This window comes from Nocardia asteroides (genome assembly GCF_021183625.1).
Lineage (GTDB): Bacteria > Actinomycetota > Actinomycetes > Mycobacteriales > Mycobacteriaceae > Nocardia > Nocardia asteroides_A.
On sequence record NZ_CP089214.1, the window covers coordinates 5481078 to 5537351 of the forward strand.

Here is a 56274-nt window from a genome sequence, read left to right on the forward strand (position 1 = left end):
GCCTCCCGCGCGCGGGATACCGCTGGGTAGGCTGTACCCATGACGGCAGGAACGACGACCGAGCAGGGCTCAGACGTCCGCGAGGCGGTGCACGCGGCCGCGCGCCGGGCCCGGGTCGCCTCGCGCACGCTGGCGCAGCTCACCACGGCGCAGAAGAACGAGGCGCTGCACGCCGCCGCCGACGCGCTGCTCGCCGCCGCCGACACCGTGCTCGCCGCCAACGCCGAGGATCTGCTGGCCGCCCAGTCCGCGGGCACCGCCGACTCCCTGCTCGACCGGCTCCGGCTCACCAAGTCCAGGATCGACGGCATCGCCTCCGGGCTGCGCCAGGTGGCCGGGCTGGCCGACCCGGTCGGCGAGGTGGTGCGCGGCTCGACGCTGCCGAACGGCCTGGAGATCCGGCAGCTGCGGGTGCCGCTCGGCGTGGTCGGCATGGTCTACGAGGCCCGCCCGAACGTCACCGTCGACGCCTTCGGGCTGGCCCTGAAGTCCGGCAACGCGGCGCTGCTGCGCGGCTCCTCCTCGGCGGCGCACTCGAACGCCGCGCTGGTCGAGGTGCTGCGCGCGGCGCTCGACGGGCTCGGCATCCCGGCCGACGCGGTGCAGCTGCTGCCGAGCGCCGACCGCTCCAGCGTCACCCACCTGATCCAGGCCCGCGGCCTGGTCGACGTGGTGATCCCGCGCGGCGGCGCCGGGCTCATCTCGGCCGTCGTGCGCGACGCCACCGTGCCGACCATCGAGACCGGTACCGGCAACTGCCACGTCTACGTGCACTCCGCCGCCGACCTGGCGATGGCCGAGGCCGTCCTGATCAACGCCAAGACCCGCAGGCCGAGCGTGTGCAACGCCGCCGAGACGGTGCTGATCGACGCGGCCGTCGCGGAGACGGCGGTGCCCCGGCTCACCGAGGCGCTGCGCGGCGCGGGCGTCACCATCCACGGCGACCTGCCCGGCCTGGTCCCGGCCACCGACACCGACTGGGGCGAGGAGTACCTCACCCTGGACATCGCGCTCAAGGTCGTCGACGACCTGGACGCCGCGGTCGAGCACATCAACACCTGGGGCACCGGGCACACCGAGGCCATCGTGACCGCCGACCTGGCCGCCGCCCGCGCCTTCAGCGCCAGGGTGGACGCCGCCGCCGTCATGGTGAACGCCTCCACCGCCTTCACCGACGGCGAGCAGTTCGGCTTCGGCGCGGAGATCGGCATCTCCACCCAGAAGCTGCACGCCCGCGGCCCGATGGCGCTGCCCGAGCTCACCTCGACCAAGTGGATCGTCTGGGGCGACGGCCAGATCCGGCCGGTCTGACCCCGACCCGAAAGGACGGCACGGTGAGCATCACCGACGTACAGGAACCCGTGTTCGGCTCGGTCGAGGACGTGATCGATCGCCTCGCGGAGACCGGTTACCTCGCCGACAAGGGCACCGCCACCTCGGTCTTCCTCGCCGACCGGCTGGGCAAGCCGCTGCTGGTCGAGGGCCCCGCCGGGGTCGGTAAGACCGAGCTGGCGCGCGCCGTCGCGCAGACCACGGGGGCCGAACTGGTCCGGCTGCAGTGCTATGAGGGCGTGGACGAGGCGCGGGCGCTCTACGAGTGGAACCACGCCAAGCAGATCCTGCGGATCCAGGCATCCTCGGAGAACGACTGGGCGGAGACCAAGGCCGACGTCTTCACCGAGGAGTTCCTGCTCTCCCGGCCGCTGCTCACCGCCATCCGGCGCACCGAGCCGACCGTGCTGCTGATCGACGAGACCGACAAGGCCGACGTCGAGATCGAGGGGCTGCTGCTGGAGGTGCTCAGCGACTTCGCGGTCACCGTCCCTGAGCTCGGCACCATCACCGCCGCCCGCAAGCCGTTCGTGCTGCTCACCTCGAACGCCACCCGCGAACTCTCCGAGGCGCTCAAGCGGCGCTGCCTCTACCTGCACCTCGACTTCCCGGACGAGGAGCTGGAGCGCCGCATCCTGGCCAGCCGGGTGCCCGAGCTGGCCCCGGCCGTCGCGGCGCAGCTGGTGCGGATCGTGCACGTGCTGCGCGGCATGCAGCTCAAGAAGCTGCCCTCGGTGGCCGAGTCCATCGACTGGGGCCGCACCCTGCTCGCGCTCGGCATGACCGACCTGGACGACAACGTCGTGCGCTCCACGCTCGGCGTCGTGCTCAAGCACCGCAGTGACCACGAGCGGGCCCTGAACGAGCTGAAGCTGGCCTGACCGTGGCCGAGCAGCCCACCCTGCACGCGCCGCACGGCATCCCCGGTCACCTCGTCGGCTTCGTGGAGGCGCTGCGCACCAGGGGAATCCCGGTCGGGCCGTCGGAGACCGTCGACGCGGGCCGGGTGCTCACCGTGCTCGACCTGATGGACCGCGAGGTGCTGCGCGAGGGGCTGGCCTGCGCCCTGCTGCGCCGCACCACGCACCGGACCACCTTCGACGGCCTCTTCGACCTCTGGTTCCCGGTCGCGCTCGGCGAGCGTGGCAACTGGGCCGAGGACATCGAGATCCCGCGTACCCCGGACGGCCGGGTCGACATCCCCGAACTGCGCGCCCTGCTCGCCGACCTGCTCGCCCAGGAGAACCCCGGGCCCGAGCTGCAGCAGCTCATCGGGCAGCTGGTCGAGCAGATGGGGCAGTACCAGTCCGCGCGCGGGCCGTCGTTCTCGGCGTACCAGGCGCTGCGCGACGTCCAGCCGCAGACGCTGCTGGCGAAGATCCTGGCCGGGCTCGGGCTGCCCGCGGATGCCAGCGACTTCGACACCGAGGTGGCGCGCAGGCAGGCCAGGCAGCGGATCGAGGGCTTCCGGGCCGGCGTCGAGGCGGAGACCAGGCGCCGGGTCGCGGAGCGGATCGGCCGCGAGCGGGTCGCGAGCTACGGCGTGGCCAGGCAGGCCGAGGACGTCGACTTCCTGCGCGCCTCCGAGCGCGAGCTGGCCGAGCTGCGCCGCAGCACCCAGCGGCTGGCGCGGATCCTGGCCAGCAGGCTCGCGGCCAGGCGCAGGCATGCCAAGCGCGGCGAGATCGATCTGCGGCGCACGCTGCGCAAGTCCATGTCCACCGGCGGCGTGCCGATCGACCTGGTGAACCGCAAGCCCAAGCCCGGCCGCCCGGACCTGGTGCTGCTCTGCGACGTCTCCGGCTCGGTGGCCGGGTTCAGCAACTTCACGCTGCTGCTGGTGAGCGCGCTGCGCGAGCAGTTCTCCCGGGTCCGGATCTTCGCCTTCGTCGACCAGGTGGACGAGGTCACCCGGTTCTTCGACCCGCACACCCAGCTGGACGAGTCGCTGACCCGGATCTTCGCCGAGGCCGACGTGGTCGGGCTGGACGGCCACTCGGACTACGGCGCCGCGCTGAACGGCTTCGCCGACCGCTTCCCCGAGGCCGTCACCACCCGCAGCTCGCTGCTGATCCTCGGCGACGCCCGCACCAACTACCGCGACCCCCGGCTGGCCACGCTCGCAGCGCTGGTGGGAACGGCCAAGCACGCGCACTGGCTGAATCCGGAGGCGACGACGCACTGGGGCTCCGGCGACTCGGCGGCGCGCAAGTACGCCGAGATCATCGAGATGCACGAGTGCCGGTCGGCCAGGCAGCTGACCGAGGTCGTGTCCCGGTTGCTCCCGGTGTGACCGGTTAAGCTCGGCAGCCATGCGGGAAACAGGACGGCCGGCCCGGCGGCTCGGGGTGATGGGCGGCACCTTCGACCCCATCCACCACGGGCACCTCGTCGCGGCGAGTGAGGTCGCCCACCGGTTCGACCTGGACGAAGTGGTCTTCGTCCCGACCGGGCAGCCGTGGCAGAAGGCGGACAAGAAGGTCAGCGCGGCCGAGGACCGGTACCTGATGACCGTCATCGCGACCGCCTCCAATCCGCGCTTCTCGGTGAGCCGGGCCGACATCGATCGCGGCAAGATGACCTACACCGTCGACACCCTGCGCGAGATGCGCGACCGCTTCCCGGACGCCGAGCTGTACTTCATCACCGGTGCGGACGCACTGGCCAATATCCTCACGTGGCAGGATTGGGCCGAACTGTTCGAGCTGGCGAAGTTCGTCGGGGTGAGCCGTCCCGGGTACGAGCTCAATGCCGACCACCTGGCGGAGTACCTGCGCGACATGCCCGCCGACGCGGTGACCATGATCGAGGTGCCCGCGCTCGCCATCTCGTCGAGCGAGTGCAGGCGCCGCGCCGCGGAGAACCGCCCGGTCTGGTATCTCGTGCCCGACGGCGTCGTGCAGTACATATCGAAGCGGCACCTGTACGTGCCGAACGGACCGGAAGGTAGCGAATGAGCGCATCGGACGAAGCGGTGCAGATGGCGCGGGTCGCCGCGGTGGCGGCGGACGAGAAGCTGGCCTCCGATGTGGTGGTGCTCGACGTCTCCGAGCAGCTGGTGATCACGGACTGCTTCGTGATCGCCTCGGCGCCGAACGAGCGGCAGGTCAACGCCATCGTCGACAACATCGAGGAGAAGCTGCGCGACGCCGGGCACAAGCCGGTGCGCCGCGAGGGCACCCGCGAGGGGCGCTGGGCACTGCTCGACTACATCGACATCGTGGTACACATCCAGCACACCGACGAGCGGAACTACTACGGCCTGGAGCGGCTCTGGAAGGACTGCCCGACCATCCCGGTGCCCGGCATCGGCGCCGACGGCCGCCCCGCCGACGCCGCCGCCGGGGCCGCCGAGTGAGCAAGAACGCCGGCGTCCGGACGCTGATCCTGCTGCGGCACGGCCAGACCGAGTGGAACGCGGTCGACCGGATGCAGGGCCAGATCGACACCGACCTCACCGAGCTCGGCAGGCACCAGGCGAAAGAGGCCGCGCGCGAACTCAACTCGCGCAACGGTGTCGCGATCCACTCCTCCGACCTGCGCCGGGCGCGGGACACGGCGCAGGCGCTCGGCGACAGCACCGGGCTGCCGGTCACGCTCGACCCGCGGCTGCGCGAGACCAGCCTCGGCATCTGGGAGGGGCTCACCCACATCGACGTCGACCGGGACTACCCGGGCGCCAGGGTGGCCTGGCGGATGGACGCCACCTACACCCCGCCCGGCGGCGAGAGCAAGCTCCAGGTCGGTGCCCGTGCGCTGCCGCTGGTGCACGAGCTGTACCGGGAGCGCGCCGACTGGCCGGGCCGGACCGTCTTCCTGGTGGCGCACGGCGGGCTGATCGCCGCGCTCACCGCCGCGCTGCTCGACCTGCCGCCGCAGAACTGGCCGATCCTCGGCGGGCTGGCCAACACCAGTTGGGTGCAGCTCAGCGCGCACGGTCCGAGCCTCGAGCGGCCCGGCTGGCGGCTGGACGTGTGGAACGCGGCGGCGAAGGTGGCGCCGGATGTCCTCTGAGGCCGTGCCGCCGGCCGCCGCCGCGGGCAGGCCGACGCTGCTCGTGATCGCGGATTCGCTGGCGTACTTCGGGCCGAGGGGCGGGCTCTCCGCCGACCATCCGCGGATCTGGCCCAATCTCGTTGCGGCCGAGCTGGGCTGGGACGTCGAGCTGGTCGGCCGGATCGGCTGGACCTGCCGCGACGCCTACTGGGCGCTGATCGGCGACCCCCGGGTCTGGGCCTCGGTCCCGCGCGCGGGCGCGGTGATCTTCGCGACCGCGGGCATGGACTCGCTGCCGTCGCCGCTGCCGACCGCGCTGCGCGAACTCATCCGCTACGTCCGCCCGCCCGCGCTGCGCCGGCGGGTGCGCGACGCCTACAACGCGGCCCAGCCGCACCTCGCCAAGCTGGGCAGGCCGGTCGCGCTGCCGCCGCGGGTGAGCGTGGACTACCTGGAGCAGGCAAGGGAGGCGCTCGCCGGGCTGCGCCCCGAGCTGCCCATGATCGGCGTGCTGCCCTCGGTGCACGTCTGCGAGGCGTACGGCAAAGTGCACACCGGGCGCGAGCCCATGGTGCGCGCGCTCACCGAGTGGTCGGCGCGCAGCGGCGTCCCACTGGTCGACCTGGGTGCGGCGGTGCGGGAGAACGTGTTCTCCGGCGCGGGCAACCCGGACGGGATCCACTGGGGCTGGGCCGGGCACGCCGCGGTCGCGGAATCCATGCTGAAGGTGCTGGCGGCGCAGCCCGGGCTCGCCGCGGAGAGCGTGCGGGAGGGCCGGTAGACCGTGGCCGTCGTGGTCGTCACCGATTCGTCCGCCTCCCTGCCCCCCGACCTGGTCGCCGAACTCGGGATCGTCGTCGTCCCGCTGCACGTCCTCGCCGGTGACCGCACCGTCAGGGAGGGCATCGACCCGATCGACGTCGACTACGGCTCCGACGAGGTCAGCACCTCCGCCGCCTCGCCCGGCGAGCTGCGCGCGGTCTATGAGCGCGCGCTGGCGCGCAGCGCGGGCGCCGGGGTGGTCGCCGTGCACCTCTCCCAGCAGCTCTCCGCCACCTGGGAGGCGGGCAGGCAGGCCATCGCCGAGCTCGGCTCGGAGCGGATCCGGCTGGTCGACTCGCTCGGCGCCGGGCTCGCCACCGGACTCCCGGTACTGGCCGCCGCGCGCCGGGCCGTCGCGGGGGATGGGCTGGACGCGGTGCACGAGGCCGCCGTCGCCGCCGCGAGCCGGTCGCGCACGTTCTTCCTGGTGAACCGCACCGAGCAACTGCGCAGGGGTGGCCGGCTCAGCACCGCGGCCTCGTTCTTCGGCAGTGAGCTGGTGACGAAGCCGCTGCTGCAGATCGTCGAGGGGCGGTTGGAGCTGCGGGAGAAGGTGCGGACCAGGTCCAAGGCGTACAGCAGGCTGGTCGCCGCGGCGGTCGAGGCGGTCGGGGGTGAGCCCGCCGCGGTCGGGGTGCAGCACCTGGGGGCGGGGGATGCGGCGGCGACCGTCGTGGCGCAGTTGCGCGAGCGGTTGCCGGACGTGACCGAACTCGTGCAGGCCGAATTCGGACCTGCCCTTGCGGTGCATCTCGGGCTCGGTGCGGTGGGGATCGTCGTGCTGCCCGGTGGGTGCGGCTGACGCACGCCCTTGCGGGCGCCGCCCGCGGCTCAGCGGGGAGCGAGTCCGCGGCGCAGCAGGCGCCACGCCCGCTGCGCGATCTCACCCCGTGCCGCCGGATCCGACTCCGAGAGCACATTCGCCAGCATGGCGACCGCGAGCACGACATCGGCGGCATCCAGCGCGGGGTCGAGATCCCCGCGCTGCGCCGGATCCGCCAGCTTCTTCGCGATCAACGCGTCGAACCGCTGAGCCACCGCCAGCAACCTCGGCTCACTCCCGGTCGGCCGCAACATCGCCACGAACGCCGCCGACGCGGTGATCTGCTCGACGATCACCTCCAGCACCGTGTCGACCCGCGTCTCCGGATCAGCCGCCAGCGCCTCCACCTCCGCGATGTTCTCGTCGAAGACCGCGAGCGCGATGGCGTCCCGGCTCGGGAAGTGCCGGTAGAGCACCCCCTGCCCGACCCCCGCGGTCCGCGCGATGGAGCTCAGCGGCGCGTCGAACCCGCTGCTGGCGAACACTCTCCGGGCCGCGGCGATGAGCGCGGCACGATTGTCCGCCGCGGCGCGCGGGCCCCTGTTGACCCGCCCGGGTGAAGTCATCCGCTCACTCTAGCGAGCGCGGACAGCACCGTCCGGTCGGCGGCCCGGTCTGATTCGTCCCGTTCGGTGCATGCCCTGATCCGGACACCAACCCACCTGCCGGACGGCCGTCACCACCGCCACGTAGAGTGCGGGCGTTCGATGATCGACGGGGAGGAAGCACGTGCTCATCTGGGGCTGGCAACGTCAGGTACTGACACTGGCCGTACTCGCGGCCTTCTGCGGCGCCTGCCGCAACACGGGCCCGCACGGCCTGCGCAAACTGGCCACCAAGTTCACCCTGTTCTTCATCCCGCTGTTCCCGATCAGCAGCCGCACCTACCTGGAGTGCCCGGTCTGCGGGGTGCAGTCGCCGGTGCCATCCGCCGACGTCCCGAACCTGGTCGCCCAGGCGAATCAGCCGCCCGTGCCCGGGCAGCTCATCCACACCGTGCCGCCCGGGGCGCAGCAGCCGGTGGCACCCCAGGGCTGGCAGCCGCCCGTGCCCGCGCAGCAGAATTGGCAGCAGCCCGTGCCCGCGCAGCAGAATTGGCAGCAGCCCGTGCCCGCGCAGCAGAACTGGCAGCAGGCGGCTCCGTCCCAGCAAGCCTGGCAGCAGTCAGTGCCCGCTCAGCAGGCCGCGCATCAGCAGGGGTGGCAGTCCGCCCCTCCGCCGCAGTAAGGCGTTTGCTTCAACGGGCTCGCAGGGCATCGGCTCAGTAGCAGCCAGGTGATGACAGGCGCGCCGGTAGCGCGCCTGCGAGTCCTGCGCCCGCCGCACTAACCGAGCGCTATCCAGTACCGGCGGGCCGGACCGAGCTCGGTGTCCCGCACCGACTCGAGCACCCCACCCGCCTTCTCGATGGTCCGCGCCGACGCCACGTTCCCGTCCGCGCAGAGCAACAGCACCTGCCCCATTCCACGCTCCCGCGCAATCTCCAGCATGCCCGCGAGCGCCCGGCTCGCGACCCCGCGCCGCCGCGCCGAGGGCCGCACCCCGTACCCGATGTGCCCGGCCCGCAGCACCGCATCACTCGTCCCGTACCGCAGCGCGATCCCCCCGAGCACCTCCCCGTCCGCCACGATCCACCGATGCGCGCACCCCCCGGACTCCGCCGCCAACCGCCGCACCCACTCGGCGAACCCGGCCGCCGACTCGACCTCGTCGTCGGCCCGCAACCCGAACCCGTCCTCGTGCACCCCCGGCCCCCACTCCCGGTGCGCCACCAGCCAGGCCGCGTGCAGGGAGGCGGTAGGCGCGATCAGCTCGGGCATGTGCCGACCCTGCTCACGTCAGCGCCGGTGCGGCGGTCTCCGGCGCGTAGACCGCGAACGCCTCGATCAGCTCGTGAATGTCGCCTCGAACTTCCCCGGGGCGGAACCCGGCACCGGTCAGTACCGCTGCCACCGGGCCGGGCGAGCAGTTGCTCCCTGTAGTCCGCCATGACAACCCCCTCTCCCCACATTCGACGCTAGAGCTCGCGCGGGTGCTGATCAAGCCGGATCGGCGGGGATCCGCACCTCGTTCGCTGTCTTGTCCGAACGGAGCCCCCGCCAGCTCGGATGCCGGAGCCCGGAGGAGCTCGCCTCGCGGAATTCGATGTCGCCGACGAGGACGGGCTGGACCCAGTGCACGCCGGGGACCGCCGCGGGGGCCGGAATACGGTCGAGCGGGACCGAATCGCGGGCGAGGTCGTCGAGGCGCCCCTGCAGCGCCCGCCGCACCGCGGCGGTGAACCCGGTCCCCACATTGCCGATGTGCACCAGCCGCCCGCTGTCGTCGTGCGCCGCCAGCACCAGGGAACCGAAGGTCCCGGTGAACCGCCCGCTCCCCGGCAACCATCCGGCGACGATCGCCTCGGTACTGCGGCGCAGCGGCGTCTTGATCCAGGCGGGCGAGCGCCGCCCCGGCTGATACGTCGAGTCGAGCCGCTTGCACACGATGCCTTCGAGGTGGTGCTGCGCCGCCACCTCGAGCAGCGCGGCCGGCCGCACCCCGGTCCAGAACGGTGGCACCGGCACCAGTTCCCCGGCCAGCTCGAGCGCGGCCAGATCGTCCCTGCGCCGGGTGTACGGCCGGTCGAGCAGCGATTCCCCGTCGAGTTCGAGCACGTCGAAGACGATGAACTCGACGGGGTAGGCGGCGAGCAGCCCCGGCGTCGGCGTGACCACGTGCATCCGATGCTGCAACCGCCCGAACGACGGCGCCCCGGTCGCCGGATCGGGCGCGACGATCTCCCCGTCGATCACCAGCGGAACGTTCGGAGCCAGGGCGGCGAGCGCCTCCCCGAGTTCGGGGTACGAGCGCGAGATATCCCTGGCATTCCTGCTGGTGAACCGGCAGTTCCCCGCCTCGATCCGGACGATGGCGCGGACCCCGTCCCACTTCATCTCGACCGCCCAGCGCGCGGCGTCGTCCGGTGGCCGTCCGGAGACGGCCAACATCGGCGCCGGGTTCGCCACCACGGGTTCAGCATACTTCTGGCAAACGTCAGGATCGAGGGCTCGCTCCCCGAGTTGTCCCCAACACCGCCGCTATCCACAGGGCAGTAGAAGGCCCAGTTCACCGCCGCGGGGCGGGCGGCGCCCAGACCTAGCGTCGGCCCCATGTCACGACACGAGGAGCACGACCGCATCCGCCGACGCCTGAACGTCCTCACCCCCACCGCCGACGGGCCGTCCGCCGACGGCCCCCTCCGGGTCCCGCTGCCGATGAACGCACTCGACCCGGCGGGGGAGCGGCCCGCGGTCACCGATCCCCGCTGGTCCGACAAGACCGAGCAACTCGACGCCAGGCGTCGGCTCGGCCGCTGGCGCGAGACCGATCCATGGCCCGCCGACCGTGACACCGAGCCGGAAGACGACGAGCCGGAACAGCCTCGCGGCAGTCGCCGCACCCGCGGCGGCGAACCCCGGCCCGACGGGGGCGAACCCCGCACCCGCTGGGGTGAGCCCCGCGCCGGCAGCACCGACCCCGATGATCCCGACGCCATCGGCGAGCCCGACTGGCTGCACGCCCAAGCGGGCCCGCTGCGCTGGTACGAACGCCTGCTGCCCGCCCGCTTCGCCGCGGCGCGCATCGGTGTCACCCGCCGCGCGGCAGCGGCACTCGCCCTGATCGGCCTGGTGGCCGTCGTGATCTCCGGCTACGCCGTGTGGCGCGAACGCCCGGTGATCAGCCAGGCGGCACCGGTACCGGCCGTCCGCATGGCCGCGGCAGCGCCGAGCAGCCGGGGCCCGGAGCCTGCTCGCAGCGACGTCGCCCCCGCCCACGAGAGCCAGGGCGAGCTGGTGGTGAGCGTCGTCGGTCTGGTGCACCGCGGCGGCCTGCTGCGGCTCGCCCCCGGCGCCAGGATCGCCGACGCGCTCGACGCGGCGGGCGGTACGCTCCCCGGCGCCGACCTGCAGGGGCTCAACCTCGCCCAGAAGGTCTCGGACGGCGACCAGATCCTGGTCGGCGCCGCGGACCCCACCGCCCCGCCACGCGCCAGCGGCACCGCGAGCACCGGTAGCGCGGCGAGTGCCTCCGGCTCCAGCCCCGCAGCCAAGGGGAAGGTGGATCTCAACACCGCCACCGAGGCGGAGCTGGACGCCCTGCCCGGAGTCGGCCCGGTCACCGCCCGCGCCATCGTGGCCTGGCGGAGCAGCAACGGCCGGTTCAGCGATCTCGAGCAGCTCGGAGATGTCGAGGGCATCGGCCCTGCCCGCCTCGCCAAGCTCCGCGAGCTGGTGACGCTGTGAGCGGGCAGCGGCCGCCGGGAGACCCGGTGACCACGCTCTCCGGCTACTGGCCGATCGTCCGCCCGGACGAGCCGCCCGCACCGGAGCCGCGCGCACTGGACGCCCGCCTTGTCCCGGCGGCCGTGCTCTGCTGGCTGGCGACCATCGTGGCCATCACCGCGGGCTGGGTCGCCGGTCTCGTCCTCGCGGCACTGCTGGTCGGCACCGCCTGCGGGCTCTGGATCTGGCTGCTGCGCGGCGGTGTGCGGCGCTCCGACCGGTGGCGGGTGCTGGTGTGGGGAATGGTGGCCGCGCTGCTGCTCGGCACCGGCTTCGCGACCGCCGCCGCCTGGCGGGAGCAGAGGGTGGCCGCCCATCCGCTGCGTGCCCTCCCGGACCGGGCGTCGGTGCAGATCTACGCGGTGCCGACGGACGACCCGAAACCGGTGCGCGGCAGATCCTTCGGCGATCAGCGGCGCTGGGTGGTCCGCGCCGACCTGGTCGAGTACCGGCACGCCGGACAGCGGGTGCGGGCGGGCGGGGCCGTCACCATTCTGGCCGGCGGCGACGAATGGGGCCGGATCACCCCGGCGCGCTGCTCCGCTTCCAGGCCCGGCCGATGCTGCCGCAGACGAGCGACCTCACCGTCGCGGTCCTCCGCGCGAACGCCCCACCCGTGGAGCTGGAACGACCACCCTGGTGGCAGCGCGCGGCCATGCCGGTCCGCGGCTCGCTCACCGAAGCCGCCCGGCGGGTGCTCGGCCGCGATGCCGCTGATGTGCTTCCCGCGCTGGTGCTCGGCGACACCTCCGGGCTCACCGACGAGGTGCGCGACGATTTCGCCACCGCCGGGCTACAACACCTCTGCGTGGTGAGCGGCGCCAACATCACGATCGTGCTGACCGCGGTGCTCGCGCTCTGCCGAGCTCTTACCCTTCCGCCCGCCGCCTGCGCCGCCACCGCTGCACTGGCACTGCTGCTCTTCGTGGTGATCGCCCGGCCCGACCCGAGCGTCCTGCGCGCTGCCGCTATGGGCTCGGTGACGGTGCTCGCACTGCTGACCGGGCGGCGCGGGCAGGCGCTCCCCGCCCTGTGCGGCGCGGTGATCCTGCTGCTCGCGGTCTGGCCCGCGCTGGCGGTGAGCATCGGCTTCGCGCTCTCCGTCCTCGCCACCGCCGCCCTCGTCCTCATCGCCCCCGGCTGGGCCGCCGCACTTCGCGGACGCGGCTGGCGGCGGGCGCCCGCCGAGATCGTGGCCGTCTCGGCCGCTGCCTTCGCCGTCACCGCGCCGCTGGTGGTCGCCGTCACCGGCAAGTTGAGCCTGGTAGCGGTACTCGCGAATGTGCTCGTAGCGCCGGTGATCGCCGCCATCACCGTGCTCGGCGCGCTCGCCGCCACCATCGCCTGGGCCTGGGCGCTCCCCGCCGAGCTGCTGCTCCGTCCCGCCGCCATCCCGCTCTGGTGGCTGCTCGAGGTCGCCGAGCACACAGCCCGGCTACCCGGCGCCACCGTCACCGTCCCCGGCGGCGCCCTTGCCGGAACCCTCGCGGCCGCGGCGCTTCTCGGCACCGCGCTCGGGCTCCGTGTCCGCGCTGCGCGCCGGAGAATCCGAGCCGAAACGGGACCGTGACCCCCTGTCACCGCCGAACCGTAGGATCGACCGCGTGAGCGAGACCGCAGCGGTGCATCTGGTGCTCGGCGACGAGGAGTTGTTGATCGAGCGCGCGGTGGCGACGGTGACCACCGAGGTCAGGGCGACCGCGCCGGACCCGGAGGCGGTGCCGGTGGAGCGCCGCAGGGCCGGCGAGGCCACCACCGCCGAGCTCGCGGAGATGCTGAGCCCGTCGCTGTTCGCCGAGGACCGGCTGATCATCCTGGAATCCGCCGCCGAGGCGGGCAAGGAGGCGGCCGCGCTCATCGCCGCGGCCGCCGCCGACCCGCCGGACGGCGTGGTGCTCGTGATCCTGCACTCCGGTGGCGGCCGCGCCAAGGCGCTCGCCACCACCCTGCAGAAGGGCGGGGCGCGGCTGCACTACTGCGCCAAGCTCACCAAGCAGGCCGAGCGGGTCGACTTCGTGCGCGGCGAGTTCCGGGCGGCGGGAGTCAGGGCGGGCGGCGAGGTGGTGCAGGAACTCCTCGATGCCGTCGGCTCCGACCTCCGCGAACTGGCCGCCGCCTGCTCCCAGCTCGCCGCCGACACCGGCGGCAAGGTGGACGTGGCCGCGGTGCGCCGCTACTACTCCGGCCGCGCCGAGGTCAGCGGCTTCGACGTGGCCGAGCTCGCCGTGGTCGGCAACCGGGCCGCCGCCATGGAGGCGCTGCGCTGGGCCGACGACCGCGGCGTTCCGCACGTGCTGCTCGCCGACGCGCTCGCCGACTCGGTGCACACCATCGCCAGGGTCGGCTCGGCAGGCCGCGGCGACCCGATGCAGCTCGCGCAGCAGCTCGGCATGCCGCCGTGGAAGGTGAAGAAGGCCAAGGCGCAGGCCAGGGGCTGGAGCCTGGAGAAGATCGGCACCGCCATGCGGGTCGTCGCCACCCTGAACGCCGATGTCAAAGGCGGCGCCGCCGACTCCGGCTACGCCCTGGAACAGGCGCTCGGCCGCATCTGCGACCTGCACGGCGGCAGCTGAGTCGTCAGCCGACCGGCAACCGCTCCTCGACCTTCAGGTCGCCGAACGTCACGGACTGCGTCATCGGCCGGCGCAGGAAGTCGTGCGGGAAACCGAGCTCGACCGCACTGGCCCGCTCCAGCCGGGCCGACTGCTCGGCGGAGAACTCCACAGCGAGGGCACCCAGATTGTCGGTGAGCTGGTCGAGCGTGCGGGCGCCGACGATCGGCGAGGTCACCCCCGGCTGCCGCAGCACCCAGGCCAGCGCCACCTGCGCGGGGGAGTATCCGGCCTCGCGGCCGATCGCACGCACTACCTCCGCGATACCGAGGGCGCGCTCGGTGAGCGAGCCCGCCGCCGCGGCCACATTGCGCCGGGTGCCCGCGGCGTCGGCCGAAATCTCGACATCCAGGTCGGCGCGGCTGTACTTGCCGGTCAGCACCCCGCTGGCCAGCGGCGACCACGGTATGACGCCGAGGCCGAGCTCCCGCGCCATGGGCACCAGCTCGCGCTCGACGGTCCGCTCGACCAGGTTGTACTCGATCTGCAGCGCGATCAGCGGCGCCCAGCCGCGCAGGTCGGCGATGGCCTGCATGCGGGACACCTGCCAGGCGGGCGCGTCCGAGATGCCGACGTAGAGGACCTTGCCGGAGCGAACGAGGTCGTCCATGCCGCGCAGGATCTCCTCCACCGGGGTGCGGTAGTCCCAGGCGTGCAGGTAGAGCAGGTCTAGGTAGTCGGTGTTCAGGTTGCGCAGGCTGGCCTCCACCGAGGTGACCATGCTCTTGCGCTGGTTGCCGCCGGAATTGGGGTCGCCGGGGCGGCGCAGCATCGTGTACTTGGTGGCGATCACCAGGCTGTCCCGGCGGTCGGCGGCGAACTCGCCGAGGAAGCGCTCCGAGGTGCCGTCGGTGTAGGCGCTCGCGGTGTCGATGAAGTTGCCGCCGCGGTCGACGTAGGTGTCGAAGATTTCGCGGGCCTCGGCGGCGTCGGCGCCCCAGCCCCAATCCGAGCCGAAGGTCATGGTGCCCAGCGACAGCGGTGAGACCCGCAGCCCCGAGCGGCCGAGCAGCCGGTAGTCGTCGAGGGCGCGCACGTCGGTCATGTCGAACTCCTTGCCGGGTCGAATGTCGTTGCGCCACCGAGTCTGCCGAGCCGGGAGCGCGCCGGTCAGGGAGACTTCTTCCTGGGAAGGCCGGTCCTACGCTCCGTACCATCGGGGTGGTGACGAGCACGGTGGACACGACGCGGGAACTCGCCGCCTTCCTGCGCACCCGGCGCGAGCGCCTCTCGCCGACCGCGGCGGGGCTGCCCGCGCGCGGGCAGCAGCGGCGGACGCCGGGGCTGCGGCGCGAAGAGGTCGCCGAGCTGGCCGGAGTGAGCACCGACTATGTGGTGCGGCTGGAGCAGGGGCGTGGGCTGCGGCCGTCGGTCGAGGTGCTCGACGCCCTCGCCCGGGCGCTGCGGCTCACCGACGCCGAGCGGATCTACCTGTTCGACCTGGCGCAGCAGCGGCCGTCGAGCAGTGCGCAGCCGGAGCGCGAGGTGCCCGCGCCGGCGCTGACCAAGCTCATCCGGGTGTTCTCGCCGCTGCCCGCCATGCTGGTGAACCATCGCTGCGACATCCTGGCCTGGAATCCCGAGATGGCCGCGCTGCTGCTCGACTTCGCCGCGGTGCCGGAGCGGCGGCGGAACGCGCTGTGGCTCTGCCTCCTGCACCCGGAGTTGCGGGATCGCTACGGCGATCGGGAGCGGATCATCCAGGACGGTATCGCCGACCTCCGCGCCGCCTGGGCCGCGCACCCGGACGACCCTGCCCTGGCTGCGATGATCGCGGAGCTCACCGAGACCAGCCCGGAGTTCGCCCGCAACTGGGACCGGCGCGACGTCCTGGTCCGCGGCCGCGGCCGGAAGCCGCTGCACCATCCGGTGGCGGGCGATCTGGTGGTGGAGTTCGAAGTGCTGCTCTCGCAGCAGGACCCGGACCAGCGGATCATCGTCTACCACGCCGCCGACGCCGCCTCGGAGGCCGCGCTCGCCCGCCTCACCTCGTAGCTGCGGCACCAGCACTCACGACCCGCCCACAGCGGAACGGCCGGTCGCTCGCCCGCCTCACCTCGTAGCCGCGGCACCGGCGTTCACGACCCGCCGACAGCGGAACGGCCAGTCGCTCGCCCGCCTCGCCTCGTAGCTGCGGCACCGGCGTTCACGACTCACCGACAGCGGAACGGCCGGTCGATCGCCCTCGCGATCTCCCGGCCGCGCCGAAGGACGAACTCACTCCCCGGACGTGAGGACCAACCCCTCCTCCTCCACGTCCGACTCCTCGAACCGCCCGTCCCACTCCTCGTACGACGGCACGTCCTCGTCCCGGGTGACGATCCACTCCAGCGCGTAGCCACCCTCGTCGTCGGGCACCATCACATTTTCGATCTTGATGCCGATGCCGAGCACCTCGGCGGCCCGGATCACCTCCGGGAGATCCTCGGCTCGGACCACGGTCTGATTCGCGTACACGGTCACCATGTGCGGAATCGTAGCCAGCGCGACGGACACCGCGCCGAACCCCGCGCGGGCGATCCACCGGCAGCAGCACCGCCGCCGAACCGCCGGTGGGGACGACAAAAGCCGCCGTGGTCATCGAGGCCACGGCGGCGACGTACGGTGAGCGCTGCGGCAGCGCCCGGACGATCAGATCTTGTTGAAGGCCAGCGCCAGCGCGGACTTCTTGTTCGCCGCCTGGTTGGCGTGGATGACACCCTTGGAAGCAGCCTTGTCCAGCTTGCGGCTGGCGAAGCGCAGGCGCTCGGCCGCCACATCCTTCTCGCCGGAGTCGGCGGCCTCCCGGAAGCTGCGGATCGCGGTGCGGAGCGCCGACTTCACCGACTGGTTGCGCAGCCGCGCCGCCTCGTTGGTGCGAATCCGCTTCAGCTGGGACTTGATATTGGCCACGCCGGTATCCTCTGGTTCCTGTCGGTTAGGTGTGCTTCGGAAGCTCTTGCGCATGCGGTGGTCGCACCGGAAGCGGTGCGGACCAGCAGGTAACGCTGCGCCGAAGGTCGAGGTTACCAGCAGCCCGCGCGCGGACGAAATCGCGGTCCCCTCCTTCGTAGCGCGAAATTAACCTGCGTCTCACGAGAACCGGACACGGGCATTGCAATCTCGGAAGATGACCGCGCTGCATCCGACCACGACGACCGGCGTCTTCGACGGCTACGGCCCCGGCCGGTTCCGCGAGGCATTCGACGAGATGTTCGCCCCGGACGGCGCGGTGCGGCACCCCTACGCGGGGCTCTTCGCCGCGCTCGCCCCGATCCACGCCGACGAGCTGGCCGCGCGCTTCGAGGCGCTCGGCCGCGCCTTCGTCGACCAGGGCATCACCTTCTCGCACTCCGGCCAGGAGCGGCCGTTCCCGCTGGACCTGGTGCCCCGGGTGCTCGCGGCCGCGGAGTGGTCGGAGCTGGAGGCCGGGATCCGGCAGCGGGTGCGGGCGCTCGAGCTCTTCCTCGCCGACGTCTACGGGGAGCGGCAGATCCTGCGCGAGGGGGTGATCCCGAAGCGGCTGGTGACCTCCTGCGCGCACTTCCACCGCGCGGCGGTCGGGGTGGTGCCGCCGAACGGGGTGCGGATCCACGTGGCCGGGATCGACGTGATCAGGGACGAGCGGGGCGGCTTCCGGGTACTGGAGGACAACCTGCGCTCGCCGTCGGGCGTCTCCTACGTGATGGAGAACCGGCGGACGATGGCCAGGGTCTTCCCCGATCTCTTCGGTTCGCACCGGGTGCGCGCGGTCGGCGACTACCCGACGCACCTGCTGCGCGCGCTGCGGGCGGCGGCCGCGCCGAACGAGGCCGATCCGACGGTGGTGGTGCTGACGCCGGGCGTGCACAACGCGGCCTACTTCGAGCACTCGCTGCTGGCCAGGCAGATGGGGGTGGAGCTGGTCGAGGGGCGCGATCTCTTCTGCCGGGACAACGTGGTCTACATGCGCACCACCGCGGGCGAGCGGCAGGTGGACGTGATCTACCGCCGGATCGACGACATCTACCTGGACCCGATGCACTTCCGCCCGGACTCGGTGCTCGGCATCCCCGGGGTGCTGAACGCGGCGCGCGCGGGCACGGTGGTGATCGCCAACGCGGTGGGCAACGGGGTCGCCGACGACAAACTCGTCTACGCCTACCTGCCCACCATCATCGAGTACTACCTGCGGGAAAAGCCGATCCTGCGCAATGTCGACACCTTCCGCTGCTGGCTGGACTCCGAGTGCGCGGAGGTGCTCGACCGGCTGGACGAACTGGTGGTCAAGCCGGTGGAGGGCTCCGGCGGGTACGGCATCGTGATCGGCCCGGATGCCTCCCGCGCCGAGCTGAACGAGGCCGGGCGCAACATCAGGGCGAATCCGCGCGGCTGGATCGCGCAGCCCGTCGTGCAGCTCTCGACGGTGCCGACGAAGGTCGGCGACGCGCTCGTGCCGCGCCACGTCGACCTGCGGCCGTTCGCGGTGAACGACGGCGAGCGGATCTGGGTGCTGCCCGGCGGGCTCACCCGGGTGGCGCTGCCGGAGGGCTCGCTGGTGGTGAACTCCAGCCAGGGCGGCGGCAGCAAGGACACCTGGGTGCTCTCCGCGCAGGCCGCCCCGGCCGACCGCGAACTCGGCGGCGGCGAGCTGGTCGCCGAGCCGCCGCAGGCCGACGCCTTCGAGTCCGACCGGCAGCCGACCCCCGCGCAGGCCGGGCAGCAACAGCAGCAGCAGCAACAGCAGGCGGCCCGCGCGGGCGGGCCGGCGACCGGAGGGAGCACCTGATGCTGGCCAGGAACGCGGAATCGCTCTACTGGATCGGCCGCTACGTGGAGCGCGCCGACGACACCGCCCGGATCCTCGACGTCGCGGTGCACCAGCTGCTGGAGGACGCCACCGTCGACCCGGACCGCACCTCGCGGCTGCTGCTCCGGGTGCTCGGCATCGAGCCGCCCGCCGGGGTGCTCGACGTCTGGTCGGTGACCGAGCTGGTGGCGTTCAGCCACGCGCACGGCGGCTCGATCGTCGATTCGGTCGCGAAGGCGAGGGAGAACGCGCGCGGCGCGCGGGAGGTGACCTCGGGGGAGATGTGGGAGTGCCTGAATGCCACCTACAACGGGCTGGCCGCCGCCGAGTCCGCGGCGCGCGGCCTCGGCCCGCACGAGTTCTTCCACTTCGTGAAGGACCGCGCGGCCATGTTCGCCGGGCTCTCCGACTCCACCCTCAGCCGCGACGACGGCTATCGCTTCCTGCTGCTCGGCCGGGCCATCGAGCGGGTCGACATGACGGTGCGGCTGCTGCTCTCCCGCGCGGGCGACCGCACGTCGTCGCCCGCCTGGGTGACGGTGCTGCGCTCGGCGGGCGCGCACGACACCTACCTGCGCACGCACCGCGGCGCGCTGGACGCCAACCTGGTGGCCGAGTTCATCCTGCTCGACCGGCTCTTCCCGCGCTCGGTGTTCCACTCGGTGCAGGTGGCCGAGGCCTGCCTGGCCGAGTTGGACCAGCGGCCGAGCAGCCGGGTCGGGGCGCGGCACGAGGCGCAGCGGCTGCTCGGCCGGGCCCGCAGCGAGCTGGAGTTCCTGGCGCCGGGGGTGCTGCTGGAGAACCTGCAGGCCCGGCTGCTCTCGCTGCAGCGCACCTGCCGCGAGGTGAGCGAGGCGGTGGCGCTGCAGTACTTCCACGCGGCGCCCTGGGTGGCCTGGACCGACCTGCAGGTCAGCCACGATCAGCGGGTCGGCGTGGAGGGGGAGCTATGAGCTGGCGGACCAGGGTGGTGCACACCACCGACTACGTGTACGAAGCGCCGGTCACCCGGTCGTTCAACGAGGCGAGGCTGACCCCGCGCGGCGACCACAGGCAGAACGTGGTGCTGAACCGGGTCGAGACGGTGCCCGCCACCCGTTCCTACCGGTACACCGACTACTGGGGCACCGCGGTGACCACCTTCGACCTGCACGCGCCGCACACCGAGCTGCAGGTGATCGGCTCCTCGGTGGTGGAGACCGACCCCTTCCCCGGCCCGGCCGAGGAGCTGAGCTGGGCCGAGCTGCGCACCGACGCGGTGATCGACCGCTTCGACGAGCTGCTCGCGCCGACGCCCTACGTCCCGCTCGACGACGACCTGCGCGCGGTCGCCGAGCAGCTCGCGCGCACCGACTCGCCGGCCAAGGCGGTGGTGCGCGCGGCCGAGTGGGTGTACCGGGAGATGGACTACACCCCGGCCAGCACCTCGGTGCACACCTCGGCTGTGCAGGCCTTCGCCGAGCGCCGCGGCGTCTGCCAGGACTACGCGCACCTGACCCTGCTGCTGCTGCGCGCCATGCGCATCCCGAGCCGGTACGTCTCCGGGTACCTGCACCCGCAGCCGTCGGCGGAGATCGGGGCCACCGTCGAGGGGCAGTCGCACGCCTGGATCGAGGCATGGACCGGCCAGTGGTGGGGGTACGACCCGACCAACGACATCGCCATCAACGAGCAGCACGTCGCGGTCGGCGTCGGCCGCGACTACTCCGACGTGCCGCCGCTGAAGGGCATCTTCTCCGGCGGCGGCTCGACCGATATGCGCGTGGTGGTGGAGATCACCCGGCTCGCGTAGTAATTTCACTACCGCTCGACCTCTCAGCAAATATGCAGTTTCCTCTGGAAGCACGAGGTGGCGGTATGTCTCCCACGGCGCAGGAAATCGTCGAAGAAGTAGTCGAGCAGCGGCCGATTCCCGATGTGAAGAAGTGGGGTGCCGAGGCGTTCGGCACCTTCATCCTGGTGATCGGCGGTGTCGGCACCGCTGTGCTGGCCGGTCAGCGGGTCGGCGCGCTGGGGGTCGCGCTCGCCTTCGGACTCACCCTGCTTTTCCTGGTCTACGCGATCGGGCCGATCTCCGGTTGCCACGTGAACCCCGCGGTGACCCTCGGGCAACTGCTGCTCGGCAGGCTCGGCGTGGTCAGCGCGGTCGGGTACTGGATCGCCCAGCTGATCGGCGGGCTGCTGGCCGGGCTGGTGCTCTTCGCGCTGGCGAAGAACCTGCCCAGTTACGACCGCGCCGCCGACGGCCTCGGCGCCAACGGCTGGGGCGCGCACAGCCCGTCGGCCACCACCGGCCCGCTCGGCATGGTGGTGATCGAGGACGGCTACGGCCTGGCCGCGACGATCATCGTCGAGGTGATGCTCACGGCGCTGCTGGTGTTCGTGGTGCTTGCCTCCACCGACCAGCTCTCCGACCTGCCGCTGGCGGGCATCTCCATCGGCTTCACCCTCGCCGTGATCCACCTGATCTCGATCCCGGTGGACAACACCTCGGTGAACCCGGCGCGCAGCATCGCGGTCGCGCCGTACCAGGACGGCGCGATGGGGCAGCTCTGGGCGTTCATCGTGTTCCCGCTGCTCGGCGGGGTGCTCGGCGCGCTGCTGTACGGGCTGCTCTTCGGCCGCTCGCGGGACATGATCTCCTGAGCGAACGGGCTCAGTGCCAGCCGTACTCGGCGACCAGCCGGTGCGCGACCAGGTCGAAGGTCTTGCGGGCGAGCACCGCGCCCTCGCGCCTGATCCCGTCCTCCGGCACGTCGAGCACCCGGTCCAGCCGGACCCAGCTCGGCCTGCCGTCGTGGTCCCAGTTGCCGCTGCCGATGCCGATCCAGTCCGAATCGTGCGCGCGCTCGGCCTTCGAGGAGAGCATCAGCCCGAGCAGCGTGCGCCGGTCCCGGCCGACCACAAGCACCGGGCGGTCCTTGCCGTTGCTCGGGTCCTCCTCGAAGGGCACCCAGGTCCAGACGATCTCGCCGGGGTCGGCGCGGCCGTCCAGCTGCGGGGCGTAGACGACCTGCCGCGCGCGCTCCGCGGTCGGCACCGGCACCGAGGCGGTGGGTCGCACCGAGACGTTCTTGCGCCGAGCACCGGAGAGTGAACCGAGCAGCCGCTCCGCGATTTTCGGTCCGTGCTGCCGGACGATCTTCGGGCCCTGCTGCTTCGCGATGATGCCGAGCTGCTTGCCGATGGAGTTCCACGTGCGGGCCATCCGGGAAGAATAACGAACCGCCGGCGGGGGCTCCACCGCACTCGTGGGACGATGGTGCCCGTTCCCCCAGCCCAGAGCCGAGGAGTGGAGTGCCCGCCAGCTTCGCCGACACCACGTTCACCGATCCGTCCAGGATCCGGAACTTCTGCATCATCGCCCACATCGATCACGGCAAGTCGACGCTGGCCGATCGGATGCTGCAGCTCACCGGAGTGGTCGAGGAGCGGCAGATGCGCGCGCAGTACCTCGATCGGATGGACATCGAGCGCGAGCGCGGGATCACCATCAAGGCGCAGAACGTCCGGCTGCCGTGGCAATTGGACGGCACCGACTACGTCATGCACCTGATCGACACCCCAGGCCACGTCGACTTCACCTACGAGGTGTCGCGCGCACTCGAGGCCTGCGAGGGCGCGGTGCTGCTGGTCGACGCCGCGCAGGGCATCGAGGCGCAGACGCTGGCGAACCTGTACCTGGCGCTGGACAAGGACCTGACGGTCATCCCGGTGCTGAACAAGATCGACCTGCCCGCCGCCGACCCGGACCGCTACGCCGCCGAGATCGCGCACATCATCGGCTGCGAGCCCGGCGACGTGCTCCGGGTCTCCGGTAAGACCGGGATCGGCGTGCCGGAGCTGCTGGACGAGGTGGTCCGGACGATTCCCGCGCCGCAGGGGCAGGCGGACGCCCCCGCGCGCGCCATGATCTTCGACTCCGTCTACGACACCTACCGCGGCGTCGTCACCTACGTGCGCGTGGTGGACGGCAAGCTGATCCCGCGCGAGAAGATCAAGATGATGTCCACCGGGGCCACCCACGAGCTGCTGGAGATCGGCATCGTCTCGCCGGAGCCGAAGGCCACCGCCGGGCTCGGCGTCGGCGAGGTGGGGTACCTGATCACCGGCGTGAAGGACGTGCGGCAGTCCAAGGTCGGCGATACCGTCACCGCGGCCCGCAACGGCGCCGCAGACCCGCTCACCGGCTACCGCGAGCCGCGCCCGATGGTCTACTCCGGGCTCTACCCGGTGGACGGCTCGGACTACCCGAACCTGCGCGACGCGCTGGAGAAGCTGCAGCTCAACGATGCCGCGCTGACCTTCGCCCCGGAGACGTCGGTGGCGCTCGGCTTCGGCTTCCGCTGTGGCTTCCTCGGGCTGCTGCACATGGAGATCACCCGCGAGCGGCTGCAGCGCGAGTTCGACCTGGAGCTGATCTCCACCGCGCCGAACGTGGTGTACCGGGTGGAGATGGAGGACGGCGCCGAGCAGGTGGTGACCAACCCGTCCTTCTGGCCGGAGGGCAAGGTGCGCTCGGTGTACGAGCCGGTGGTGAAGTGCACCATCATCTCGCCGAGCGAATTCATCGGCTCGATCATGGAGCTGTGCCAGGCCCGCCGCGGCGAGCTGGGCGGGATGGACTACCTCTCCGAGACCAGGGTGGAGCTGCGCTACACGCTGCCCATGGCGGAGATCATCTTCGACTTCTTCGACTCGCTGAAGTCGCGCACCCGCGGCTACGCCAGCCTCGACTACGAGGAGTCGGGCGAGCAGGTGTCGCAGCTGGTCAAGGTGGACATCCTGCTGCAGGGCGAGGCGGTGGACGCGTTCAGCGCCATCGTGCACCGGGACGCCGCGCAGGCGTACGGCCACAAGATGACCACCAAGCTGCGCGAGCTCATCCCGCGGCAGCAGTTCGAGGTGCCGATCCAGGCGGCCATCGGCGCGAAGATCATCGCGCGCGAGAACATCAGGGCCATCCGCAAGGACGTGCTGGCCAAGTGCTACGGCGGCGACATCAGCCGCAAGCGCAAGCTGCTGGAGAAGCAGAAGGAAGGCAAGAAGCGGATGAAGACGATCGGCCGGGTCGAGGTGCCGCAGGAGGCCTTCGTCGCCGCGCTCTCGTCGGACGCCGCGGCGGACAAACCGAAGGACAAGAAGTAGCTTCGTACCGGCGGTCCGGTAATCCCGTGTGAAACGGGGCTTTCGTTCAACTCCCGCCTTTGGCAAGGTAGGGGTGCTCACCACAACCGAGCGCTGCGAGCGGCGGAGAATATGACAGCTCCGGGCCCGCGAAATAAGGTGGGGCCGACTCCGCGGGACGCCCGGTGTGGTGCGCCGCAGGAAATCGAGAGCTGGAGCTTCAATGACGCGTGATCTGCCCTTCGACGGCGACGAGACGGGGGAGCGCGGGGGCGGGGATACCGCATACCGTGTGGCCAACGGCGTCGCGCGCACCGCGCGCGCGGGCGCCTACGTCACCGGCGGCGCACTGGTCGCCGCCAATGGCGGCGGCGTTCCGGCCCAGCCGGGGTCGGAGCAGCACCTGGACAGCTGGAACGCGGGCTGGGCCCGGAGCAGCGACCCGGATCCCGACGTCCCGAGCCCGGTACTGACCTTTCCGGACCCGGGTCCGGCGGGCACCGCGCCGCAGCCGGTCGCGCACCCGGGCCCGAACGCGCCCGCGCCGTTCCCGGCGACCGAGGCCACGCTGCCCGTGCCCGGGCTCCGCTTCGGCACGCCGCCCGGCGCCGACAGCATGGTCGCCGGCATCCCGCCCACCCCGGGCTGGGAGGGTGCGACGACGCCGGGGGTCGACGTCGGCCACGCGCCGGGCGCAGGCCAGATCCCGTTGACCCCCGGCTGGGACAGCGCCGCGGTCGGCCCGACCCCGGGCTGGTCCGGGCACGAGTTCGAGCTGCCGGGCACCGGAACGCCGCTCTTCCAGGCGCCCGAGATGCCGAGCTGGTGGGAGGGGATCGGCGGCGGGCCCGACGACGACGACCAGGCCGACGGTTTCGGTCTCCCCGCCCACGGCCTCGGCCAGGCCGGGCACGGATTCGGCACGGGCGACATCACTTTCACCGCGCCGGGAGCGGATCCGCTCGGCCTGACCCGGATGTCGGACGCCGACGCGGTGCGCACCGAGGACGGCGTCCACGAGCACCACGACTCCGGCACCCCGGGAACGAGTTTCGGCGGCGGGCTCTTCGACGGGATCGGCAGCGACCCGTTCGGCGTCTACCTCGGCGTCGAGGCGGGGGCGGAGATCGACACCCACTTCACCGTCGACTTCGGGCTCGGGCCGCAGGGCGCCTACCTCTACACCGATCTGCGGGTGGAGGGCTCCGCCGGGGTCACGGTGCAGACCGCCGCGGGCACCGGCATCGGCGACCAGCTCGACCGCTTCGGCGAGTGGCTCGGCTCCACGCCCGGTAGCGGGCGCACCGGCACCGAGGGCGCGCTGCCGGGGGCGAGCGGATCCGGGCTGAACTCCGGGCTCGGCGGCTCCGGCGCCCCGGCGAGCCCGGGCTTCGGGCCGTCGCCGGTCCAGGCCGCCGTCGCGCCCGCGCCGCAGCCCGCGCCGGTCGCACCCGCCGCGGTGCCGGTCGCCGTCGCCCCCGTCGTCGTCGCGCCGCCGGTGGTGGCCGCGACCCCGCTGCAGACCACCATCCAGCCGGATGCCGCGAGCACCCCGATCGCCAACGTGCTCGCGCCGCCGCCTGGACCGTCGCCGCTCACCGCGCCCGCCGCCGACCTGCCGCTGCTCTTCCCGGCCGTGGTGCAGCCGCCGCTGCGCCCGGAGCCGAGCACCCCCGTCGGCACCGATCACACCGCGCCGCACCCGGATCCGGCCGCCCCCGGCACCGGGCTGCCCACCACGGTCACCCGGACCACGGTGCAGGTGCCATCGGCCGAGCCGAGCACCCCGCCCACCAGGCCCGGCGCCGAGACCGGCGTGACCACCAAGCCCGCGCCGACCACGCTCCCGGACGTCACCGTCACCCGGACCCCGCCGACCGGCGACACCGACCCCACCCGCCCGAGTCAGGGCAGCACCGCCCCGAGCGTCGACGCCACCACCCCCGGCGGCGGCGCGGGCAGCACGGCGCCGACCGCGCCGACCACCCGCCCCGAAGCCCCGACCCGGCCGAGCACCCCGGACCAGCAGCCGGAGCCGGGCCGCCCCACCACGGGCGGCGGCCAGACCGGCTCGCCCGGCACCGGAAGCCCCACCGCGGGCGGCGACAGCGGCGGACCGGGCACCGGTTCGGCGCCCACCGTCGACCTGCCTGCCACTCCGGCGCCGACCGGCGTCAAGCCGCCTGCCGCCGATCAGCCCGGTACCCTTCCGACCGTGGACAATCCGTCCATCCCGGCGCCGCCGAACCCGGCCACCCAGCCGAAGCCGAGCGCGCAGGGCATCGCGGACGACGGCCACTCGCACTGGTGGCAGCTGCCCGCGCTGACCGATCACGCTCCGCACACGCTGGCGGCCAGCGAGTTCGGCACCGCGGCCGGGTTCGGCTACGGTGACCCGCTGCACCCGCTGCACCCGCTGCACCCGCTGCCCGACGACCACCACGGCGCGCTGCTGTAGGCGTGCCGCGCCGGGAGCCGGACCGAGCGGTTTCGTACCGCGCCGCTGCGAACGGCGGTCCGATGCACCACTATGGCTGGAAACATCGCGGCGCCGGTCGGCATCGCGACGATCGAGAGTGAGGAGACCGGCTTGTCTGCCGTAGCCGGGCTTGAGGCCGCGACGGCGAAGAATCCGGAGGTCATGGCGCCGCTCATCCGGATCCTCGAGGATCTCAGGGAGACGGCCCGGTTCGCGGGGCGCGAGGATCTGAACGGCCGCATCGGCATGGCGCTGGCCAAGCTCAGCGATCCGCGGGTGCGGCTGGTCGTGGTCGGCCGGCCCAGATCCGGGATGAGCACCGTGGTGAACAGCCTGATCGGGGCCCCGGTGAGCGTCACCGAAGGCAACGGCGTCCCGGTGATCGTCGAGTACGGCCTGGAATCGGCTGCGACGCTGGTCAAGTCGACCGCGCCGGGGCGCACCGAGCGCACCCCGATCGACCCGCGCGCCGCTGGCGCCGCACTGGCTGCCACCGACGGCGTCGTCCGGATCGAGTACACCGAGCCGAGCCCGTTCCTTGCCGACGGCATCGTCCTGATGGACGCGCCCGGCTCGACCGGCGACGACCACATCTCCTGGTCGATGATCGCCGCCGCCGACGCGGTGCTCTACGTGACCGACGCGGGCGCCGAGTTCGACGCCGAGCAGCTGGAGCGGCTCGACCGCATCCACCGGGTCTGCCCGACCGTCATCTGCGTGCTCACCAAGATCGACCAGTACCCGCACTGGTCGAATGTGCAGCAGCGGAACCGGGACCTGCTCGACTCGGCCGGGCTCGGCCTCGCGGTCGCCCCGATCTCCGCGCAGCTGCACCTGGACGCGGTCGCCGACGGCGACTACCACCGCGACATCGAGTCCGGGCTGCCGCAGCTCGTCGACCACCTGCGCGACTTCGTCGTCGCCCGCGCCGACGTGGTGGCGCGGGACGCCGCCATCGGCGACATCCGGCTGATCGCCGGACACCTCGAGGGCTCGCTGCGCACCGAGCAGGAGACGCTGCGCGACCCGCGCAGGCGCGCCGAGATCACCCGGCGACTATCCCTGGCCAGGGACGAGGCCGACCAGCTCCGGCAGCGCACCGCCAACTGGCAGGTGACGCTGGTGGACGGCAGCACCGAGCTGATGGCCGATATCGAGCACGACCTGCGGCACCGGCTGCGCAGCCTGGTGCGCGACGCCGAGGCCGAGATCACCGAGAGCGACCCGGCCACGCGCTGGAAGGAGTTCGCCGCCGACCTGGACGCCAGGATCTGCGAGGCGGTCGAGGAGAACTTCGTGGTCGCGCACTACCGCTCGGTGGAGCTGTGCGAGCAGGTGGCGGGGAGGTTCCCGGCGCACCACCGGATGCCGCCGCTGCCCGACCTGCGGCTGGCCAACCCCGGCGAGGTGCTGGAGGAGGTGGCGCCGCTGGAGCCGCTGGAGAGCGGCAAGCCCGGCGTCACCCAGCAGTTCCTCTCCGCGCTGCGCGGCTCCTACGGCGGCATCCTGATGGTCGGCCTCGCCACCAGCCTGCTCGGCATGTCGCTGGTGAACTGGTACTCGGCGGGCGCGGGCGTACTGCTCGGCGTGAACGCGCTCTGGGACGACCGCAAGGCGCGCAAGCAGCGCCGCCGCGCCGAGGCGAAGGTGGCGGTATCCCGGCTCATGGACGACGTGGTGTTCCAGGTCGGCAAGGAATCCAGGAACCGGCTGCGCGCGGTGCAGCGCGCGCTGCGCGACCACTTCACCGAGCTGGCCACGGAGGTGCTCCGCGGCGCCGACGAGGTGCTGCGGGTGGCCTCGGAGGCCGACGGCCGCTACGGCCATCGGCGCGCGGAGCGCCTCGCCGAGCTGGAGCGGCACCTCGACGAACTGCGCGGCGTGCGCGGCCGGGCCGAAGCGCTCACGCCCTTCTAACCCGGTGCTCGCGCCATCCGCCGGTCAGCGCGCCTGCGCGGGCGGGGAGTGCGCGGGCTGGAAGTATCCGGCGTCGCGGCTCTGCTCCGCCCGGATCACGTGCGTGACCGCGTTGATCAGCGCCAGGTGGGTGAAGGCCTGCGGGAAGTTGCCGAGGTGCCTGCCGCTGCGCGGGTCGATCTCCTCCGCGTAGAGCCGCAGCGGGCTGGCCAGCCCGAGCAGCCGCTCGCAGAGGTGCTTGGCCCGCTCCAGCTCGCCGATCTCCACCAGCGCCGAGACCAGCCAGAACGAGCAGATGGCAAAGGAACCCTCCTCGCCGGAGAGGCCGTCGTCGGTGGTTTCGGTGTCGTACCGCAGCACCAGCCCGTTCACGGTGAGCCGGTCGGCGATGGCGAGCACGGTGGCCCGGATCCGCTCGTCGTCCGGGGGCAGGAAGCGGACGAGCACCGCGAGCAGCAGCGAGGCGTCCAGGGTGTCGCTGCCGTAGGCCTGGGTGAGCACGCCGTCGGCGTTCACGCCGCCGGCCAGCACGTCGGCCTTGATCTCCTCGGCGATGCCGAACCACTCGGTGGCGTGCTCGGCCTGGCCGTGCAGCTCGGCCAGGCGCGCGCCGCGGTCGAGCGCCACCCAGCACATGATCTTGGACGAGGTGAAGTGCTGCGGCTCGCCGCGCACCTCCCAGATCCCGCGGTCCGGCTGCCGCCAGTGCTCGACGGCGGCCCGCACCTGCCGCTCCAGCAGCGGCCAAAGCGTCTCCGGCACCTGCTGCCTGGAGCGCACGTGCAGGTACACCGAGTCCAGCATGGTGCCCCAGATGTCGTGCTGCACCTGGTCGTAGGCGGCGTTGCCGACCCGCACCGGGCGGGCGCAGTCGTACCCGGACAGGTGGTCGAGGGTGCTCTCGCTGATCTCCAGCTCGCCGCCGATGCCGTAGAGCACCTGCAGCGGAACGGGTTCGCCGTCCGGGCCGGTGGCGACGTCGTTGAGGAAGGCGAAGAAATCGTCGGCCTCGCGATCGAGCCCGAGGGTGTAGAGCCCCCACAGCGCGAAGCTGGAATCGCGCACCCAGCTGTAGCGGTAGTCCCAGTTGCGTTCGCCGCCGGGGGTTTCCGGCAGCGAGGTGGTGGCGGCTGCCATCAGCGCGCCGGTCGGGGCGTAGGTGAGCCCCTTCAGCGTGAGCGCGCTGCGCTGCAGGTAGTTGCGCCACGGGTGGTCGGGGAACTTGCCGAGCGTGACCCACTGCCGCCAGCACTCGACGGTGGCCCACATCTTCTCCGCCGCCTCGGCGAAGCTCTTCGGCGCGGGCAGCTCCGACCAGGTGAGCGCGACGAAGACCTCGTCGCCCTCGACCATCCTGGTCCGCGCCCGCGCCTCCCTGCCCTCCAGCCCGAGCCGCAGGTCGGAGGTGAGCGTCAGCGTCGGCCCCGCCTCCGGGTCGGCGGCCATGGTCGCGGTCGCCTCCTCGTAGACCTTGCCGGTGTACTCCCAGCGCGCGGCGGCCCGGTGGTAGTCGAAGGCGGGTTCGCAGCTCATCTCCAGCTCGACGGTGCCGTTCACGCACTTCACCGTGCGCAGCAGCATGTGCTCGGCGTCCCAGTCCATCGGGGTGCGCCGGTGCGTGCGGCTGCGCTGGTCGTTGTTGTGCCACGGCCCGAGCACCAGCGCGTCCCGGACGATGAGCCAGCCGGTCTCGGTCTGCCAGGTGGTCTCCAGGATCATGCCGCCGGGCAGGTAGCGCCTGGCGGCGGGGACGTTGCGGCCGTACGGCCCGATCCGGAAGTGCCCGGCGCTGCGGTCCAGCATGGCGCCGAAGATGCTCGGCGAGTCCGGGCGCGGCACGCACATCCACTCCACCGCGCCGTTGCTGGCGATCAGGCAGGTGGTCTCGCAGTCGCTGAGGAAGGCGTAGTCGTCGATCGGCGGGTAGGCGCCGTAGCGCCTGGCCTCGGTGGTCGGGCTGAGCAGCGGCACCTCACCGCCGATCGCCCCGGCAGGCAGGGCCGCGGCCGGGGGCGAATCGCTGAGCGCGGTCTGGTCGGGGTGATCGGTCGGCGCCATCCCCCCATCATGCCGGGTCGTTCCCGGTACCGGCCGCGACCACTAGGGTGGGGGCGTGGAGCAGATCGCAGGCTGGTGGGACGGGTTCGAACTCTGGGTGGCGGGGCTGCCGTTCATCCCGCAGTTCGTCGTCGTCCTGCTCGGCATGGTGCCGATCAGCGTCGCCATCGCCATGGGGCTCGACCGCACGCTGCGCGCCGTGCTGCACCTGCTCGGCCGGGACGGCAAGCCGGAGCCGGGGGAGACGCCGGGCGCCTCCGCCCCGGCCGGGGTGCGCTGATGCCGCGCTCACGGGTGCAGCTGGCCCTGGTCGCGCTGCTGGTGCTGATCGTCGTCGCCTGGCTGGTAACTCGCTGACCGGCTACTTCCCGCCCACTCGTTCGAATCGAATAGCTATCGACGCTCTGATACAGTCTGCCCGTGTCTCCGAGTGCCGTCCCGCTGGTCCGCCATGAATTGGCGTTGATCGCTGTCGGCAACCTCGCGGTCGCCGATATCCTCTGTCGGTGATCTGCGGGGTCACCGTCGCGTCCGTTCGATGAACCGGCGCGCATCCGGCGACGGGGCTCCGAGAATCAACGGATCGTTGTGCGATCCGGCGCGCCGTCTCGGATGTCCACCGCACCCAAGCAACCCCGTCGCGGTGGATCACACAGGAAGGTCCAGCGATGTCTCGCAGGTCGTTGTTCGCCGGTCGTACCCGGTCCCGTCGCAAGCCGCTCGCGATCGCCCTCACGGCGCTCGCCGCCGTCGCGCTCACCGCCTGCGGTGGCGGCGCGAGCGATTCCACCGAAGGCGGGGGCGCCGACGGCAGCGGTGGCACGCTGAACCTCTACGCCTACGCCGTGCCGAAGCCCGGCTTCGACAAGGTGATCCCCGAGTTCAACAAGACCGACGCGGGCAAGGGCGTGCAGGTCCAGCAGTCCTACGGCGCCTCGGGCGACCAGTCCCGCAAGGTCAAGGACGGCGCCGCCGCCGACGTGGTGAACTTCTCGGTGGAGCCCGACATCACCCGCCTGGTCGACGCCGGGCTGGTCGACGCGAGCTGGAACGCGGGCGCGGACAAGGGCATCCCGTTCGGCTCCGTGGTCGCCATCGTGGTGCGCGAGGGCAACCCCAAGGGCATCAAGGACTGGGACGACCTGCTGAAGCCGGGCGTCGAGGTGGTCACCCCGAACCCGTTCAGCTCGGGCTCGGCCAAGTGGAACCTGCTCGCCCCCTACGCCGCCAAGTCCGACGGCGGCAAGAACCCGCAGGCCGGGCTGGACTACCTGTCGCAGCTGGTCTCGCCGGAGCACGTGAAGGTGCAGCCGAAGTCCGGCCGCGAGGCGACCGAGACCTTTCTGCAGGGCACCGGTGACGTGCTGCTGAGCTACGAGAACGAGGCCATCTTCTCCGAGCGCAACGGCGACCGGATCGAGCACGTGATCCCGCCGGTCACCTTCAAGATCGAGAACCCGATCGCGGTGCTGAAGAACAGCCCGAACCTGGAGAAGGCGAAGGCGTTCCGCGACTTCCAGTTCACCACCGAGGGGCAGCGCGCCTGGGGCCAGGCCGGCTTCCGCCCGGTCGACCCGGCGGTCGCGGCCGAGTTCAAGGCCGATTTCCCCACCCCGGCGAAGGAGTGGACGATCGCCGACCTCGGTGGCTGGAAGGCCGTCGACAAGGAGCTGTTCACCGCCGAGACCGGCAAGGTCGCCGTCATCTACGACAACGCGACCAAGTGACGCCGTGACTCGGAGCACACGGGATACTGGACGATCGTGACCGAGAGCAATGCATCCGGAGCCGGGCGCGAGCCCGGCTCCGGTGTTCCCGACAGTGCGCCCGCCCCCGCGTCGGGGCCGGCGGTGCGCACCGATACCGCGCCCGCGAAGCCGCGGCGCGACCTCTCCTGGCTGAAGGTGACCGGGTCGATCGGCCCGCTCGGCATCGGCACCGCGGTGCTGTGGCTCAGCATCATCGTGGTGCTGCCGCTGGCGGCGCTCACCGTGACCTCGTTCGAGCACGGCTGGTCCGGTTTCTGGGACGCGGTGACGGCCCCCGCCGCGCTGGACTCGCTGCGCATCACCGTGATCGTCTCGGTGATCGTCGCCGTGCTCAACGTGGTGATGGGCACGCTGGTGGCCTGGGTCCTGGTCCGCGACGACTTCCCCGGCAAGGGCGCGGTCAACGCGCTGATCGACCTGCCGTTCGCGCTGCCGACCATCGTGGCCAGCATCGTGCTGCTCTCGCTGTACGGCCCGGAGAGCCCGGTCGACATCCACCTCAACGCCACCCAGCCCGGCCTCGTCGTCGCGCTGGCCTTCGTGACGCTGCCATTCGTGGTGCGCGCGGTGCAGCCGGTGCTGATCGAGGCCGACCGCGAGGTGGAGCAGGCCGCGCTCTCCCTCGGCGCGAGCAACTGGACCACGTTCCGGCGGATCGTGCTGCCGACGCTCACCCCCGCGGTGCTCAGCGGCGGCGGCCTCGCCTTCGCCCGCGCCATCGGCGAGTACGGCTCGGTGGTGCTGATCGGCGGCAACATCCCGCGCAAGACCGAGATGGCGTCGCAGTACATCCAGAAGCAGATCGAGATCGACCGGCAGGTGAACGCGGCCGCGGTGTCGGTGGCGCTGCTCGCGATCTCGTTCGCGTCGCTGCTGCTGCTCCGCCTGCTGGCCGAGCGCAGCTCCCGGCGGGAGGCGGCGAGCCGATGAAACTCTCCTTCCCGGCGCGGCTCACGCTGCGCGTGATCGCGCTCGGCTACCTGTTCGTGCTGCTGGTGCTGCCGCTGCTGGTCATTCTGTGGCGCACCTTCGAACGCGGCATCGTGACGTTCTTCGAGTCGGTGACGACCCCGGCCGCGATCTCGGCGTTCCAGCTCTCGCTGATCATCCTGGTGATCGTGGTTCCGGTGAACGTCGTCTTCGGCATCGTCACCGCGCTGGCGCTGGTGCGCGGCCGGTTCCCCGGGCGCAGCCTGGTGCAGGGCATCGTCGACCTGCCGTTCGCGGTCTCGCCGGTGGTGGTCGGCGTCTCGCTGATCCTGCTCTGGGGCGTCGGCGGCTGGTTCGGCGGGCTGGCGAACATCGGCATCACCGTCATCTTCGCGCTACCGGGCATGGTGATCGCGACCATCTTCGTGACGCTGCCGTTCGTGGTGCGCGAGGTGGAGCCGGTGCTCCGCGAGATCGGCGACGAGCAGGAGCAGGCGGCGGCCACGCTCGGCGCCAACGGCTGGCAGACCTTCTGGCGGATCACGCTGCCCGCCATCCGCTGGGGGCTGACCTACGGCGTCGTGCTCACCGTCGCCCGCTCGCTCGGCGAGTTCGGCGCGGTGATCATGGTCTCCTCCGCGCTGCCGGGCAAGTCGCTCACCCTGACCCTGCTGGTGCACGGCCGCTACATCAACGACCACAACGTGTTCGGCGCCTACTCCGCCGCCACCGTCCTGATGGCGCTCGCCCTGATCACCCTGCTGCTCATGACCCTCCTCGACCGCAAGCGGAGCTCCCGATGACGATCACCGTAACCAACGCGAACAAGCACTACGGCACGTTCGCCGCGCTGGACGACGTCACGCTGGAGATCCCCTCCGGGGAACTCACCGCGCTGCTCGGCCCCTCCGGCTCCGGCAAGTCGACGCTGCTGCGCTCGATCGCCGGGCTGGAGTCGCTCGACTCCGGCATGGTGGTGATCGCCGACCGCGACGTCACCCGGATCCCGCCGCAGAAGCGCGACATCGGCTTCGTGTTCCAGCACTACGCCGCCTTCAAGCACATGACGGTGCGCGACAACGTGGCCTTCGGGCTGACCATCCGCAAGCGGCCGAAGGCCGAGATCAGCAAGCGGGTGGACGAGCTGCTCGGCATCGTCGGGCTGGACGGCTTCCAGCACCGCTACCCGGCGCAGCTCTCCGGCGGGCAGCGGCAGCGGATGGCGCTGGCCCGCGCGCTCGCCGTCGACCCCAAGGTGCTGCTGCTGGACGAGCCGTTCGGCGCGCTGGACGCCAAGGTCCGCGCCGACCTGCGCAAGTGGCTGCGCCGGCTGCACGAGGAGGTGCACGTGACCACGGTCCTGGTCACGCACGACCAGGAGGAGGCGCTGGACGTCGCCGACCGGATCGCGGTTATGAACAAGGGCCGGATCGAGCAGGTCGGCAGCCCCGAGGACGTCTACGACCGGCCCGCCAACGAGTTCGTCATGTCCTTCCTCGGCGAGGTGGCCCGGCTCAACGGCCACCTGGTGCGCCCGCACGACATCCGGGTCGGCCGCGACCCGGGGATGGCGCACGCCGAGAACGAGGGCACCGCCGAGTCCGCCGGCGTCACCCGCGCCACCGTCGAGCGGGTGGTCCGCCTCGGCTTCGAGGTCAGGGTCGAGCTCCGCAACGCCGCCACCGGCGACCTCTTCGCCGCCCAGGTGACCAGGGGCGACGCCGAGGCCCTCCGCCTGGCCGACGGCGAGACGGTCTACGTCCGGGCGACCCGGATTCCGGAGATCTAGGACGCGATTTCGCGGCGCGGGGCGGGGTACGTCATGACGTACCCCGCCCCTCTGCTGTCGGCAGGTTGACGTTACCGCGTGTAGGTGTAACCATGGGGAACAGTTAAAGCCGACTACGAGAGGCAGTGACGACGATGTCGACAGCCGAGAAGCCCTTCGCGGATACCGACCTCGCCCGGGCCGACGAATACGCCGCGAAGCTGCTGCTGTTGTCGGAAGGGTCGGTCAACAAGAACTTCGACCCCTTCACCGACATCGACTGGGACAACCCGGATTTCGCCGCCGACACCGGCGAGGAGCGCTGGATCCTGCCGCCCTCCGCCGACCCGCTCGGCAGGCACCCGTGGTACCTGGCGCTCCCGAAGGAGCGGCAGATCGAGATCGGCAAGTACCGCCAGGCCAACATCGCCAAGGTCGGGCTGCAGTTCGAGGCCATCCTGATCAGCGGCATGATGCAGCACGTCTTCGGGCTGCCGAACGGCTCGCCGGAGTTCCGCTACTGCTCCCACGAGATGATCGAGGAGCACAACCACACCCTGATGTTCCAGGAGATGGTGAACCGGATCGGCGTCGACGTGCCCGGCATGGGCCCGCTGGTCCGCCAGCTGCGGCACCTCGCGGTGCCGGTCGCGGTGAACTTCCCGAACCTGTTCTTCATGGCGGTGCTGGCCGGCGAGGAGCCGATCGACCACATCCAGAAGGACATCCTGCGCTCCACCGACGACATCCACCCGATCATGCGCGGCGTGATGGCGATCCACATCGCCGAGGAGGCGCGGCACATCTCCTTCGCGCACGAGTTCCTCGAGCAGCACGTGCCGGAGCGCAACGCGCGCCAGCGCTTCGTGCTCTCGCTGGCCATGCCGCTGATCATGTGGATCCTCGGCCGCGCCATCGCGACCCCGCCGCGCACCTTCTTCGACGAGTTCGACGTGCCGGAGTCGGTGCGCAAGGAGCTGTTCTACGGCTCCGACGAGGCCAAGAAGGTCTTCGCCGACTACTTCGGCGACGTCCGGATGCTGGCCGAGAAGATCGGCATGATGAACCCGATCTCCCGGCGGCTGTGGAAGGCGCTCGGCATGAACGGCCACGTGACCCGGTTCCGCTCCGAGCCGCTGCGCCTGGTGAAGACCGCCTGAGATGCCCTACGTCGTCACCCAGTCCTGCTGCAGCGACGCCTCCTGCGTCTACGCCTGCCCGGTGAACTGCATCCACCCGACGCCGGACGAGCCGGACTTCGCCACCGCGGAGATGCTCTACGTCGACCCGGCCGCCTGCGTCGACTGCGGCGCCTGCGCCTCGGCCTGCCCGGTGGACGCCATCACCTCCAGCAAGAAGCTGACGCCGGAGCAGCAGCCGTTCATCGAGATCAACGCGGACTTCTACCGGCAGGCCCGGCCGCGCCCGCTGCTGGCCCGGCCGGTGCCGGCCGCGCGGATCGAGACCGAGCGCAGCCCGCTGCGGGTGGCGATCGTCGGCTCCGGCCCGTCCGCCATGTACGCGGCCGACGAGCTGCTCACGCAGCCGGACGTCGCGGTGACGGTGCTGGACCGGCTGCCGGTGCCGTACGGCCTCGCCAGGCACGGCGTCGCGCCGGACCACGCCAGGACCAGGCAGGTGAGCGCGCTCTTCGACGTGATCTCCGCGCAGCCGGGCTTCGGCTCCTACCTGAACGTCGACATCGGCGCCGACATCGCCCCGGACGAGCTCCGCGACCACTTCCACGCGGTGATCTACGCCGTCGGCGCCTCCACCGACCGCAAGCTCGGGATTGCGGGGGAGGGGCTGCCCGGCGCCGTCTCCGCCACCGACTTCGTGGCCTGGTACAACGGCCACCCCGACCACGCGCACGCCGGGTTCGACCTGGACCAGCGGCGCGCGGTGATCGTCGGCAACGGCAATGTGGCGCTCGATGTCGCGCGGATTCTCACCGCCGACCCGGAGACGCTCGCCGCCACCGACATCGCGCCGTACGCCCTGCGCGCGCTGCGCGAGAGCAGGATCGAGGAGGTGGTGGTGCTCGGCAGGCGCGGCCCGGCCGAGTCCGCCTTCACCGTCCCGGAGTTCGTCGGGCTGCTCGGCGCCGACGTGGACATCGTGATCGACGGCGAGCTGCCGCCGATCACACCGGAGCTGCCGTACCGGGTCGAGCAGAAGCTGCGGCTGCTGCACGAGGTGGCGAAGCGCCCGGTCGGCGCGCGGCGGCGGATCGTCTTCCGCTACCTCGCCGCGCCCACCGAGATCGTCGGCACCGACCGGGTCACCGGGCTCGAGCTCGCCCGCACCGCGCTGGCCACCGGCGCCGACGGCCGGGTGGCCGCGGTGCCCACCGGCGAGGTCGAGCGGCTCGACGCCGGGCTGGTGCTCACCTCGGTCGGGTACAAGGGTGTCGCGGTGCCGGGGCTGCCCTTCGACGAGGTGCGCGGGGTCGTGCCGAACGCGGCGGGCCGGGTGCTCTCCGAGCCGGGCGGGGCGCCGGTCACCGGCAGCTACGTCACCGGCTGGATCAAACGCGGCCCGACCGGGTTCATCGGCACCAACAAGTCCTGCGCGCAGGAGACGGTGCGGCAGCTCGCGGCGGACTTCAACGCCGGGCTGCTCGGCACCCCGCCGCGCGGCGCCGACGAGTTCGACCGGCTGGTCCGGCTGCGGGCGCCGCGGGTCCGGCCGGGCGGCGCGGCGCTGCCCGCGACCAAGCGGTCGCGGTTCCGGAGCCTGCTCACGCAGGGCTGATCGGACGAGTTCCGCAATCCGGGGCGGGCAGCCTGCGCGATTCAGCCGCGATCTACGGGCTATTTGCCGGTTTTGCTGGCCTGACATGTCGATTAGGTGACGAAAATCGCCAGATATCGCGCTCCGGGCGTACGATCGGCAATGGGTCAGCTACTCCCCCCAAGTGCTGTCCCGCATCGCGGCTCGAACCCCCCTGCGAGCCGCGCTTCGAGTAGGCGCCGCCGGACTTCCCCCAAGTCCGGCGGCGCCACTTTCGTCTGTGGCTATCCATTGGTTACCGACTGGTTGGTCATCGTGGCTCGCTTCCTTCGCGGATGGGGTTCGCGCCCGTCCACTCTGATCGCTGATCGTTAACCAGCTCCTGGCCGACACGCTCGAACAGTAAAGCGAGCCGACCGGTCTGAATACGCTCTCCGCTGGGGTTTTGGCTGATCGCACGAACCGGTCGGCCTAAAATGCGGTGTGTCATACCAATTCGGCATGTGTTCGGAGTCGGAACAGCTAACCTGTAGTCGCTGTGCGGAAGACGACCGCGGCCACACGGGTATCCGGTGTGCTGGACGTGGTCACGGTGCGTTGACGGGATGGCAATGACTACTGGCGTGGGTATCTGCATGGGCTCGGCGACCTCGGTGACGGCTTCCGTCACCGCTGGGCAACCGCAGCCCTCGGTGCGGGTACGGCCCACGACGGTCTCCTTCGACAGCCGCGGCACCGCCGGGATCGGCGCACCCGGCGTCGCCAGGGTCGGCGCGACCGCCGAGATCAGCGGTTCGGCAGCAAATTTCGCGGATCTCACCGTCGACGGTGAGCCGCTGGTCGTCGGCGGGCGGCTGTGGACGCCGGCCGCGCTGGTCGCCGCCGTGGTGAGCGACCTGCTGCGCGCGGAGCCGCCGCGGGCCGGGGTGGTGCTCGCACACCCGGCGGTCTACGGCGCCGACGAGGTCGCCCGGCTGACGCAGGCGCTCGACCTCGCCGGGGCCGGGCACGTGCTGCCGGTTCCGGAGCCGGTCGCCGCGGCCGAATGGCTGGAGTGCGAGACAGGGCCGCTCACAGCGGGTTTCGTGCTCGTCTACGATCTCGGCGCCACCAGCCTCGACCTCGGCATCGTCCGGGTCGGCGCGGACTGGCCGGACCACCCATTGGTCGGAACCCCCGTGCGCTCCCGCGATTTCGGCGGCGAGCCGCTCGGCGCGCTGATCGCCGAGCGGGCGTACCGGTGGCCCGGCGCGCCCGGCACCCGCGGACTCGACACCGAAGGGCTGCGCGCGGAACACATCCGGGCGAGCTTCCCGCTCGTCGTCGACTGCCTCGCGAGCAGCGGCATCGACCGATCCGAGTTCACCGGCATCCTGGTGGTCGGCGGCGCCGCCCGGCCGCCCGAGGTCGCGCGCACCCTCGGTGAGCTCGGGCTGCCGGTACTCCGGGGCGCCGATCCCGGCCACACCATCGCGCTCGGCGCCGCGCGGTTCGCGGCGCGCACCCTGGCGCCGCCTGCGCGGCGGGCCGAGCCCGTCGCGCACGTCGGGGTGCTGTCCAGCGCCGCACTGGTCTCCGCGCTGGCCATGTCGGCCGCGACGGTGTTCGGCGGGCCGGCGCCGCAGTCCGCGCCCGGGCTCGATCGGTTCCCCGGAGTGGAGGGGCAGTTCGGGATGGGGCAGGGGATCGCGCGGGTTCCGGTCGCCGGGGCCGCGCCGGTGGCCGGCGGTCGGGCTGTGCCGTATGCGGGTGGCGGGGCGCCGATCGCCTTCGGCGGGGCGGTGGCGGCGCCGGTTCGTGTGTACGGGCCGCCGCTCACGCCGGTCTCCCGTTCCGGGAGGGGCGGGGACGGGGCGCCGCGGACGGTGCCGAGCGGCGGTGCCTGTGCGAACCCGGCTCGCTTCACGAATTCGCTGCTCTTTCTGGAGCGCTTCGGGTTCGGCTTGAACGGGCGGGGTGGGATCGGGCCGGAGCTGGGCGTCGTCGGACTTTCGTCGGCCGGGGTGGTGCCGCCGGACGGCGGTGCGGGGTCCGGCGGTCCCGCCGGCGGGCAGGCACCGGCCGGGGTGAGCGCCGACGCGGCGGGGACGTCGGGAGCGAGTCCGGCCGGTGGTCCCGCGGGCGGTGGCGATAGCGCGTCCGACGGCTCGGGCAGCGGCGGTTCGCCCGGTGGCACCTCGGGTGGCGGCGACTCGGGCAGTGCTGATTCGGTCAGCGGCGCGGGCAGCGACGGCCCGAATGGCGCCGGCTCGGGCGGCGATGCAGGCAGTGACGGCTCCGACGGCGGTGCGGGCGACGGCTCCGATGGCGGTGCCTCGGGTAGCGGCGGCTCGGGTGGCGGTGCCACGGGCGGCGGTGCCACGGGCGGCGGCGATTCGGGGAGCGGCGGCTCGGGGAGCGGCGGCTCGGGTGGTGGCGGCTCGGGTGGTGGCGGCTCGGGTGGTGATGCCTCGGGTGGTGGTGCCTCGGGTGGTGGTGCCTCGGGTGGCGCCGGCACGGGTAGCAACTCGAACGGCGGGAACTCGAACGGCGGCCGCACGGGCGACGGCGGGTCCGACGGCGGGTCCGGCGGCAACGGCTCGGGGCGCGACGGCTCGAACGGCGATAGCCCCTCCGGCTCTGACAGCGCCGGACCGGGGAACGGCGGCTCCGCCAAGGCCGGCTCCGGGAACGGCGGCTCTGGCAAGGCTGGCTCCGGGAACGGCGGCTCCGGCAAGGCCGGCTCCGGAAACGGCGGCTCCGGAAAGGCCGGCTCCGGAAACGGCGGCTCCGGAAAGGGCGGCTCGGGAAAGGGCGGCGGAGGCGGCGGCTCCGGCGGCTCGAACTCCGGCGGCTCGGGCGGCTCGCGTGGGGGAGGCTCCGACCGGTAACAACCGGTCGGGGGCCGCCGGACAACTCCGGCGGCCGAACCCCGGCCACCCGCGGCGCTCGTCCGAGGTGGGTCCGGTCCAGAACCGGATCGTCGAGGGAAAACTCCGGGCGCGCCCGGGTGGCCGGGGCAGAATGAAGGGGTGGACGCTACGGGGGAAGAACCGCGCCTGATCGCGCTCGACGTCGACGGCACCCTGCTGAAGTCCGGCTCGCCGGTGAGCCGCCGGGTGGTCGACGCCGTGCGCGCCGCCGTCGCCGCGGGCGCGCACGTGGTCGTGACCACCGGCCGCTCGATGCTCTCCGTGGCGCCGGTCCTCGCCGAACTCGGCCTGCTGGAGGGCCACGCCCTCTGCTCCAACGGCGCCGTGCACCTCGACGTCGCCCGCGGCGAGGCACTGGCGGTCGCCGACTTCGACCCGCTGCCCGCCATCACCGCGCTGCGCGCGGGCGCGCCGGAGATGGTGCTGGCGGTGGAGAAGGTCGGGGTCGGCATGTGGGTCACCGGCGACGGCCCGAGCGATTACCCGCTCGGCCACGTCCGGGTGGTCGACCACGCCCTGCTCGGCAGCGAGCACACGCCGCGGCTCAGCGGCTGGTGGCCCGGCGGCACCGACGAGCAGATGGCGGAGCTGCTGCGCGAATTCGACGTGCCGGGCACCGGCTGGATCCACGGCGACTTCGGCCCCTGGCTCACCGTCTCCAGGCACGGTGTCTCCAAGGGCTGGGCGCTGGAGCAGCTCAGGCAGATCCTCGAGGTGCCGACGGAGGCGACCCTCGCCATCGGCGACCACCTCAACGACCGGGAGATGCTGGCCTGGGCCGGGCACTCGGTCGCCATGGCCAACGCCCCCGCCGAGATCAGGGCGGCCGCCGACGAGGTGACCGCCGACGTGCTCGAGGACGGCGTCGCGCTCGTCCTCGAGCGCTGGTTCCGCTGAGCCCTACGCGGGCCCGGTCCTGGCCAGGATCTCCGCGTAGTGCGGGTTGCTCATCAGCCCGAGCACGTTGCCGAACGGGTCGACCACCGACGCGGTGACGAAGCCGGTGCCCTCGCCGCGCGGGGTCATCGGGTCGTAGAGCGTGGCGCCGAGCTCCAGCACCCGGTTCAGCGTCGCCTCGAGGTCGGTGACGGCCCAGTTGGCGATGGCGCCGCCCGGCGCGTTGTGCGCTCCGGCCGGTGCGTACGCGCGGTTCACGATGCCGAACTCGGCCTGGTAGTCGCCGATCCGCCACTCGTAGTAGCCGCCGGCCACGGTGAAGTAGGGCGCGGTGCCCAGGAATTCGGTGTACCAGTCCTTGGCCGCCTCCAGGTCGTCGGCGTAGAAGGTGAGCGTCGCCAGTCCGCGCAGCATGTCGTTCTCCTCGGGTCGGGATTCGGTGTCGGTTCCCATCCTGCGCGGTGAAGTGCTCATCCTCTGCGCACTTTTCCGGGCAGGATGGGAACTATGCGAGCGGACAGATTGGTGGCCGTGCTGCTGCTCATGCAGACGCGCGGCCGGGTGACGGCGGCCGAGATCGCCGCCGAACTGGAGATCTCGGTGGCCACCGCCCGGCGCGACCTGGAGGCGCTCGGCCGCGCCGGGGTGCCGGTGTACCCGCAACCAGGGCGCAACGGCGGCTGGCAGCTGGTCGGCGGCGCCCGCACCGACCTGACGGGTCTCACCGCCGGAGAGGCGAGGGCGCTGTTCCTGCTGGCGGGCCCCGCCGCGGGCGGGGTCCCGGAGGGCCGCTCGGCGCTACGGAAGCTGGTCCGCGCCCTGCCCAAGACCTTCCGCGGCGACGCCGAGGCCGCCGCCGACTCGGTCGTGCTCGACCCAGCGGGCTGGGGCGCGCACGCCGCCGCCGCCCCGCCGCTCGTCGCCGCGGTCCAGGACGCGGTGATCCGCCGCGACCGGCTCCGCCTCGGCTACCTGCGCAGGGGCGAGCAGACCAGCCGCGTGGTCGACCCGTGGAGCCTGGTCGACAAGGACGGCATCTGGTACCTGATCGCGGGCACCGACCGCGGCCGCCGCACCTTCCGGCTGGACCGGGTGACTTCCGCCGAGCCCACCGGCGAGACCTTCGATCGCCCCGCCGATTTCGACCCGGCGGCGGCCTGGCGCGAGACGGTCGGCGCCATGGAGCTCCGCCGGGCCGCCGAGGGCGCCACCGTGCTCGTCGCCGCGCACCTGGTCCCGGTGCTGGAGCACCAGCAGGGCAGGCACTGCGCGGTCATCGGCCCGGACGGCGACGGCCGCGTGCGGGTGCGGGTCACCGCGCCGACCCCGCGGATGATCGCCCAGCAGCTGGCGGGCTGGGGCACCGAACTCGAGGTCGTCGAGCCGGAATCGGTGCGCGCCGAGCTCGCCCGGATCGGCGCCGAGCTGGTGGCCCGCTACCGCCGGACGGCCTCCAGCTCCTGAGCCAGCCGCTGCACCACCGCCGAGGCCAGCGCGGCCTGCCCACCCATGGAGAAGTGGATGAGGTCGGCGCTCATCAGGTCCGGGCGCAGCCGGATCGGGTGCGGCCACAGCTCCAGCAGCACCGCGTCGTAGCGCGCCGCCACCGCGCGGATCACGTCGTTCAGCGCCGCCATCCGCTCGCGCATGCCGCGCATCGCCCGCATCTGCTCGCGGTCCCAGACATCGGTCAGGGTGAAGGTCGAGATTCGCGTTCCGCGCACCGCGAAGGCCGCGAAGAGCGCGTCCAGGTTGGCGTGCGTGGCCGTGAGATCCGGCTCCGGCACGAAGAGGTCGTTCCCGCCGCACACGATGTGCACCAGGTCGGGCTCGAAGGCCAGTGCGCGGCCGAGCTGTTCGGTGAGCACCTCCGCGCTGGTCGCGCCCTTGCGTCCGGTGTTCAGGTAGGCCAGCTCCGGCCGCACGCGGCGCAGCGCGTCCGCCACCCGATCGGCCCAGCCCGCGTCCCGGTACCCGGGCGTGGAGTCGCCGATGCCCTGCGCGATGGAGTCCCCGACCACCGCGAAGCGGCGCCAGGGTGCGTCCGCGAGCAGCGCGGCCGCGGTCTGCACGGCGAGCAGGGCGGGGTCGTCGGCTTCGGTGAAGGTCTGCATGGGGCTCCGTCCCGAGATCAGAAAACAACACGAACGATCGTGCGCAAAATGACAGTACGATCGTTCGTGCTTTCGGGCAAGGGGTGGCGCACAATGGGTCCGTGAACTACGACCCGCCCGTCGAACCGGCGCCGCCCGCCGCCGACGGCAGGCGGGCCAAGGGCGACCGCGCCCGAGCCGCCATCGCGCACCGCGCGGCCGACATCGCCTCGGTGGAGGGGCTCACCGGGCTCAGCCTGGCCCGGGTCGCGGACGAGCTCGGGCTCAGCAAGAGCGGCGTCGCCACCCTGTTCGGCACCAAGGAGGCGCTGCAGCGGGCCGCCGTCGCCGCCGCCCGCGCGGTGTTCGTGGAGCACGTGGTCCGGCCCGCGCTGGTACACCCGCGCGGCGCAACGCGGCTGCGCGCCCTGGTCGACGCCTGGTTCGCCTTCATCACCGAGCCGGTGCTGCGCGGCGGTTGCTTCCGGGTAGCCACCCTGGCCGAGTTCGACAGCAGGCCGGGCCCGGTGCGCGATGCCGTCGCCGCCGACCACCACGACTGGCTCAGCTTCCTCGCCCGCCAGATCGGCCACGTCCACCCCGACGCCGAACCCGAGCTGCTCGCCTTCCAGGCGGATGCCCTGGTCGCCGCCGCCAACACCGCCAACCAGCTCGGCGACGCCGCGCGCGTCGCCGCCGCCCGCACCCTGGTGGACCGGCTCATCGGCTGAGCCGGACCGAGTCTGCCGAGCGGCGGGGCCGCTTCGCGACGGCGGCGCTGAACCTGCCCGGTGTACTTCAGGCGGAGCGGAGATGCCGCTCGACGACGGCGGTGTCGTAGCGGCTCCAGATCAGCTCGGTGAGCGCGGGGTGCGCGCCGAGCGCGGCGGCGTGCGCGAGATCCGCTGCCGCGGCGGCGATCCGATCGGTGAGCAACCCGGGAGCCAGGAAGTACGGGGCGACGACGAGGTGCCGCGCGCCACGGGCGAGCAGCCGTGCCCGTGCCACCTCGACGCCGGGTTCGGTGGTGGCGAAGCAGATCTCGGTGCGCCAACCGGTGCGTGCGGCGAGCTCGTCCGCGACCTGTCCGGTACGGGCATTGGCCGCTGCCGACGAGGCGCCGACGGCGGCGACGATCACGCCGGGATCGCTCGCCGCCCGCAGCTCCCGGACACGGTCCGCGAGCGCATCGACCAGCCGGGTATCCGGCCCGAGCACCTCGGCCTGGTCGACCCGGAGCAGCGGGTGCCGCTGCCGCGCGGCGGCGAGCAGCCCCGGCAGGTCGACCCTGGCGTGGAAAGCACTGCCGAGCAGCAGCGGAACCACCACGGCGTGCCGATGCCCCGCCCCCGCGACGGCGTCGAGCACCCGCTCCACCGACGGCGCGTCGAGGTCGAGGAACGCGGTCCGAACCGGATGCCCCGGCCGCGCGGCGGCCACCGCGTCCATGACCGCGCCCACCGTCGCCGCCGAGCGCGGATCCCTGCTCCCGTGCCCGACCCCGATCAGCACCGGCGCCGACCGGTTCGAGCCGGGCCGAACCCGCACCTCAGACCCCGGCGCCGACCTCGACCGCGGTGAGCACGTCGCCGACCAGCCCGGCCGCGAGCGTGTTCCCGTTGGCCGGGTCGATGAGCAGGAAGCTGCCGGTGTGCCGGTTCGCCCGGTAGTCGTCGGCCGGGATCGGCTCGGCGACCCGGATCGAGATCCGGCCGATGTCGTTGAGCGCCAGCGTCTCCGGTGACGGGTCGGCGGCCAGCCGCTGCTCGTCGAAGCGCTCGACCAGCGCGCCGACGATGGCCTGCGTGGTCTTGGTGCCGTGCTTGAGCAGCAGCCGGGCACCGGGCCGCAGCGGCTTGTCGCCGAGCCAGCAGACCGTCGCCTCGAAGTCGTCGATCGGCTCCGGCGCGTCCGCGACCGCGGCGATGATGTCGCCACGCGAGACGTCGACGTCGTCGCTGAGGATCAGCGTGACGCTGCGGCCGGTCTGCGCCACCGCCAGTTCGCCCGCGGGCGTGTCGATCCGCTCCACCGTGGTGCGCACCCCGGAGGGGAGCACGACGATCTCGTCGCCCGGCGCCACCGAACCGGCGGCGATCTGCCCCGCGTAGCCGCGGTAGTCCGGGTACTCGGCGGTGCGCGGCCGGATCACGTACTGCACCGGGAAGCGCAGCCCGAGCGAGTGCGGGCCTGCGCTGTCCGCGTCCACCGGCACCGACTCCAGGTGCTCGATCAGCGAGGGGCCGTCGTAGTACGGGGTATTCGCCGAGCGGGTGGCGATATTGTCGCCGCGCAGCGCGGAGACCGGGATCTCGAGCACGTCCGCCGACGCCCAGCCCAGCGCGCCGGTGAGTTCGTTGAACTCGGCGGAGATCCGCTCGAACACCGCGGCGGCGTCGTCCACCAGGTCGATCTTGTTCACCGCGAGCACCAGCTTGGGCACGCCGAGCAGCGCGAGCACCGCCGCGTGCCGACGGGTCTGCTCGATGACGCCCTTGCGCGCGTCGACCAGCAGGATCACCAGCTGCGCGGTGGAGGCCCCGGAGACCGTGTTGCGGGTGTACTGCACGTGCCCCGGCGTGTCGGCGAGCACGAACGAGCGCTTCGGCGTGGCGAAGTAGCGGTACGCCACGTCGATCGTGATGCCCTGCTCGCGCTCCGCGCGCAACCCGTCGACCAGCAGCGACAGATCCGGCGTCGCCAGCCCGCGATCCACCGAGGCGCGGGTGACGGCGTCGATCTGATCGGCCAGCACCGACTTGGTGTCGTAGAGCAGCCGCCCGACCAGCGTGGACTTGCCGTCGTCGACCGAGCCTGCGGTCGCCAGCCGGAGCAGCTGAGCCGGCGGCTCGCTCGGCACCGTGTCGGCCATCAGAAGTAACCCTCTCGCTTGCGGTCTTCCATCGCGGCCTCGGAGACCCGGTCGTCGCCGCGGGTGGCGCCGCGCTCGGTCAGCCGGGAGGCGGCGACCTCGGCCAGGATGGCCTCGTTGGTCGCGGCCGCGGAGAGCACCGCGCCGGTGGAGGAGCCGTCACCGACCGTGCGGTACCGCACCGACCTGGTCTCCAGCACCTCGCCGTCGCGCGGGCCGCCCCAGACACCGGGCGTCATCCACATGCCGTCGCGCTGGAACACCGGCCGCTCGTGCGTGTAGTAGATGCTCGCGAGATCGACATCCTCGCGCGCGATGTATCGCCAGATGTCGAGCTCGGTCCAGTTGCTCAGCGGGAACACCCGCACATGCTCACCGGGCGCGTGCCTGCCGTTGTACAGATTCCACAGCTCGGGGCGCTGCCGCTTCGGGTCCCACTGGCCGAAGGCGTTGCGCAGCGAGAAGATCCGCTCCTTGGCGCGCGAGCGCTCCTCGTCCCTTCGGCCGCCGCCGAAGACCGCGTCGAAGCGGTTCGCGGTGATGGCGTCGAGCAGCGGGACCGTCTGCAGCGGGTTGCGGATGCCGTCCGGGCGCTCGGCGAGCCTGCCGTCGGCGAGGTACTCCTCGACGCTCGCCACGTGCAGCCGCAGCCCGTGCCGCTCGACGATCCGATCCCGGAATTCCAGCACCTCGGGCAGGTTGTGCCCGGTGTCGACGTGCAGCAACGTGAACGGCAGCGGCGCGGGCCAGAAGGCCTTGAGCGCCAGGTGCAGCAGCACGGTCGAGTCCTTGCCGCCGGAGAAGAGGATCACCGGCCGCTCGAACTCGCCCGCGACCTCGCGGAAGATGTGGATCGCCTCCGACTCCAGCGCGTCGAGGGTGTCGAAATCGCTGAGCCCGAGGGAACGCTCGGTGCGAATGGTGTCGGTCATGAGGCGTGCAACCCGCATTCGGTCTTGGCGGAGCCGGCCCAGCGGCCGCTTCGCGGATCGGAACCCGGCTCCGGCTTCCGCGTGCACGGAGCGCAGCCGATGGACGGATATCCCTCCTCGACCAGGGGATTCACCAGAATTCCATGGGTCTCGATGTAGGCCTGCATCTCGTCGTCGGACCAGGCCGCGATCGGGTTGATCTTCACCAGCCCGAAGCCCTCGTCGTAGGAGACCAGCGGGGCGTTGGCCCGGGTCGGCGCCTCCACCCGGCGGATGCCGGTGGCCCAGGCGTTGTAGCCGCTCAGCGAGCGCTGCAGCGGCACCACCTTGCGCAGCCGGCAGCACTCGGCGGCGTCCCTGGCGAACAGGTCGCGCCCGAGCAGCGCGTCCTGCTCGGCGACGCTCTGCTCCGGGCGCACGTTCACCACGTTCACCCCGTACACGGCCTCGACCGCGTCCCTGGTGCCGATGGTCTCGGCGAAGTGGTAGCCGGTGTCGAGGAAGAGCACGTCCACCCCGGGCCGCACCTGCGCGGCCAGCTGCACCAGCACGCCGTCCTGCATGTTCGAGGCGACGATGTAGCCGGTGCCGAAGGTCTCGTCGGTCCAGCGCAGCAGATCGAGCGCCGAGGCGCCGTCGAGCTCGGCGGCGCCGCGCTCGGCGATCGCCCGCAGCTCCTTCTCGGTGAGTTTCCCGGTCAGTCCCGTTGTCATCGCTGATCTCCCCTCAGCAGTGCCGCCCGCCCCGTCATCGGAGGTCGGCTTCGTCGGCGCGGACGGCCCACTGTGCGAACCGTTCGCCTTCGGTGCGGTTCTTCACGAAGCTGCGCACCACCCGGTCGACGTAGTCACCGAGCTCACCGGTGGTCACCTTGTGCTGGCGCAGCTTGCGGCCGAACGCGCTGTCCAGCCCGAGGCTGCCGCCGAGGTGCACCTGGAAGCCCTCGACCTGGTTGCCCTCGCCGTCGTCCACCAGCTGGCCCTTGAAGCCGATGTCGGCGATCTGGGAGCGGGCGCACGAGTTCGGGCAGCCGTTGATGTTGATCGTGATCGGCACGTCGAGCCCGGCGTTCAGGTCGGCGAGCCGCTGCTCCAGCTCCGGTACCAGCGCCTGCGAGCGCTTGCGGGTCTCGGCGAAGGAGAGCTTGCAGAACTCGATCCCGCTGCACGCCATCAGGTTCCGCCGCCAGTTCGACGGCCGCGCCTGCAGCCCGAGCGGCTCGAGCTCCGCGATCAGCGCCTCGACCTGGTCGTCCGGCACATCGAGCACGATGAGCTTCTGGTACGGCGTGAACCGGATCCGGTCCGAGCCGGCCTTCTCGGCGGCCGCGGCGACCTTGGTCAGGATGGTGCCGGAGACCCGGCCCGCGATGGGGGAGAAGCCGACGGCATTGTGGCCGTTGCGCAGCTTCTGCACGCCGACGTGGTCGATCGGCCTGGTCGGCTGCACCGGGGCCGGGCCGTCGATGAGCTTGCGCTTCAGGTACTCGTCCTCGAGCACCTGGCGGAACTTCTCGATGCCCCAGTCCTTGATCAGGAACTTCAGCCTGGCCTTGGTGCGCAGCCGCCGGTAGCCGTAGTCCCGGAAGATCGAGACCACGCCCTCCCAGACGTCGGGCACCTCGGCCAGCGGCACCCACACGCCGACCCGCTGCGCCAGCATCGGGTTGGTGGAGAGCCCGCCGCCGACCCAGAGGTCGAGGCCGGGGCCGTGCTCGGGGTGGTTCACCCCGATGAAGGCGACGTCGTTGATCTCGTGCACCACGTCCTGCTGGCCGGAGATCGCGGTCTTGAACTTGCGCGGCAGGTTGGAGTATTCCTTCTTGCCGATGTAGCGGCGCACGATCTCGTCGATCGCGGGCGTCGGGTCGATGACCTCGTCCAGCGACTCACCGGCCAGCGGCGAGCCGAGCACGACGCGCGGGCAGTCGCCGCAGGCCTCGGTGGTCTTCAGCCCGACGCCCTCGATCCGCTTCCAGATCTCCGGGACGTTCTCCACCTCGATCCAGTGGTACTGAACGTTCTCCCGGTCCGAGAGGTCGGCGGTGTCCCGGCCGAACTCGGTGGAGATCTCGCCGAGGGTGCGCAGCTGCGCGACGTTCAGCGCGCCGCCGTCGCAGCGGATGCGCATCATGAAGTACTTGGCTTCGAGGATGTCGATGTTCTCGTCGCCGGTCCAGGTGCCGTCGTAGCCCTGCTCGCGCTGGGTGTAGAGGCCCCACCAGCGGAACCGGCCGCGCAGGTCGCCCTTGTCGATGCCGTCGAAGCCGGTCTTGCTGTAGATGTTCTCGATCCGCGCCCGCACATTCAGCGGGTTGTCGTCCTTCTTGGCCTGCTCGTTCGGGTTGAGCGGCTCGCGGTAGCCGAGCGCCCACTGGCCCTCGGCCCTGCGGCGGGCCGGCTTGCCGGTGCGGGCGCGCGGCGCGGCGTCGGCGGCGGCCGCCGGGCGGGGGCGGTCCGGGCGGACCCGGCGCTCGGAGGCCGGGCGCTCCGGCCGCTGCCGGGCGGGCGCCGTCGCCTCGGTCGCGGCGGCGGAGTTCTCGCCGGGGCCGGCGTCGGTGCTCGACGTCATGAATCGCTCCTGCTGGAATCTGATTGGTGAGCGCGCGAGAACTGTCACTCGCGCAGGGCGGCGCTCCGCGTCGATCGGACGGAAACCGAAAGAATGAATTCGACGTTCACCGGGGCTGTCGGGAGGCGCGCCGCAGGGGGGCTAGGGTTGACACTCCAGCAGACAGCACGCACTGCAGACGCGCTTGAAGTCGACGTGGCGCCGGGCCACCAATCGAACTCCAGATCCGCACATGCGTCCTATTGTGCCACGTCAGAGCGGTCGTTCCGACGGGCGGGGGATATTTCCCGGAAAAAGGCGGAGAATCCCCAGGATCGACCCGCGCAACTGTGACGCCAGTCATAGCCCGACACGCGGGTCGAGCCCGCTCCGGCGCGCTTGCCAGACTGGAGTGGTGAGCACTCCGGTCCGCAGCCCCGATGTAGGCCCCCTCCTCGGCGACTTCGGGGGCGGGCCGTTCGGCATCTACGTACATGTTCCGTTCTGCGCGACCCGCTGCGGATACTGCGACTTCAACACCTATACCGCGGGCGAGCTCGGCACCGCCGCCTCGCCCGCCTCGTGGCTGGCGGCCCTGCGCGGCGAGCTCGCCGCCGCGGCGACGGCCTTCGACGCCCTGCCGTCGGCGACCCCCGAGGTGGCGACGGTCTTCGTCGGCGGCGGCACCCCGTCGCTGCTCGGCGGCGACGGCCTGGCCGAGGTGCTGGCCGCCGTCCGGCAGAACTTCACCCTGGCCCCCGGCGCCGAGGTGACCACCGAGTCGAACCCGGAGTCCACCGGCCCCGTCTTCTTCGAGCGGCTGCGCGCCGCCGGCTTCACCCGGATCTCGCTCGGCATGCAGTCGGCGGCAGCGCACGTGCTCGCCGTGCTGGACCGCACGCACACCCCCGGCCGCGCCGTCGCCGCCGCGCTCGAGGCGCGCGCCGCCGGCTTCGACCACGTCAACCTGGACCTGATCTACGGCACGCCGGGCGAGACCGACGCCGACCTGGACGCCAGCCTGGACGCGGTGCTCGCCGCCGAGGTCGACCACGTCTCCGCGTACTCGCTGATCGTCGAGGACGGCACCGCCCTCGCCCGCCGGGTGCGCCGCGGCGAACTGCCCGCCCCCGACGAGGACGTGCTCGCCGCCCGCTACGAGCGCATCGACGCCAGGCTGCGCGGCGCCGGGCTGGAGTGGTACGAGGTCTCCAACTGGGCCCGCGGCGACGCCGCCCGCTGCAGGCACAACCTCGGCTACTGGGACGGCGGCGACTGGCTCGGCGCCGGGCCGGGCGCGCACAGCCACCTCGGCGGGGTGCGCTGGTGGAACGTCAAGCACCCCGCGCGCTACGCCGACCGGGTCGCCGCGGGTGGGCTGCCCGCCGCCGGGTGGGAGGCGCTGAGCGCCTCGGAGCGGCACACCGAGCGGGTGATGCTGGCCGTGCGGCTCCGGACCGGTTTACCGCTCGCCGATCTCGACGCGCACGGGCGGGCCGCGTTGCCCGGGGTGGTGGCGGGTGGGCTGGCCGAGGTGCGCGGGGAGCGGTTGGTGCTCACCGACCGCGGGCGGCTGCTCGCGGACGGGGTCGTGCGCGACCTGCTGGTCTGACCTCGTTCCGGTTCGCCGATTTCCGACCACTTCGGCTCCTGCCGTGGCGGCTGTGCCGAGCGGAAAGAGGGCCGCGGCGGCGCACCTGCCCGCGATCAGCCATGACTCGGACTTGTCGACGGTGCGGTCAGTGCTCTTCGCGGAGCCGCTGGTCGGCCCGGTCGATCCACGCGGTGAAGCCGGCGATCAGGTCGGCGGTGGTGGTGGCCCGCACGCTCACGTGTGCTCCGCGCCGCTCGGTGTAGCGCCCGTCGCCGGTGATGTCGTACCACTGCAGGGCGGCCAGCGGCGGGTCGAGCCGGTTGATCGGGCCGACCAGCAGCACCGCGCTGCCACCCCCGTCGGCGGGCCGTCCGACCAGCCGCCGGTAGCGGTCACGCGGCGTGTTGCGCCCGTTGTCCTCCAGGTAGCTGTCCGTGGTCTGGCGCAGGTCGTCGGGGTGAAAGGTCTCGGGACCCGCACTGCCCGCCGGGCATCCCGGAATCGCCGCCACCAACCTCGCGGGCAGATCCTCGGCCCGGCTCATCCGCAGCCGAATCGGCCCGTGCTCGGAATCGGTCCCGTACTGCACCGCGGTCACCGACCGAAAAGCCGTGCGCGCCCCGATGATCCGATACTGCCGAACGTCATCCGGCCCGGTGCTCTGCCGATGCCTGCTGCTGCCACCCAGGATCTCGATCCGGAGCACCGCGTCCGCCAGCGTGCCGAGCGCCGCATCGATCTCGTCCCGCTCGTCCGCCCCGTACCGGGCGAACACCGCCGACCGGTGCGCGGCGAACTCGTCGCGCAACCGGAACCGGCTGGTGTACCGCAGCGGACTCGGGAACCGGTCGCGGGCGTCGTCGTACCAGAGGGCCGCGAAATCATCCGTGGCCCAGCTCCACTCGGTCATGTGTCCGAGCGGTTCACCGCGGGGGTTCCGTCCGGTCGCCGCCGATCACCCCACCCGCCACCATGCGCGGAATCTCGCCGAGCAGCTCGTCGGTGTTCTCCTGGTTGACCAGGTAGTCCGGCCGCTGGTGCTCGGAATCGCCCGCACCCCGTCCACGCCCCGCACCGCCGCCGAACATGCCGGGGTAGCCGGTGGCCGATCGCGTGCCCTGCGCCTGCGTGGCTGCCGCCGCTGCGGCGGCCGGAGCCGCAGTGCTCCCCGGGCCGCCAGGGATGCTGCGCCCCGGCCCCGGCTGGTTGGTGGTACTCGGCGATCCCGGTGAACTCGTCGGTGTACCGCTCGGCGTGTACCCCGGCGTGCTGCTCGGTGTCGTGCTCGTCGACACTGTGCTCGTCGGAACCGTGCTCGCGGGAACCGTGCGGCTCGGATCGTTCGTCGTTCGCGGAGCCGAATCATTCGATGTCGCCTGCTGATTCGTGCTGCTCGGCACCGTGCCCGCAGGCGTGGTCTCGGTCCCGTCCGGCTGCTCGGTGCTCTCCAGCTGCTCCTCGGTGCTCTCCGGCACGCCCTCGCCGTTCTCCTCGGACTTCTCCGCATCCTCGGCGCTCGGCGTACCCGTACCCGGCACCCCGCTGCCCACCGGCCCGGTGGCACCGGGCAAGTCCCCGGTGCCACCGGCCGGGACGTACCTGCCCGGCGGCGGCGCCGCGATATCCGGCGAGACCGTAGGGCTGATCGGCGTCGGCAGCACCGGAATCTGCCCGTCCACCTGCCCGAACGGCTCCACATACCGCTGCCGCATCTCGGTGCGCGCCACCTGCGCCGCCTCCGACTGCTCCCGCTGCAGATCCCATCGGTGCGGCGGCCACGCCCACGACGTCCAGCTCACCTCCACCGGCTCCGGAATCGCGTTCTTCGTGTCCACGATCGCCGTCGCCGCGTCCCGCACCCGGGTATACATCTCCGCGAGCGCCGGACTCAACTGCTGCGCATCCGCCGCGTACCGCGCGATCGACGCCTTCGCCTCCTCGGCCGCCGGCCCGGACCAGGACTGCGAGATGGAGTTCTGAATAGAACGCGCGAAGGTAGCCAGCCCCTGCTCCCACAGCTGGTGCACCTCCCAGTACTTCTGCGCCTGCTCCACCGCCTCCGTCGTATCCAGCGGATCGAACGCGTTCTTGATATCGGGGTGCTCCCAGCTGTCCGTCTGCTCGCCGCCGCCAGGGATGCTGGTCTGCTCGTAAGCGGTCATCGGGCACTCCCATCGGGGAGAAGGTAGGGACCGAAGGGCACACCTGCCTGCGGTCGATCGGGAAGCGTCTGGTTCAGCCGGTCGAATTCGGCTGCGAACGCGGAGTCGGTGTCGCTCATCCGTTGCCGAGCTATACGATGCACTTCCTGGATGTCTTCGACGATTCGCAGGTGCTGCTCCATCACAGCGTGCACGCTGTTGTCATTCGCCGATCCTTTGGCCTTTGCCCGGAAGCGCTTGACCACGGCGCCCGCCGACACCATCTCGGGGTTCCGGTCGCCGATACGCCAGTCCTCGACATCGGCAACCGAAACCATGATGTTCATGATGTTCTGGATGACGAGCTTGAACTCCTCGCAATCGCGGTCGATATAGACGAAGTCTTCGGGGCTCATCGCCAGTGCGGCCGAGCCACCGCCTACGTCGTCGAGGACCGTTTGCAGCGGTCTCGGTGTCTGCGGTTCGTTCACGATGTCCTCCCCAGTCTTCCTGCTCAGCTGTCAGCCGGAAGCACGCCGACCACCTTTTCGGTGAGAGTGGTTGCCAAAGCGCAGGAATCGAGGCTTCCGGTCTTCTTCCGCGAACTCGGATTCGTCAGCAGTATCTCGAGGCTGCCGCCGGCAATCTGCACGTTGACGTTGCATTGTTCCGACGGCCGCTCGACATCTTTCCGGGTGGATATAGCGGCGCGTCCCGCCGCCGTGAAATCGCGAGCATCAGGGAGCTTCTTGGCTCGGACCATGTCGACCGTCACATTGGTCGTTGCGATGGTTGCCGAGTAGCCGTCTACCTGGGACCACACACATCCACGCCACTGCAACCCATCGGCGCCGTTGTTGTCATTCTTGGTCTTGGCCCGCAATCCCTCGGAGTCCAGCACGTTCTGCGGGATATCCGCGCAGGGATCGAAGGCGGTCGGTGCGCCTGCGAGAGTTGTGGTGGTTGCCGGGGGTGACCCCGAATCACCCGACGAATCACATCCCGCGACAGCGAAAACGGTGAGAGCGGCGAGCGCCGCGGTGCCGAATCTCACGAGTCCCCCTCGAAGCCGACGTCCCCCTGGTCTGGCCAGTGACGCTACCGGCGCACCCGGACCCGGGCAAGGCGCCTGTGGACAACTCCCGTCAACCCGGGCGATCCATCCACAGCCCCGGTCCGGAACGGGGGATATCGGGGGTCGGGCACCTAGACTGAAGGGGCAAGCGAGGAGGTAGGCCGTGTCGAGTACCGAGGATCGTCGTTTCGAAGTTCTGCGGGCGATCGTTGCCGACTACGTCGCGACCAAGGAGCCGATCGGGTCGAAGACGCTGGTCGAGCGGCACAACCTGGGCGTATCCAGTGCCACGGTGCGCAATGACATGGCGGTGCTGGAGGCGGAGGGGTACATCGCGCAGCCGCACACCAGCTCGGGGCGAATTCCGACGGACAAGGGGTATCGGCAGTTCGTGGATCGGATCGCCGAGGTGAAGCCGCTCTCGTCGGCGGAGCGGCGGGCGATTCTGGAGTTCCTGGAGTCCGGGGTCGATCTGGACGACGTGCTGCGGCGCGGGGTGCGGCTGCTCGCGCAGCTGACCAGGCAGGTCGCGGTGGTGCAGTACCCGACGGTGTCGGCGTCGACGGTGCGGCACATCGAGGTGGTCGCGCTGAATCCGGCGCGGTTGCTGCTGGTGCTGATCACCGACACCGGGCGGGTCGATCAGCGGATCGTCGAGCTCGGTGCGCTGGTTGACGACGAGGACCTGGCGGCGCTGCGCGCGCTGCTCGGTGGCGCGATGGACGGCAAGCGCCTGGCCACCGCATCGGCGGCGGTCGCGGCGCTGCCGGAGAATGCGCCGGGGAAGCTGCGGGATGTGCTGATCCGGGTGTCGACGGTGCTGGTGGAGACGCTGGTGGAGCACCCGGAGGAGCGGCTGGTGCTCGGCGGCACGGCGAACCTGACCCGCAATGCCGGCGACTTCGGGCTGCCGGGTTCGCTGCGCACGGTGCTGGAGGCGCTGGAGGAACAGGTGGTGGTGCTCAAGCTGCTCGCGGCCGCGCAGCAGCCTGGCACGATCACGGTCCGGATCGGCGAGGAGACGCAGGTCGAGGAGATGCGCGGGACGTCGGTCGTGACCACGGGGTACGGTTCGGCAGGGGCGGTTCTCGGTGGCATGGGGGTGCTGGGCCCGACGCGCATGGATTACCCGGGCACGATCGCCTCGGTGGCGGCGGTAGCCCGGTATATCGGCGAAGTGCTGGGCGGACGCTGAGGTCCGTTCGGGCCTTCGGGGGACTCCGTTGCCGGGCCGCGCGCCCGAGCGGATAAAGTTGAGTGCATCCGACTAAGGCCGGTGTCGGGGCCGGCCCGGCGGCGATGTGTGCCGCGCGGACCGGCCGGTACCGGGAAACGGCGACCAAGGACTAGAGAAGCGAAGTGGCACGGGACTACTACGGACTGCTCGGCGTCGCGAAGAACGCGACCGATCAGGAGATCAAGCGCGCCTACCGCAAGCTGGCGCGGGAGCTCCACCCGGACGTCAACCCCGAGGAGACGGCGCAAGCGAAGTTCCGGGAAGTGTCGACCGCCTACGAGGTGCTGACCGACCCGGAGAAGCGTCGCATCGTCGACCTGGGCGGTGATCCGCTGGAGAACGGCGGCGGAGCGGGCGGCTTCTCCGGCGCCGGCTTCGGCGGCCTGGGTGACGTCTTCGAGGCCTTCTTCGGCGGGATGAACTCCGGCGGGGGGCAGCGCAAGCCGCGCGGCCGGGTGCAGCCCGGCGCCGACTCGCTGCTGCGCACCCGGCTGAGCCTGGCGGAGTGTGCG

Annotated in this window: 56 protein-coding genes (1 of these 56 cut by a window edge); 36 read left to right on the forward strand and 20 right to left on the reverse strand. The window is 72.0% G+C overall.

Annotated features, from left to right (window positions below; all coding sequences use genetic code 11):
* The first annotated feature begins 39 nt into the window (after positions 1–39).
* The 8 genes from LTT61_RS25285 to LTT61_RS25320 are packed head-to-tail and all read left to right on the forward strand — an operon-like array spanning position 40 to position 6952.
* Positions 40–1311 (forward strand): glutamate-5-semialdehyde dehydrogenase, encoded by a 1272-nt coding sequence (locus LTT61_RS25285; protein WP_233016523.1) that lies wholly within the window; start codon positions 40–42, stop codon positions 1309–1311.
* Positions 1312–1334: 23 nt separating this feature from the next.
* Positions 1335–2213, forward strand: a complete 879-nt coding sequence (locus tag LTT61_RS25290; RefSeq protein WP_233016524.1) for an AAA family ATPase — start codon at positions 1335–1337, stop codon at positions 2211–2213.
* A gap of 2 nt (positions 2214–2215) precedes the next feature.
* Positions 2216–3625 (forward strand): vWA domain-containing protein, encoded by a 1410-nt coding sequence (locus LTT61_RS25295; protein ID WP_233016525.1) that lies wholly within the window; start codon positions 2216–2218, stop codon positions 3623–3625.
* Between the two features lie 19 nt (positions 3626–3644).
* Positions 3645–4289, forward strand: a complete 645-nt coding sequence (gene nadD / locus LTT61_RS25300) for a nicotinate-nucleotide adenylyltransferase (protein ID WP_233016526.1) — start codon at positions 3645–3647, stop codon at positions 4287–4289.
* On the forward strand, positions 4286–4690 hold the full coding sequence (gene rsfS, locus LTT61_RS25305) for a ribosome silencing factor (protein ID WP_233016527.1): 405 nt from the start codon (positions 4286–4288) through the stop codon (positions 4688–4690). The genes nadD and rsfS overlap by 4 nt, the downstream gene beginning before the upstream one ends.
* Positions 4687–5346 carry a histidine phosphatase family protein gene (locus LTT61_RS25310; protein ID WP_233016528.1) on the forward strand — a complete coding sequence of 220 codons (660 nt, stop codon included), beginning with the start codon at positions 4687–4689 and terminating at the stop codon, positions 5344–5346. Before rsfS ends, LTT61_RS25310 begins: the two co-directional genes overlap by 4 nt.
* Positions 5336–6109 (forward strand): diglucosylglycerate octanoyltransferase, encoded by a 774-nt coding sequence (octT, locus tag LTT61_RS25315; RefSeq protein ID WP_233016529.1) that lies wholly within the window; start codon positions 5336–5338, stop codon positions 6107–6109. The genes LTT61_RS25310 and octT overlap by 11 nt, the downstream gene beginning before the upstream one ends.
* Positions 6110–6112: 3 nt before the next feature.
* Positions 6113–6952: a DegV family protein gene (locus LTT61_RS25320; protein ID WP_233016530.1), complete on the forward strand. Its 840-nt coding sequence runs from the start codon at positions 6113–6115 to the stop codon at positions 6950–6952.
* Between the two features lie 29 nt (positions 6953–6981).
* Here LTT61_RS25320 and LTT61_RS25325 read toward each other — a convergent pair whose 3' ends face one another.
* On the reverse strand, positions 6982–7539 hold the full coding sequence (locus LTT61_RS25325) for a TetR/AcrR family transcriptional regulator (protein ID WP_233016531.1): 558 nt from the start codon (positions 7537–7539) through the stop codon (positions 6982–6984).
* A 163-nt stretch (positions 7540–7702) separates the two neighbouring features.
* Here LTT61_RS25325 and LTT61_RS25330 point away from each other — a divergent pair, with 163 nt between their 5' ends.
* Positions 7703–8200, forward strand: coding sequence for a hypothetical protein (locus tag LTT61_RS25330; protein ID WP_233016532.1), 498 nt, complete (start codon positions 7703–7705; stop codon positions 8198–8200).
* 98 nt (positions 8201–8298) lie between these two features.
* Here LTT61_RS25330 and LTT61_RS25335 read toward each other — a convergent pair whose 3' ends face one another.
* Together LTT61_RS25335 and ligD are read right to left on the reverse strand one after the other, a co-directional pair.
* Positions 8299–8793 (reverse strand): GNAT family N-acetyltransferase, encoded by a 495-nt coding sequence (locus LTT61_RS25335; RefSeq protein WP_233016533.1) that lies wholly within the window; start codon positions 8791–8793, stop codon positions 8299–8301.
* Between the two features lie 219 nt (positions 8794–9012).
* Positions 9013–9963: a non-homologous end-joining DNA ligase gene (gene ligD / locus LTT61_RS25340; protein ID WP_233021187.1), complete on the reverse strand. Its 951-nt coding sequence runs from the start codon at positions 9961–9963 to the stop codon at positions 9013–9015.
* Positions 9964–10125: 162 nt separating this feature from the next.
* On the opposite strand from ligD, the gene LTT61_RS25345 reads away from it, so the two are divergent.
* Genes LTT61_RS25345 through holA form a run of 4 tightly spaced genes read left to right on the forward strand, consistent with a single transcriptional unit; the run spans position 10126 to position 13871 of the window.
* Positions 10126–11259, forward strand: a complete 1134-nt coding sequence (locus LTT61_RS25345; protein ID WP_233016534.1) for a ComEA family DNA-binding protein — start codon at positions 10126–10128, stop codon at positions 11257–11259.
* On the forward strand, positions 11256–12113 hold the full coding sequence (locus LTT61_RS25350; protein ID WP_233016535.1) for a hypothetical protein: 858 nt from the start codon (positions 11256–11258) through the stop codon (positions 12111–12113). Before LTT61_RS25345 ends, LTT61_RS25350 begins: the two co-directional genes overlap by 4 nt.
* Positions 12065–12868, forward strand: coding sequence for a ComEC/Rec2 family competence protein (locus LTT61_RS25355; protein WP_233021188.1), 804 nt, complete (start codon positions 12065–12067; stop codon positions 12866–12868). The genes LTT61_RS25350 and LTT61_RS25355 overlap by 49 nt, the downstream gene beginning before the upstream one ends.
* A gap of 34 nt (positions 12869–12902) precedes the next feature.
* Positions 12903–13871, forward strand: coding sequence for a DNA polymerase III subunit delta (gene holA / locus LTT61_RS25360; protein WP_233016536.1), 969 nt, complete (start codon positions 12903–12905; stop codon positions 13869–13871).
* A 4-nt stretch (positions 13872–13875) separates the two neighbouring features.
* Here the strand turns inward: holA and LTT61_RS25365 are convergent, their stop codons facing one another.
* Positions 13876–14955, reverse strand: coding sequence for an aldo/keto reductase (locus LTT61_RS25365; protein ID WP_233016537.1), 1080 nt, complete (start codon positions 14953–14955; stop codon positions 13876–13878).
* Positions 14956–15074: 119 nt separating this feature from the next.
* Here LTT61_RS25365 and LTT61_RS25370 point away from each other — a divergent pair, with 119 nt between their 5' ends.
* Positions 15075–15905, forward strand: coding sequence for a helix-turn-helix transcriptional regulator (locus LTT61_RS25370; RefSeq protein WP_332909207.1), 831 nt, complete (start codon positions 15075–15077; stop codon positions 15903–15905).
* A gap of 222 nt (positions 15906–16127) precedes the next feature.
* Here the strand turns inward: LTT61_RS25370 and LTT61_RS25375 are convergent, their stop codons facing one another.
* The gene (locus LTT61_RS25375; protein WP_233016539.1) at positions 16128–16376 is read right to left on the reverse strand and encodes a hypothetical protein; all 249 of its coding nucleotides are present in this window, start codon (positions 16374–16376) and stop codon (positions 16128–16130) included.
* Between the two features lie 165 nt (positions 16377–16541).
* Positions 16542–16802 (reverse strand): 30S ribosomal protein S20, encoded by a 261-nt coding sequence (gene rpsT / locus LTT61_RS25380; protein ID WP_233016540.1) that lies wholly within the window; start codon positions 16800–16802, stop codon positions 16542–16544.
* Between the two features lie 217 nt (positions 16803–17019).
* On the opposite strand from rpsT, the gene LTT61_RS25385 reads away from it, so the two are divergent.
* The 4 genes from LTT61_RS25385 (at position 17020) to LTT61_RS25400 (ending at position 21324) form a co-directional block, all read left to right on the forward strand.
* Positions 17020–18657: a circularly permuted type 2 ATP-grasp protein gene (locus tag LTT61_RS25385; RefSeq protein WP_233016541.1), complete on the forward strand. Its 1638-nt coding sequence runs from the start codon at positions 17020–17022 to the stop codon at positions 18655–18657.
* On the forward strand, positions 18657–19631 hold the full coding sequence (locus tag LTT61_RS25390; RefSeq protein ID WP_233016542.1) for an alpha-E domain-containing protein: 975 nt from the start codon (positions 18657–18659) through the stop codon (positions 19629–19631). The genes LTT61_RS25385 and LTT61_RS25390 overlap by 1 nt, the downstream gene beginning before the upstream one ends.
* Positions 19628–20470, forward strand: a complete 843-nt coding sequence (locus tag LTT61_RS25395; protein ID WP_233016543.1) for a transglutaminase family protein — start codon at positions 19628–19630, stop codon at positions 20468–20470. Before LTT61_RS25390 ends, LTT61_RS25395 begins: the two co-directional genes overlap by 4 nt.
* Before the next feature lie 65 nt (positions 20471–20535).
* Positions 20536–21324, forward strand: a complete 789-nt coding sequence (locus LTT61_RS25400; protein ID WP_233016544.1) for an aquaporin — start codon at positions 20536–20538, stop codon at positions 21322–21324.
* A 10-nt stretch (positions 21325–21334) separates the two neighbouring features.
* Here the strand turns inward: LTT61_RS25400 and LTT61_RS25405 are convergent, their stop codons facing one another.
* Positions 21335–21886, reverse strand: a complete 552-nt coding sequence (locus LTT61_RS25405; RefSeq protein WP_233016545.1) for a type II toxin-antitoxin system PemK/MazF family toxin — start codon at positions 21884–21886, stop codon at positions 21335–21337.
* Positions 21887–21975: 89 nt separating this feature from the next.
* On the opposite strand from LTT61_RS25405, the gene lepA reads away from it, so the two are divergent.
* The 3 genes from lepA (at position 21976) to LTT61_RS25420 (ending at position 28201) form a co-directional block, all read left to right on the forward strand.
* Positions 21976–23826 (forward strand): translation elongation factor 4, encoded by a 1851-nt coding sequence (gene lepA, locus LTT61_RS25410; RefSeq protein WP_233016546.1) that lies wholly within the window; start codon positions 21976–21978, stop codon positions 23824–23826.
* A gap of 202 nt (positions 23827–24028) precedes the next feature.
* Positions 24029–26263 carry a hypothetical protein gene (locus tag LTT61_RS25415; protein WP_233016547.1) on the forward strand — a complete coding sequence of 745 codons (2235 nt, stop codon included), beginning with the start codon at positions 24029–24031 and terminating at the stop codon, positions 26261–26263.
* Positions 26264–26335: 72 nt separating this feature from the next.
* Complete coding sequence (locus LTT61_RS25420) at positions 26336–28201, forward strand: dynamin family protein (protein ID WP_233016548.1); 1866 nt, start codon at positions 26336–26338, stop codon at positions 28199–28201.
* Positions 28202–28225: 24 nt separating this feature from the next.
* On the opposite strand, the gene LTT61_RS25425 is transcribed toward LTT61_RS25420, so the two are convergent.
* The gene (locus tag LTT61_RS25425; RefSeq protein ID WP_233016549.1) at positions 28226–30259 is read right to left on the reverse strand and encodes a glycoside hydrolase family 15 protein; all 2034 of its coding nucleotides are present in this window, start codon (positions 30257–30259) and stop codon (positions 28226–28228) included.
* A 55-nt stretch (positions 30260–30314) separates the two neighbouring features.
* Between LTT61_RS25425 and LTT61_RS25430 the strand changes: the two genes are divergently transcribed.
* The 10 genes from LTT61_RS25430 (at position 30315) to LTT61_RS25470 (ending at position 41268) form a co-directional block, all read left to right on the forward strand.
* Positions 30315–30539 carry a hypothetical protein gene (locus LTT61_RS25430; RefSeq protein ID WP_233016550.1) on the forward strand — a complete coding sequence of 75 codons (225 nt, stop codon included), beginning with the start codon at positions 30315–30317 and terminating at the stop codon, positions 30537–30539.
* Between the two features lie 140 nt (positions 30540–30679).
* Complete coding sequence (locus LTT61_RS32825) at positions 30680–30769, forward strand: Ms4533A family Cys-rich leader peptide (RefSeq protein WP_332909208.1); 90 nt, start codon at positions 30680–30682, stop codon at positions 30767–30769.
* A gap of 158 nt (positions 30770–30927) precedes the next feature.
* Complete coding sequence (locus LTT61_RS25435; protein WP_233016551.1) at positions 30928–31986, forward strand: sulfate ABC transporter substrate-binding protein; 1059 nt, start codon at positions 30928–30930, stop codon at positions 31984–31986.
* 123 nt (positions 31987–32109) lie between these two features.
* The gene (cysT, locus tag LTT61_RS25440; protein ID WP_420094829.1) at positions 32110–32958 is read left to right on the forward strand and encodes a sulfate ABC transporter permease subunit CysT; all 849 of its coding nucleotides are present in this window, start codon (positions 32110–32112) and stop codon (positions 32956–32958) included.
* Positions 32955–33761 (forward strand): sulfate ABC transporter permease subunit CysW, encoded by an 807-nt coding sequence (cysW, locus tag LTT61_RS25445; protein WP_233016552.1) that lies wholly within the window; start codon positions 32955–32957, stop codon positions 33759–33761. The genes cysT and cysW overlap by 4 nt, the downstream gene beginning before the upstream one ends.
* Positions 33758–34747, forward strand: a complete 990-nt coding sequence (locus LTT61_RS25450; RefSeq protein ID WP_233016553.1) for a sulfate/molybdate ABC transporter ATP-binding protein — start codon at positions 33758–33760, stop codon at positions 34745–34747. Before cysW ends, LTT61_RS25450 begins: the two co-directional genes overlap by 4 nt.
* A gap of 134 nt (positions 34748–34881) precedes the next feature.
* Entirely contained in the window at positions 34882–35886 is a 1005-nt protein-coding gene (locus tag LTT61_RS25455) for an AurF N-oxygenase family protein (RefSeq protein ID WP_233016554.1), read from the forward strand.
* Between the two features lies 1 nt (position 35887).
* The gene (locus LTT61_RS25460; RefSeq protein ID WP_233016555.1) at positions 35888–37480 is read left to right on the forward strand and encodes a 4Fe-4S binding protein; all 1593 of its coding nucleotides are present in this window, start codon (positions 35888–35890) and stop codon (positions 37478–37480) included.
* A gap of 590 nt (positions 37481–38070) precedes the next feature.
* On the forward strand, positions 38071–40329 hold the full coding sequence (locus LTT61_RS25465) for a hypothetical protein (protein WP_233016556.1): 2259 nt from the start codon (positions 38071–38073) through the stop codon (positions 40327–40329).
* 141 nt (positions 40330–40470) lie between these two features.
* The gene (locus LTT61_RS25470) at positions 40471–41268 is read left to right on the forward strand and encodes an HAD family hydrolase (RefSeq protein ID WP_233016557.1); all 798 of its coding nucleotides are present in this window, start codon (positions 40471–40473) and stop codon (positions 41266–41268) included.
* 3 nt (positions 41269–41271) lie between these two features.
* Here LTT61_RS25470 and LTT61_RS25475 read toward each other — a convergent pair whose 3' ends face one another.
* Positions 41272–41682: a VOC family protein gene (locus tag LTT61_RS25475; protein WP_233021190.1), complete on the reverse strand. Its 411-nt coding sequence runs from the start codon at positions 41680–41682 to the stop codon at positions 41272–41274.
* Positions 41683–41775: 93 nt separating this feature from the next.
* Here LTT61_RS25475 and LTT61_RS25480 point away from each other — a divergent pair, with 93 nt between their 5' ends.
* Positions 41776–42732 (forward strand): helix-turn-helix transcriptional regulator, encoded by a 957-nt coding sequence (locus LTT61_RS25480; RefSeq protein WP_233016558.1) that lies wholly within the window; start codon positions 41776–41778, stop codon positions 42730–42732.
* On the opposite strand, the gene LTT61_RS25485 is transcribed toward LTT61_RS25480, so the two are convergent.
* Positions 42705–43382, reverse strand: a complete 678-nt coding sequence (locus LTT61_RS25485) for an SGNH/GDSL hydrolase family protein (RefSeq protein ID WP_233016559.1) — start codon at positions 43380–43382, stop codon at positions 42705–42707. The two genes, LTT61_RS25480 and LTT61_RS25485, sit on opposite strands and share 28 nt — an antisense overlap.
* 101 nt (positions 43383–43483) lie before the next feature.
* Here LTT61_RS25485 and LTT61_RS25490 point away from each other — a divergent pair, with 101 nt between their 5' ends.
* Complete coding sequence (locus LTT61_RS25490; RefSeq protein WP_233016560.1) at positions 43484–44092, forward strand: TetR/AcrR family transcriptional regulator; 609 nt, start codon at positions 43484–43486, stop codon at positions 44090–44092.
* A 67-nt stretch (positions 44093–44159) separates the two neighbouring features.
* Here the strand turns inward: LTT61_RS25490 and LTT61_RS25495 are convergent, their stop codons facing one another.
* The 6 genes from LTT61_RS25495 to LTT61_RS33000 all read right to left on the reverse strand — a co-directional run bounded on the left by LTT61_RS25495 (position 44160) and on the right by LTT61_RS33000 (position 49970).
* A complete protein-coding gene (locus LTT61_RS25495; RefSeq protein WP_233016561.1) occupies positions 44160–44909 on the reverse strand; it encodes a sirohydrochlorin chelatase in 750 nt (249 codons plus the stop codon).
* Between the two features lies 1 nt (position 44910).
* Complete coding sequence (locus LTT61_RS25500; RefSeq protein ID WP_233016562.1) at positions 44911–46233, reverse strand: sulfate adenylyltransferase subunit 1; 1323 nt, start codon at positions 46231–46233, stop codon at positions 44911–44913.
* Positions 46233–47183 (reverse strand): sulfate adenylyltransferase subunit CysD, encoded by a 951-nt coding sequence (gene cysD, locus LTT61_RS25505; protein ID WP_420094695.1) that lies wholly within the window; start codon positions 47181–47183, stop codon positions 46233–46235. Before cysD ends, LTT61_RS25500 begins: the two co-directional genes overlap by 1 nt.
* Entirely contained in the window at positions 47162–47878 is a 717-nt protein-coding gene (locus tag LTT61_RS25510; RefSeq protein WP_233016564.1) for a phosphoadenylyl-sulfate reductase, read from the reverse strand. Before LTT61_RS25510 ends, cysD begins: the two co-directional genes overlap by 22 nt.
* Before the next feature lie 34 nt (positions 47879–47912).
* A complete protein-coding gene (locus LTT61_RS25515) occupies positions 47913–49736 on the reverse strand; it encodes a nitrite/sulfite reductase (RefSeq protein WP_233016565.1) in 1824 nt (607 codons plus the stop codon).
* Between the two features lie 141 nt (positions 49737–49877).
* Positions 49878–49970 (reverse strand): Ms4527A family Cys-rich leader peptide, encoded by a 93-nt coding sequence (locus tag LTT61_RS33000; RefSeq protein ID WP_378616759.1) that lies wholly within the window; start codon positions 49968–49970, stop codon positions 49878–49880.
* Positions 49971–50127: 157 nt separating this feature from the next.
* Here LTT61_RS33000 and hemW point away from each other — a divergent pair, with 157 nt between their 5' ends.
* Entirely contained in the window at positions 50128–51327 is a 1200-nt protein-coding gene (gene hemW / locus LTT61_RS25520; RefSeq protein WP_420094696.1) for a radical SAM family heme chaperone HemW, read from the forward strand.
* Between the two features lie 127 nt (positions 51328–51454).
* Here hemW and LTT61_RS25525 read toward each other — a convergent pair whose 3' ends face one another.
* The 4 genes from LTT61_RS25525 to LTT61_RS25540 are packed head-to-tail and all read right to left on the reverse strand — an operon-like array spanning position 51455 to position 54504.
* A complete protein-coding gene (locus LTT61_RS25525; RefSeq protein ID WP_233016567.1) occupies positions 51455–52219 on the reverse strand; it encodes an ESX secretion-associated protein EspG in 765 nt (254 codons plus the stop codon).
* A gap of 13 nt (positions 52220–52232) precedes the next feature.
* Positions 52233–53471 (reverse strand): hypothetical protein, encoded by a 1239-nt coding sequence (locus tag LTT61_RS25530; RefSeq protein ID WP_233016568.1) that lies wholly within the window; start codon positions 53469–53471, stop codon positions 52233–52235.
* The gene (locus LTT61_RS25535; protein ID WP_233016569.1) at positions 53468–53941 is read right to left on the reverse strand and encodes a hypothetical protein; all 474 of its coding nucleotides are present in this window, start codon (positions 53939–53941) and stop codon (positions 53468–53470) included. Before LTT61_RS25535 ends, LTT61_RS25530 begins: the two co-directional genes overlap by 4 nt.
* A gap of 23 nt (positions 53942–53964) precedes the next feature.
* The gene (locus tag LTT61_RS25540) at positions 53965–54504 is read right to left on the reverse strand and encodes a DUF3558 domain-containing protein (protein WP_233016570.1); all 540 of its coding nucleotides are present in this window, start codon (positions 54502–54504) and stop codon (positions 53965–53967) included.
* Between the two features lie 184 nt (positions 54505–54688).
* Between LTT61_RS25540 and hrcA the strand changes: the two genes are divergently transcribed.
* Positions 54689–55720: a heat-inducible transcriptional repressor HrcA gene (hrcA, locus tag LTT61_RS25545; RefSeq protein WP_233016571.1), complete on the forward strand. Its 1032-nt coding sequence runs from the start codon at positions 54689–54691 to the stop codon at positions 55718–55720.
* A 164-nt stretch (positions 55721–55884) separates the two neighbouring features.
* A protein-coding gene (gene dnaJ / locus LTT61_RS25550; RefSeq protein WP_233016572.1) for a molecular chaperone DnaJ crosses the window boundary here: on the forward strand, positions 55885–56274 show its beginning. It continues 762 nt past the right edge of the window; 390 of the gene's 1152 nt are visible here — the first part of the coding sequence; it begins with the start codon at positions 55885–55887; its stop codon lies off the right edge, out of view.

Coding starts and splice junctions, on each gene's coding strand:
- LTT61_RS25285 (WP_233016523.1), top strand. CDS start 40: ATGACGGCAGGAACGACGACCGAGCAGGGCTCAGACGTCCGCGAGGCG.
- nadD (WP_233016526.1), top strand. CDS start 3,645: ATGCGGGAAACAGGACGGCCGGCCCGGCGGCTCGGGGTGATGGGCGGC.
- rsfS (WP_233016527.1), top strand. CDS start 4,286: ATGAGCGCATCGGACGAAGCGGTGCAGATGGCGCGGGTCGCCGCGGTG.
- octT (WP_233016529.1), top strand. CDS start 5,336: ATGTCCTCTGAGGCCGTGCCGCCGGCCGCCGCCGCGGGCAGGCCGACG.
- LTT61_RS25325 (WP_233016531.1), bottom strand. CDS start 7,539: ATGACTTCACCCGGGCGGGTCAACAGGGGCCCGCGCGCCGCGGCGGAC.
- LTT61_RS25335 (WP_233016533.1), bottom strand. CDS start 8,793: ATGCCCGAGCTGATCGCGCCTACCGCCTCCCTGCACGCGGCCTGGCTG.
- ligD (WP_233021187.1), bottom strand. CDS start 9,963: ATGTTGGCCGTCTCCGGACGGCCACCGGACGACGCCGCGCGCTGGGCG.
- LTT61_RS25345 (WP_233016534.1), top strand. CDS start 10,126: ATGTCACGACACGAGGAGCACGACCGCATCCGCCGACGCCTGAACGTC.
- LTT61_RS25365 (WP_233016537.1), bottom strand. CDS start 14,955: ATGACCGACGTGCGCGCCCTCGACGACTACCGGCTGCTCGGCCGCTCG.
- LTT61_RS25375 (WP_233016539.1), bottom strand. CDS start 16,376: ATGGTGACCGTGTACGCGAATCAGACCGTGGTCCGAGCCGAGGATCTC.
- LTT61_RS25385 (WP_233016541.1), top strand. CDS start 17,020: ATGACCGCGCTGCATCCGACCACGACGACCGGCGTCTTCGACGGCTAC.
- LTT61_RS25390 (WP_233016542.1), top strand. CDS start 18,657: ATGCTGGCCAGGAACGCGGAATCGCTCTACTGGATCGGCCGCTACGTG.
- LTT61_RS25395 (WP_233016543.1), top strand. CDS start 19,628: ATGAGCTGGCGGACCAGGGTGGTGCACACCACCGACTACGTGTACGAA.
- LTT61_RS25400 (WP_233016544.1), top strand. CDS start 20,536: ATGTCTCCCACGGCGCAGGAAATCGTCGAAGAAGTAGTCGAGCAGCGG.
- LTT61_RS25405 (WP_233016545.1), bottom strand. CDS start 21,886: ATGGCCCGCACGTGGAACTCCATCGGCAAGCAGCTCGGCATCATCGCG.
- LTT61_RS25415 (WP_233016547.1), top strand. CDS start 24,029: ATGACGCGTGATCTGCCCTTCGACGGCGACGAGACGGGGGAGCGCGGG.
- LTT61_RS25420 (WP_233016548.1), top strand. CDS start 26,336: ATGGCTGGAAACATCGCGGCGCCGGTCGGCATCGCGACGATCGAGAGT.
- LTT61_RS25425 (WP_233016549.1), bottom strand. CDS start 30,259: ATGGCGCCGACCGATCACCCCGACCAGACCGCGCTCAGCGATTCGCCC.
- LTT61_RS25435 (WP_233016551.1), top strand. CDS start 30,928: ATGTCTCGCAGGTCGTTGTTCGCCGGTCGTACCCGGTCCCGTCGCAAG.
- cysW (WP_233016552.1), top strand. CDS start 32,955: ATGAAACTCTCCTTCCCGGCGCGGCTCACGCTGCGCGTGATCGCGCTC.
- LTT61_RS25450 (WP_233016553.1), top strand. CDS start 33,758: ATGACGATCACCGTAACCAACGCGAACAAGCACTACGGCACGTTCGCC.
- LTT61_RS25455 (WP_233016554.1), top strand. CDS start 34,882: ATGTCGACAGCCGAGAAGCCCTTCGCGGATACCGACCTCGCCCGGGCC.
- LTT61_RS25460 (WP_233016555.1), top strand. CDS start 35,888: ATGCCCTACGTCGTCACCCAGTCCTGCTGCAGCGACGCCTCCTGCGTC.
- LTT61_RS25465 (WP_233016556.1), top strand. CDS start 38,071: ATGACTACTGGCGTGGGTATCTGCATGGGCTCGGCGACCTCGGTGACG.
- LTT61_RS25475 (WP_233021190.1), bottom strand. CDS start 41,682: ATGCTGCGCGGACTGGCGACGCTCACCTTCTACGCCGACGACCTGGAG.
- LTT61_RS25480 (WP_233016558.1), top strand. CDS start 41,776: ATGCGAGCGGACAGATTGGTGGCCGTGCTGCTGCTCATGCAGACGCGC.
- LTT61_RS25485 (WP_233016559.1), bottom strand. CDS start 43,382: ATGCAGACCTTCACCGAAGCCGACGACCCCGCCCTGCTCGCCGTGCAG.
- LTT61_RS25500 (WP_233016562.1), bottom strand. CDS start 46,233: ATGGCCGACACGGTGCCGAGCGAGCCGCCGGCTCAGCTGCTCCGGCTG.
- cysD (WP_420094695.1), bottom strand. CDS start 47,183: ATGCGGGTTGCACGCCTCATGACCGACACCATTCGCACCGAGCGTTCC.
- LTT61_RS25510 (WP_233016564.1), bottom strand. CDS start 47,878: ATGACAACGGGACTGACCGGGAAACTCACCGAGAAGGAGCTGCGGGCG.
- LTT61_RS25515 (WP_233016565.1), bottom strand. CDS start 49,736: ATGACGTCGAGCACCGACGCCGGCCCCGGCGAGAACTCCGCCGCCGCG.
- LTT61_RS33000 (WP_378616759.1), bottom strand. CDS start 49,970: ATGTGCGGATCTGGAGTTCGATTGGTGGCCCGGCGCCACGTCGACTTC.
- LTT61_RS25525 (WP_233016567.1), bottom strand. CDS start 52,219: ATGACCGAGTGGAGCTGGGCCACGGATGATTTCGCGGCCCTCTGGTAC.
- LTT61_RS25530 (WP_233016568.1), bottom strand. CDS start 53,471: ATGACCGCTTACGAGCAGACCAGCATCCCTGGCGGCGGCGAGCAGACG.